Annotated in this window: 48 protein-coding genes and 1 pseudogene (2 of these 49 cut by a window edge); 27 read left to right on the top strand and 22 right to left on the bottom strand. The window is 62.2% G+C overall.

Going from position 1 to position 57,671, the window contains the following annotated elements:
- From NE852_RS17850 to NE852_RS17830, 5 genes are all read right to left on the bottom strand, one after another.
- Positions 1-790 carry the 5' portion of a hypothetical protein gene (locus NE852_RS17850; protein WP_008534929.1) on the bottom strand. The gene continues 680 nt to the left of window position 1, outside the view, so 790 of the gene's 1,470 nt are visible here — the first part of the coding sequence; its start codon is at positions 788-790; its stop codon lies off the left edge, out of view.
- Positions 791-912: 122 nt separating this feature from the next.
- On the bottom strand, positions 913-2,298 hold the full coding sequence (locus NE852_RS17845; RefSeq protein ID WP_258155893.1) for a polysaccharide biosynthesis/export family protein: 1,386 nt from the start codon (positions 2,296-2,298) through the stop codon (positions 913-915).
- 4 nt (positions 2,299-2,302) lie between these two features.
- On the bottom strand, positions 2,303-3,316 hold the full coding sequence (locus NE852_RS17840) for a glycosyltransferase family 2 protein (protein WP_205621995.1): 1,014 nt from the start codon (positions 3,314-3,316) through the stop codon (positions 2,303-2,305).
- A complete protein-coding gene (locus NE852_RS17835) occupies positions 3,313-5,076 on the bottom strand; it encodes a tyrosine-protein kinase domain-containing protein (protein ID WP_008534916.1) in 1,764 nt (587 codons plus the stop codon). The genes NE852_RS17840 and NE852_RS17835 overlap by 4 nt, the downstream gene beginning before the upstream one ends.
- Before the next feature lie 116 nt (positions 5,077-5,192).
- Positions 5,193-5,894, bottom strand: coding sequence for a sugar transferase (locus NE852_RS17830; protein ID WP_008534914.1), 702 nt, complete (start codon positions 5,892-5,894; stop codon positions 5,193-5,195).
- A gap of 462 nt (positions 5,895-6,356) precedes the next feature.
- Between NE852_RS17830 and NE852_RS17825 the strand changes: the two genes are divergently transcribed.
- The 5 genes from NE852_RS17825 to NE852_RS17805 all read left to right on the top strand — a co-directional run bounded on the left by NE852_RS17825 (position 6,357) and on the right by NE852_RS17805 (position 12,119).
- The gene (locus NE852_RS17825; RefSeq protein WP_008534912.1) at positions 6,357-7,094 is read left to right on the top strand and encodes a Crp/Fnr family transcriptional regulator; all 738 of its coding nucleotides are present in this window, start codon (positions 6,357-6,359) and stop codon (positions 7,092-7,094) included.
- On the top strand, positions 7,094-8,440 hold the full coding sequence (locus NE852_RS17820; protein WP_258155892.1) for a glycosyltransferase family 4 protein: 1,347 nt from the start codon (positions 7,094-7,096) through the stop codon (positions 8,438-8,440). Before NE852_RS17825 ends, NE852_RS17820 begins: the two co-directional genes overlap by 1 nt.
- Positions 8,437-9,681, top strand: a complete 1,245-nt coding sequence (locus NE852_RS17815; RefSeq protein ID WP_008534894.1) for a glycosyltransferase family 4 protein — start codon at positions 8,437-8,439, stop codon at positions 9,679-9,681. The genes NE852_RS17820 and NE852_RS17815 overlap by 4 nt, the downstream gene beginning before the upstream one ends.
- Before the next feature lie 78 nt (positions 9,682-9,759).
- Entirely contained in the window at positions 9,760-11,241 is a 1,482-nt protein-coding gene (locus NE852_RS17810; protein ID WP_008534891.1) for a lipopolysaccharide biosynthesis protein, read from the top strand.
- Between the two features lie 50 nt (positions 11,242-11,291).
- The gene (locus tag NE852_RS17805) at positions 11,292-12,119 is read left to right on the top strand and encodes a glycoside hydrolase family 16 protein (RefSeq protein ID WP_008534888.1); all 828 of its coding nucleotides are present in this window, start codon (positions 11,292-11,294) and stop codon (positions 12,117-12,119) included.
- A 22-nt stretch (positions 12,120-12,141) separates the two neighbouring features.
- Here NE852_RS17805 and NE852_RS17800 read toward each other — a convergent pair whose 3' ends face one another.
- From NE852_RS17800 to NE852_RS17775, 6 genes are all read right to left on the bottom strand, one after another.
- Entirely contained in the window at positions 12,142-13,218 is a 1,077-nt protein-coding gene (locus NE852_RS17800) for an ABC transporter ATP-binding protein (protein ID WP_008534886.1), read from the bottom strand.
- Entirely contained in the window at positions 13,215-14,141 is a 927-nt protein-coding gene (locus NE852_RS17795; RefSeq protein WP_008534884.1) for a PfkB family carbohydrate kinase, read from the bottom strand. Before NE852_RS17795 ends, NE852_RS17800 begins: the two co-directional genes overlap by 4 nt.
- Positions 14,142-15,164 carry an SIS domain-containing protein gene (locus tag NE852_RS17790; RefSeq protein ID WP_037175025.1) on the bottom strand — a complete coding sequence of 341 codons (1,023 nt, stop codon included), beginning with the start codon at positions 15,162-15,164 and terminating at the stop codon, positions 14,142-14,144. It abuts the gene before it with no gap.
- On the bottom strand, positions 15,161-16,006 hold the full coding sequence (locus NE852_RS17785; RefSeq protein WP_258155891.1) for a carbohydrate ABC transporter permease: 846 nt from the start codon (positions 16,004-16,006) through the stop codon (positions 15,161-15,163). Before NE852_RS17785 ends, NE852_RS17790 begins: the two co-directional genes overlap by 4 nt.
- Complete coding sequence (locus NE852_RS17780) at positions 16,006-16,890, bottom strand: carbohydrate ABC transporter permease (protein ID WP_008534870.1); 885 nt, start codon at positions 16,888-16,890, stop codon at positions 16,006-16,008. Before NE852_RS17780 ends, NE852_RS17785 begins: the two co-directional genes overlap by 1 nt.
- A gap of 69 nt (positions 16,891-16,959) precedes the next feature.
- The gene (locus NE852_RS17775) at positions 16,960-18,198 is read right to left on the bottom strand and encodes an extracellular solute-binding protein (RefSeq protein ID WP_258155890.1); all 1,239 of its coding nucleotides are present in this window, start codon (positions 18,196-18,198) and stop codon (positions 16,960-16,962) included.
- A gap of 226 nt (positions 18,199-18,424) precedes the next feature.
- Between NE852_RS17775 and NE852_RS17770 the strand changes: the two genes are divergently transcribed.
- From NE852_RS17770 to NE852_RS17750, 5 genes are all read left to right on the top strand, one after another.
- The gene (locus NE852_RS17770; RefSeq protein ID WP_258155889.1) at positions 18,425-19,630 is read left to right on the top strand and encodes an ROK family transcriptional regulator; all 1,206 of its coding nucleotides are present in this window, start codon (positions 18,425-18,427) and stop codon (positions 19,628-19,630) included.
- A 362-nt stretch (positions 19,631-19,992) separates the two neighbouring features.
- Positions 19,993-21,348: an extracellular solute-binding protein gene (locus NE852_RS17765; protein WP_008534846.1), complete on the top strand. Its 1,356-nt coding sequence runs from the start codon at positions 19,993-19,995 to the stop codon at positions 21,346-21,348.
- A 127-nt stretch (positions 21,349-21,475) separates the two neighbouring features.
- Positions 21,476-22,360, top strand: a complete 885-nt coding sequence (locus tag NE852_RS17760) for a carbohydrate ABC transporter permease (RefSeq protein ID WP_008534844.1) — start codon at positions 21,476-21,478, stop codon at positions 22,358-22,360.
- 10 nt (positions 22,361-22,370) lie between these two features.
- Positions 22,371-23,285 carry an ABC transporter permease subunit gene (locus NE852_RS17755; RefSeq protein WP_258155888.1) on the top strand — a complete coding sequence of 305 codons (915 nt, stop codon included), beginning with the start codon at positions 22,371-22,373 and terminating at the stop codon, positions 23,283-23,285.
- 12 nt (positions 23,286-23,297) lie between these two features.
- Positions 23,298-24,407, top strand: a complete 1,110-nt coding sequence (locus tag NE852_RS17750; RefSeq protein ID WP_008534828.1) for a sn-glycerol-3-phosphate import ATP-binding protein UgpC — start codon at positions 23,298-23,300, stop codon at positions 24,405-24,407.
- A gap of 17 nt (positions 24,408-24,424) precedes the next feature.
- Here NE852_RS17750 and NE852_RS17745 read toward each other — a convergent pair whose 3' ends face one another.
- On the bottom strand, positions 24,425-24,895 hold the full coding sequence (locus tag NE852_RS17745; protein WP_008534826.1) for a cupin domain-containing protein: 471 nt from the start codon (positions 24,893-24,895) through the stop codon (positions 24,425-24,427).
- A gap of 102 nt (positions 24,896-24,997) precedes the next feature.
- On the opposite strand from NE852_RS17745, the gene NE852_RS17740 reads away from it, so the two are divergent.
- Entirely contained in the window at positions 24,998-25,525 is a 528-nt protein-coding gene (locus tag NE852_RS17740) for a hypothetical protein (RefSeq protein WP_008534824.1), read from the top strand.
- Here NE852_RS17740 and NE852_RS17735 read toward each other — a convergent pair.
- Entirely contained in the window at positions 25,522-26,292 is a 771-nt protein-coding gene (locus NE852_RS17735) for a TIM barrel protein (protein WP_008534822.1), read from the bottom strand. The two genes, NE852_RS17740 and NE852_RS17735, sit on opposite strands and share 4 nt — an antisense overlap.
- Positions 26,293-26,430: 138 nt before the next feature.
- On the opposite strand from NE852_RS17735, the gene NE852_RS17730 reads away from it, so the two are divergent.
- Together NE852_RS17730 and NE852_RS17725 are read left to right on the top strand one after the other, a co-directional pair.
- On the top strand, positions 26,431-27,219 hold the full coding sequence (locus tag NE852_RS17730; protein WP_008534820.1) for an SDR family NAD(P)-dependent oxidoreductase: 789 nt from the start codon (positions 26,431-26,433) through the stop codon (positions 27,217-27,219).
- A gap of 120 nt (positions 27,220-27,339) precedes the next feature.
- On the top strand, positions 27,340-27,804 hold the full coding sequence (locus tag NE852_RS17725; RefSeq protein ID WP_008534818.1) for an Rrf2 family transcriptional regulator: 465 nt from the start codon (positions 27,340-27,342) through the stop codon (positions 27,802-27,804).
- Positions 27,805-27,828: 24 nt separating this feature from the next.
- Here NE852_RS17725 and NE852_RS17720 read toward each other — a convergent pair whose 3' ends face one another.
- A complete protein-coding gene (locus tag NE852_RS17720) occupies positions 27,829-28,953 on the bottom strand; it encodes an acyl-CoA dehydrogenase family protein (RefSeq protein WP_008534815.1) in 1,125 nt (374 codons plus the stop codon).
- 164 nt (positions 28,954-29,117) lie between these two features.
- On the opposite strand from NE852_RS17720, the gene NE852_RS17715 reads away from it, so the two are divergent.
- Positions 29,118-29,894: a metallophosphoesterase family protein gene (locus NE852_RS17715; protein ID WP_205621994.1), complete on the top strand. Its 777-nt coding sequence runs from the start codon at positions 29,118-29,120 to the stop codon at positions 29,892-29,894.
- 11 nt (positions 29,895-29,905) lie between these two features.
- On the opposite strand, the gene NE852_RS17710 is transcribed toward NE852_RS17715, so the two are convergent.
- The 3 genes and pseudogenes from NE852_RS17710 to NE852_RS17700 all read right to left on the bottom strand — a co-directional run.
- Entirely contained in the window at positions 29,906-33,091 is a 3,186-nt protein-coding gene (locus NE852_RS17710) for an efflux RND transporter permease subunit (RefSeq protein WP_258155887.1), read from the bottom strand.
- Positions 33,088-34,266, bottom strand: coding sequence for an efflux RND transporter periplasmic adaptor subunit (locus NE852_RS17705; RefSeq protein WP_008534795.1), 1,179 nt, complete (start codon positions 34,264-34,266; stop codon positions 33,088-33,090). The genes NE852_RS17710 and NE852_RS17705 overlap by 4 nt, the downstream gene beginning before the upstream one ends.
- Positions 34,267-34,527: 261 nt before the next feature.
- Positions 34,528-34,723 (bottom strand): annotated as a pseudogene (locus NE852_RS17700) (sodium:proton antiporter); the annotation flags it as partial.
- A gap of 233 nt (positions 34,724-34,956) precedes the next feature.
- Here NE852_RS17700 and NE852_RS17695 point away from each other — a divergent pair.
- Genes NE852_RS17695 through NE852_RS17685 form a run of 3 tightly spaced genes read left to right on the top strand, consistent with a single transcriptional unit; the run spans position 34,957 to position 38,171 of the window.
- Positions 34,957-35,421 (top strand): MarR family winged helix-turn-helix transcriptional regulator, encoded by a 465-nt coding sequence (locus NE852_RS17695; RefSeq protein ID WP_008534791.1) that lies wholly within the window; start codon positions 34,957-34,959, stop codon positions 35,419-35,421.
- Positions 35,414-36,637, top strand: coding sequence for an HlyD family secretion protein (locus NE852_RS17690; RefSeq protein WP_008534789.1), 1,224 nt, complete (start codon positions 35,414-35,416; stop codon positions 36,635-36,637). The genes NE852_RS17695 and NE852_RS17690 overlap by 8 nt, the downstream gene beginning before the upstream one ends.
- Positions 36,630-38,171, top strand: coding sequence for a DHA2 family efflux MFS transporter permease subunit (locus NE852_RS17685; protein ID WP_008534787.1), 1,542 nt, complete (start codon positions 36,630-36,632; stop codon positions 38,169-38,171). The genes NE852_RS17690 and NE852_RS17685 overlap by 8 nt, the downstream gene beginning before the upstream one ends.
- Before the next feature lie 81 nt (positions 38,172-38,252).
- On the opposite strand, the gene NE852_RS17680 is transcribed toward NE852_RS17685, so the two are convergent.
- The 3 genes from NE852_RS17680 to NE852_RS17670 are packed head-to-tail and all read right to left on the bottom strand — an operon-like array spanning position 38,253 to position 40,160.
- On the bottom strand, positions 38,253-38,870 hold the full coding sequence (locus NE852_RS17680) for a DNA-3-methyladenine glycosylase (RefSeq protein ID WP_008534785.1): 618 nt from the start codon (positions 38,868-38,870) through the stop codon (positions 38,253-38,255).
- A gap of 42 nt (positions 38,871-38,912) precedes the next feature.
- Positions 38,913-39,227: a hypothetical protein gene (locus NE852_RS17675; RefSeq protein WP_008534783.1), complete on the bottom strand. Its 315-nt coding sequence runs from the start codon at positions 39,225-39,227 to the stop codon at positions 38,913-38,915.
- Between the two features lie 24 nt (positions 39,228-39,251).
- The gene (locus NE852_RS17670; RefSeq protein WP_008534781.1) at positions 39,252-40,160 is read right to left on the bottom strand and encodes a LysR family transcriptional regulator; all 909 of its coding nucleotides are present in this window, start codon (positions 40,158-40,160) and stop codon (positions 39,252-39,254) included.
- A gap of 120 nt (positions 40,161-40,280) precedes the next feature.
- Here NE852_RS17670 and NE852_RS17665 point away from each other — a divergent pair, with 120 nt between their 5' ends.
- A complete protein-coding gene (locus NE852_RS17665; protein WP_258155886.1) occupies positions 40,281-41,024 on the top strand; it encodes an SDR family oxidoreductase in 744 nt (247 codons plus the stop codon).
- 279 nt (positions 41,025-41,303) lie between these two features.
- Here the strand turns inward: NE852_RS17665 and NE852_RS17660 are convergent, their stop codons facing one another.
- Complete coding sequence (locus NE852_RS17660; RefSeq protein WP_008534776.1) at positions 41,304-42,215, bottom strand: LysR family transcriptional regulator; 912 nt, start codon at positions 42,213-42,215, stop codon at positions 41,304-41,306.
- Positions 42,216-42,382: 167 nt separating this feature from the next.
- On the opposite strand from NE852_RS17660, the gene NE852_RS17655 reads away from it, so the two are divergent.
- The 7 genes from NE852_RS17655 (at position 42,383) to NE852_RS17625 (ending at position 53,686) form a co-directional block, all read left to right on the top strand.
- A complete protein-coding gene (locus tag NE852_RS17655; protein WP_008534774.1) occupies positions 42,383-43,198 on the top strand; it encodes an alpha/beta hydrolase fold domain-containing protein in 816 nt (271 codons plus the stop codon).
- Positions 43,199-43,244: 46 nt separating this feature from the next.
- Entirely contained in the window at positions 43,245-44,435 is a 1,191-nt protein-coding gene (locus NE852_RS17650) for an efflux RND transporter periplasmic adaptor subunit (RefSeq protein ID WP_008534772.1), read from the top strand.
- A gap of 117 nt (positions 44,436-44,552) precedes the next feature.
- A complete protein-coding gene (locus NE852_RS17645; RefSeq protein WP_008534770.1) occupies positions 44,553-47,753 on the top strand; it encodes an efflux RND transporter permease subunit in 3,201 nt (1,066 codons plus the stop codon).
- A 158-nt stretch (positions 47,754-47,911) separates the two neighbouring features.
- Entirely contained in the window at positions 47,912-48,823 is a 912-nt protein-coding gene (locus tag NE852_RS17640; protein ID WP_008534768.1) for an NAD(P)-dependent oxidoreductase, read from the top strand.
- 14 nt (positions 48,824-48,837) lie between these two features.
- The gene (locus tag NE852_RS17635; RefSeq protein WP_258156712.1) at positions 48,838-50,604 is read left to right on the top strand and encodes an IlvD/Edd family dehydratase; all 1,767 of its coding nucleotides are present in this window, start codon (positions 48,838-48,840) and stop codon (positions 50,602-50,604) included.
- A gap of 129 nt (positions 50,605-50,733) precedes the next feature.
- Positions 50,734-52,551, top strand: a complete 1,818-nt coding sequence (locus tag NE852_RS17630) for a bifunctional diguanylate cyclase/phosphodiesterase (protein WP_258155885.1) — start codon at positions 50,734-50,736, stop codon at positions 52,549-52,551.
- 286 nt (positions 52,552-52,837) lie between these two features.
- The gene (locus tag NE852_RS17625; RefSeq protein ID WP_008534746.1) at positions 52,838-53,686 is read left to right on the top strand and encodes a GNAT family N-acetyltransferase; all 849 of its coding nucleotides are present in this window, start codon (positions 52,838-52,840) and stop codon (positions 53,684-53,686) included.
- Here the strand turns inward: NE852_RS17625 and NE852_RS17620 are convergent.
- Positions 53,683-54,600 carry a DMT family transporter gene (locus tag NE852_RS17620; RefSeq protein ID WP_008534744.1) on the bottom strand — a complete coding sequence of 306 codons (918 nt, stop codon included), beginning with the start codon at positions 54,598-54,600 and terminating at the stop codon, positions 53,683-53,685. The genes NE852_RS17625 and NE852_RS17620 overlap by 4 nt on opposite strands.
- Before the next feature lie 192 nt (positions 54,601-54,792).
- Here NE852_RS17620 and NE852_RS17615 point away from each other — a divergent pair, with 192 nt between their 5' ends.
- Both NE852_RS17615 and NE852_RS17610 read left to right on the top strand, forming a co-directional pair.
- Positions 54,793-56,091, top strand: a complete 1,299-nt coding sequence (locus NE852_RS17615; RefSeq protein WP_008534742.1) for an adenylosuccinate synthase — start codon at positions 54,793-54,795, stop codon at positions 56,089-56,091.
- 60 nt (positions 56,092-56,151) lie between these two features.
- Positions 56,152-57,671 carry the 5' portion of a hypothetical protein gene (locus NE852_RS17610; protein ID WP_258155884.1) on the top strand. Its footprint extends 961 nt past the window's final position, so 1,520 of the gene's 2,481 nt are visible here — the first part of the coding sequence; the start codon lies at positions 56,152-56,154; the stop codon falls past the right edge of the window.

Raw genomic sequence — 57,671 nt, 5'->3', positions numbered from 1 at the left:
GAACGATCGTCGGGCCGATGAGGAGAGTTGCAAGCCCCGCCAGGCCGCTTTGAACGCGCTCCAGCCAAAGCATGAGCGCGAAGCAGAAATAAGCCAATGCGACGGCGCCGTACATGCTCGCCTCGGGAAAGGGACCGACGATGCGCTTGAAGCCGTGGATCGCCTCGGCCGTATGCATCGTATAGTTCGCATTTCTGATGATATCGAGCAGCTGCGACTGGCCGGTCAGGAACGTTCCCCAATCGATAAGCGCGAAGGCGAAACATACGATCGAGGCTATGATCAGCTGCCGCGAGATGAAACGGGCATATCCCAGTCTCGCAAGCCCGGCGACGACCGCAAAGCAGGCGAGGTCACCCAGCAAATAGACGGACTGGCTGAGATTGGATGAGCCGGGAGCGAGCGGAGCGGCCACCGTCGACATCATGCCGGAGGGGTCTCGTGCGGAGGAATAGACGAGGGTCGCACCGGCAAAGATACGGGGCAGGAAGAAAGACGACACCACGGAAAACAGGATATAGGCGGCAAACCAGAAGCTGGGACCCGGATAGGCGAGGCTTGTGAGCGTGGCCTGCGTCTGAACGGGGCGCAGCAGGACGGCCGCGACGAGAAAGAGCACCAGAAGATGGCTCGGCTGAATGCTGCTGCCGCCAAGAGCGGGCAACTGCAGAGCGGCTGCGGCGCCGAGCAGCGTCAGCAGGCAAAGGGCCACGATCGCGAAGCGCGCACCGTTGACCATGGTGAGCACGCCAAGGAAGAGGGTGATGAAGCCGATCGGTTCTATCGACATGTTTCCGCTCCCGATCCCAGAGGAGAACCGCCGGGGCAGCGCTTTTGCCGAAGACCGGCGTCCACTTTTCGGCTTGCCCGGAGCGAAAGCCGCCGGCTGTCGTCGATGATCACAACAGCCTCCTAATTCGATCCCGCCTGGGATATCCAGCCGGCGGCCGCGCGATTGTCCACGGCCACATCGGACAATGGAGCTGTCGAGCTCTGCCTTTGCGGCGCGCCCTCAGGCTGCGGCTGTGATGGCGATGCCTGAAGGGCGGTGTCCAAACCGATTTCGACGAGATCATGCGGCAGCAATGCCGTTTGCTCGTCCGCCACGATGGTACAAGAGGTTCCGTCGTCGTTGCGACGGACGATCCTGTAGTTCTTCTGCGCTCTGCCGACGCCCGGCGTCTCTGCATGGATCTGGGCGAGTTGAGCATCGTAGCCGGCCTGCTCGCCCAGAAGCTGCGCCACCTGTATATCGATCGCCGCCCTGCCGATTGCGAGATTGACCTGGTTCAGCAGATCCTGATTTTCACTGTTCTGCCTGTTGACGATGTTGATCTTGGAGCGGTCGGCCTCGCTGAGGCCCTGGCGAGCCGTGGTGAGGGCAACTTCAAGATCGATCAGCGTGCCTTGAGCGTCCGCGACCCAGCGGTCGACCGAAACCTGGCGGGAGTTGCTGACAAGGCCCTTGGTCACGAGGCTGTTGACGTTGTCCAATTCCTTCTGGGCAAGCTCGATCTGCCGTTTTTGCGTGCTGATCTTGGCCTCGAGCGACTCGACCTGCTGTCCATAGAGACGGGTGAGATCGTTGGCCGCTTCGATCTGGCTGTCGATGTCGATGCGCCGCAGCCGCATCAGGTTCAATTCCTGGGCCTTCAGCTTGTCCACATCCGGCGTACCTACGAGTTCGGCAGGGATCTCGAAACTCTGCTCGCCGGCGATTTCGGCGCGCAGGCGTGCCTGGCGCATCAGGAGATCGCGCCGGTTGAGAACGGCGGTTCGATAGGAGCCGGCGGCTTGGATCCGGTCGCGCTCGTAGTAGGTATTGTCCTCGCGTTCCCGCAGAAAGCCGCCGGCGATGCTGACGGCCTTCATGACGGTCATGTTGGGTTCGAAGGGATAGCGCCCGGGGGTCTGGACGGTTCCGGTCACGAAGATCGGCGCATGTTCGGCAATCTCCAGGGCGATATACGGCTTGCCCGGAAGTTGCGCCTTTTCACCCAGCGCGCTGGCGATGGCATCGGCGAGTTCTTCGGTCGTCTTTCCGGTTGCCTGCACCTGGCCTGCGATCGGAATCGAGAGGTTGCCGGCGTCGTCGATGGTGTAGACACCGTCGAGCGCCTCCCAGCTGGCATAGCGCGAATCTGTAGAGCGCCATTCGACGACGCGCAGCCTTACCTTGTCTTCCGGCACGAGCGAAAATGTCTGCGCGTGAGCGGCGCTCCAACCGGCCATGAAGCAGAATGCCAGCAGGGCAAGTGCCGCTGAGATGAGGCGATCGGACAAGGAGGTGCGCTGCATCGGTCTATCTCCGTTTCGTTGCGATCGACGGCGAAGGCATTTCGCGCGGCAGGGGATTGGCGAATTCGAGAATGCGGGACGGAGAGGCGCGGCCGACGAAAAGGTCGGACAGCGCCAGCAGATTGCCGTTCAAACGTCCCCACCGGTCGATCAGGCGGTCGTTGGACAGAATGCCCGACGCATTCGCCAGAATGTTGCGGCCGATCTGCGTGATCGCGCGGCCCTTCGACATCGTGCCCTTGCGGATCAGGTAGGCGGGATTGGCAACCTGCGAATAGCCGAGCCTGCGGCCGGGCTGGCGTCCGGATCTGACGCCGAGATGCACGCCGCGGGCGCCTTCTACGCGCACGGACCTGCCATAGCGGGCGATGGACCTGCTGAAGTCGACATCCTCGAGCCAGCCATAAAGCGGCAGCGCTTCGTCAAAGCTGACCGCGTGCTCGATGACGGGTGAAAGGCGGACCGCCATGTTGCATCCGTAGGCGTTATAGACATCCGTCACCTGCTCGGCGGCTTCACCCGCGGTTTCGAGAACCCGCAGCGCTTCCGACATGTGGAGGCCGCCGTCCAGGACGCCGTCGGCGAGAACTTCGCCCGTGGCGATCACGACCTCGGGCTTCGTCGCGAAGACGTTCGCCATGCGCGACAGGAAGGTGGCGGCCGGAATGAAGTCGTCGTCCAGGAAGATCAGGATATCGGTATCGGCGGCGGCTGCCTGGATGATCCTGTTGCGCTGGGAGGTCAGGCCGCGGCTGCCGACGATGATGTCGAGGCCGCGACGGTCGGTGAGCCCGGCGGCGTCGTCGATCACAGGCACACAGACGATAAGCCGTTCCGCCTGGTCCGGCAGGCCGGCGAGATAATCGACCGTCTCCCGCAGTATCGAAGCGCGGCCCGCCGAAGCGATGCCGAAGGCAATTCTCAACGGACGGCCTGCATGCCCCGCCATGGCTTCGGGGCCGCAGGGAGCCGGCGTCGACCCGCCGTGACTGGTTGCTCCTGCCGAAGGTAAGGTCATGACTGCATTCTCTTCGGTGCATGGTTGATGACCGCGCCCAGGATTTCGGCGCCGACATTGCGCATGGTGTCGATGACGCGCGTCGTATCGTCGATCGAGGTGCGCCCATGCGAAGTGATCACGAGGACCCCATCCAGCTCCGGCGCAATGGCATTGGCGTCAGGCGACGTGGAGAAGGCGGAAATGTCGACGAATATGGCGTCGAATTCCTTCTTTAGCTCGGCGAAGCTTAGCTGCGTGCGACGGGAACTCAGGCGAATGGCCGGCGTCACCGCTTCGACCTTGCCGAGGGGAAGAAACTTCAGAGTCGGGGCGAGCGGCAATGCGGCCGTCTGTATCAACTCGCCATTGTCGAGAACATCGACGAGACCAATGGAACTATGGGGGGCGATCGATTTGCTGAGCGAGGATTTCTGCGCAGCCGCATCGATCAGCAGCGTTCGCGCCCCCGATATTGACGACAAAACCGCAAGTTCATAAGCGATGGTCGATGCCCCGTTGCCGGGATCGACGGCGACCACACCGATGACAACCCGGCGTTTGCGCCGAAGGCCGACGACCGTCGCGCTGAGTTCCGCCATGCCGGGAATGACGGGATAGGTGGTCGCGGTGCTGCTGCCCGCGCCGGCGGCGGGGGACCGCGCGAATTGTCCATTGCGGGTCTTCGTCGACCTCGACAGCAAAGTGACGAAGGGCAGCCCATTGACTTCCGCGATCTGATGGGGCCGGACGATCCGGCGGTCGCCGGCGTGCCTGATGATGGCGAGCGCCAGGCCAACGCCGAGGCCAACGGCGCCCGCGAAGGCGATGATGAGTGTGCTGCGCGGTCTTGCCTTCGAGAGCGGCAGCGTTGCCCGCGAAACGATCGTGGCGTCGGACACGGGATAGGTTATGCGCTGCTTGGCTTCGGTCAGCTGGGTCAGGGTGCTTTCATAAAGGGTGCGGCGGGCATCCGTCGCGCTCTGCAGTTCCGCGAGCTTGAACTGATCGCGCGGCGTATTGGTAAAGGTGCTCAAGGCGCTGGCGGCATCGGCCAGACCGCGCTGCTGTTCCCTGATGAATTTCTCCAGCCAATCGCTATATTGCCGGGAGGCGTCGGCCTTCATGGCGATGTTCTTCTGGATATATTGCGTGGCGAGCGTATCGGCGATGGCGACAGCCTTCTGAGGGGTCGATGCCGAAGCCGATATCTCGATGATCGTCGAGCTTCCGATCCGACGTATTTCGATCATGTTCACCAGCGTGGCGATCGCCCAGTCGTGGAGCCGCTCTTCCTCCGTCTGCGGCTGTGCGCCGCGCGTTCCTTTGCCTGCGGCTTCCTGCGATGCCGTCTCCGTTTGCGAAGAAATCCCCATCAGCCAGTTCTTCGTCCTATCCTGCAGCGAAGGCTCTCGATCGACAAACTCGGGATCGCTGTCGAGATCGAGCACTCTTACCGTTCCGCCGACGACGTCGCTGGACCTGGCGATCTCCAGCTGACCTTCTATGAAAGCGTCTTCTGCGAAAGCCCTCTGTGCTTCGGTGCCGCTCACCTGGGGAAAGATCACAAGCTGCGTGCTGGCGACGAAAGCCGGCACGGCGGTCACGAGGTAACCTGCCGCCATTGCGAGGAAGACGACGGTCGTCGCCACGATCCACAGCCAGCGCATCCTGAGAAAAAAGAGCATATCCCGCGGGGTCAGCGGCGAATTGCTCCCGCCGTTGGACGCCGGAGGCAGGGATATCGGGGAAACGCCGCTGAAGATCGTGCTTGAGGTCATGTCGTCCTAATCCAAAATGGCGAGACTACGGGAGAACCAGGTGTTGGCAGCTTGGAGGGGACGGGGGAGCAGCGCATCTTCCGATTTCCGGCATGATCGGCAGTTCCCCTGGATGCTCAGTAAGAGCCGCGCTGCGAAAACAGAGCAGGTATGGTCTTCGCGATGATGACGAAGTCCCGAGCGAGCGACCAGTTGTTGAGATAGTGAACGTCGAGGGAAACCCGATACTCGTAGCTGACGTCGTTGCGTCCGCTGGTTTGCCAGTGACCGGTGAGGCCTGGGCGGACGGCCATGTAGGCCCACATGTGCTCGCCGTAACGAGGCAACTCCTCGACGGTGATCGGACGGGGACCGACAAGGCTCATTTCGCCGCGCACGATGTTGATGAGCTGAGGAAGCTCGTCGATGCTCGAGCGCCGCAATATATCGCCGACGGCGGTAATTCTCGGATCGTCCTTCAGCTTGCGCGTCGCTTCCCATTCGCTGCGCGCAGCCGGATTGCTTTTCAACAGTTCGGCAAGCTGGGCGCTTGCATCGGTCTTCATGGTCCGGAATTTGAGGCATCCGAACGGTGCCCCGCCGACGCCGACGCGCGTATGGGAATAGAAGACCGGGCCGCGGTCGGAGAGCTTCACGATCAAGGCGACGAACAGCAGAAGCGGGGCGAGCAAGACCAGGGCGGTGATCGCGATAACAAGGTCTATCGCCCGTTTGGATGATCTGCTTGCCGCATGCGGCCGCGACGAATGGAGATCGCTGCCTTTTGCCGGCCTTCCGACGCGCGACCAGCCCTCGAAACTATGTGCTTCCCATGTCATCGGTGGTCTCCAAAACATCCGGTCAAGAACCGTCCGAACTTTGCTGCGCCGCAACGTGGTTGTCTGTTACCAAGGTCATAATCCTTAATAATTTCTTTATGCTACTACACGGCACAACCGAGTTTCGACTACCAATTCCCGCCCTATTTTCAGTCATATCAATGATATAACTTACCAAGAGGTGATTAATCCCCGTAAATTCATCTATAATTTTGATGTCACCATTTCGATTGTTGCTGCTTTTTAACTCACCAAGACTGTTTAATTAGCAGATAGTCCCGGATGGCGCGGCTTCTTCGATATTTTGAATTCAGCTAATGATGTAATTTTTGGTTCTCAACTAAATGTAGACTTCATCTTTACGCTGTCTCTTCGTGATGTTATTTGACTTCAATATTAAAGTAATATAAATGATGCAGTGCAGCATTGCCTATGGTCATTCTAGTACTAGGAGTTATGCGCATGGATGGAGTGACGCACGTATCGGATCGTAGGTCCGGCCTCGGCAAGGCGGGGATTCCCGCCGGAGGGGGCATTCATCTCAGCAGCCGCATCGTTCTCGATGACGATTTCCTTTCCTGCCGCTCGAGCGTTCGACGTTTTCGCCGCGGCGAGGTCATTGCCGGGGCCGGCGTCCTCGTCGATACTTTCGCACGCGTGCAGTCGGGACTGGTCAGTGCGAGCACGATGCTGCCGGACGGACGGGAGTTCATCGTCGAGATCATTCCGAAATCAGGCCTCATCGGCGAGCTCGAGGTCTTGCGCAGGCAGACGTTGACCCTCGAATACCGGGCCAGCTCCAATTGCGAGCTGCATTTCTTCGAGGGCCGGCTGCTGCGCGATATGTACGCCAGCGATCCCTCCTTCCGGGAAAGGGTCTTCTCCAGGGCGCTGGCGCGTATCTCCGAGCTTGAACTCAGGATCATTGCCAATGCCGCGTCGACCCTGCAGGCAAGATTGGCCAGCACATTGCTGCGGCTCTCCGCCGTTTACGCAAAAGATGCGGCCAACAACGGGGATGAATTGATCATCTCGCAAAACGACCTGGCTGCGACGCTGCCGGCGTCCCGCGAGAAGGTCAACCAGTGCCTGCGACGGCTGCGGGAATGCAAGATTATTGACGGAGGGCAGGGCAGGATCCGCATTGTCAACCGCAAGGCCCTCGAGGCTTGCGCCAACGGCGCGGTCTCGGTGAAGTGATGCGCCCGTCGCTGCCCGACGTCCTGCGATCCACCGCAAATGTCAGTCGTTTTCCCGGCCTCGGCAGGACAAAGATCGACCGCGTGGTGATCATCGACGACTATTCGACCGCCAGGGGTGGCGCGACGGCGCTGGCCGTGCTGTCGGCCAAGCTGTTTCGCGGCCTCGACATTCCCGTCACTTATATCTGCGGAGACGGCGCGGCCAATGCGGAGCTTGCCGCGCTCGGGGTCTCGATGGTCGGGCTGAACAGCCGCGACCTGCTCAGCGCCGAGCGCGCGAAGGCCTTCGTGACTGGCATCCATAATAGCGCCGCCATCCGCATGGTGGCGAACTGGATTGCCGCAAAAGACACGGCCAATACTGTCTACCACGTCCATGGCTGGCACCAGATCCTCTCTCCCGCGATTTTCAGGGCGCTGGCGCCGGTCGCCGCGCGATGCGTGGTTCACGCGCATGATTTCTTCACGGCCTGCCCCAACGGCGCTTTTTTCGATTATCAGGCGCAGAAAATCTGCCTCCGTCGTCCGCTCGGCGGAAGCTGCATTGCCACGGCCTGCGACAAGAGAAGCTATTCGCACAAATTATGGCGGGTCGCCCGCGGCTCCAACATCCTGCGGCTGCTGAAGGATCGGGCCGAATTCGGCCGGGTCATCCTGCTGCATGAGAAGATGGCTGGCTTTCTCGTCGGCGCCGGCTATGGCCCCGAACGGCTGACGACGATCCGCAATCCCGTTGCTCCCTTGTCGACGAAGCGCGTCGAGGCGGAGGCTAACGATGAGTTCGTCTTCATCGGGCGGCTGGACGAGGAAAAAGGCGTGGAGGATGCGATAGCAGCCACGCGCAGGGCCGGCGTCAGGCTCTGCGTGATCGGGGACGGACCGCTGATGCCGCTGGTCCAGGCTTCGGGAGATCACGTCAGGGCCGTCGGCTGGCAATCGCACGCCGAGATCGGCCCGATCGTCCGCAAGGCGCGGGCGCTGCTGATGCCCTCACGCTATCCCGAGCCATTCGGTCTTGTCGCGATCGAAGCGGCCCGGAGCGGCCTGCCCGTCATCATGTCACGCAGCGCCTTTCTTGCCGAGGAAATGGAGAGAGCCGGCATGGCGCTCGCCTGCGATATGGCCGATGAAAGCGCCTTTGCCGATACTTTGACGCGATTCAGCCGCATGCCGGAGCATGAGGTCCGCGCCATGAGCGAGCGCGCTTTTCTGAGGTCGCCGGATCTTGCCTCGACACACGAGGAATGGCGCGACGCGCTCCTTGCCGAATATCACGGCCTGCTTTCGACGAATGCGGATTGCGAGCTGACAGACGGTGTGGCGATAGAAGGAGTATTCAGTTGACCCTTGAAGCAACAACCTCTCTTCCCGATGCGAGAGCCTTTCTCGCCGATGCGCCTGTCCTGGCGAAAAGACGTGCGGCCGAGGCCGGAAGCCAAAGCGACAACAAACAGCTTCGTGTCGCCATCGTGCATTATTGGCTCGTTTCGATGCGTGGCGGCGAGAAGGTCGTCGAAGAGCTGTGCCGCATGTTTCCGCAGGCCGACATCTTCACGCTCGTCTGCAACCGGGATCGCATCAGCAATTTCCTGAAGACGCGCAATATCCGCACCTCCTTCCTCCAAAAGATCCCCGGCGCGCAGCGCCATTACACCAAGATGCTGCCGCTGATGCCCTTCGCGCTCGAACAGTTCGATCTGCAGGACTACGATCTCGTGCTGTCGAGCGAATCCGGCCCTGCCAAGGGCATCATCACGCGCGCCGACGCCCTTCATATCTGCTATTGCCATTCGCCGATGCGATACATCTGGGATCAGTTCCATGTCTACCGGCATGGTCTTCCCTGGGTGGGGCGCGCCCTGATGTCGATCACCGCGCCGATGCTGCGTGCGTGGGACGTTACGACAGCCTCCCGCGTCGACATGTTCGTCGCCAATTCCGACTACGTCGCAAGCCGCATCCGCCGCTTTTACGACCGGGAGTCCGTCGTCATCCATCCGCCGGTTGCAGTTGACGATTTCGCGATCGGGAAGGGGAAGGGCGAGTTCTATCTCTATGCGGGGCAGCTGACCGCCTACAAGCGGCCCGATATCGCCGTTCGCGCCTGCACCGAGGCCGGCCGGAAATTGGTCGTGATCGGCGAGGGAGAGCAGTTGCCCTATCTGAAGTCGATCGCCGGACCGACCGTTGAGTTTCTCGGCCATCAGCCCTTCAACGTTCTGCGCGATCACATGTCGCGGTGCCGCGCCCTCCTGTTTCCCGGCATCGAGGATTTCGGCATCCTTCCTGTGGAAGTCATGGCATCAGGGCGGCCGGTTCTCGCTTTCGACGCCGGCGGCGCCAGGGAAACCGTTTCCTCGCCGCAGGTCGGATTCCGCTTCGCCCAGCAGACTACGGAAGCCCTGCTGGAAACGATGGCGGCGTTCGAGGAGGTCGAGGACGATATCGATCCGCAGGCGATCCGCGCGCACGCGCTGAAATTCTCCTCCACCGTGTTCCGCGATAGTCTGGCGGGCCTTATCGAGCAGCAATTGTCCCATCATGGCGACCGGGCGGCCGCCGTCTTCAAAAGACGGCCGGGCTGACGGCAGGCAACGGAGCTGCCTGCCGTACCACCGCGATCGAAGCCGTCTCCAACTGCCGACGAGGAATGATAACAGATCATGTCAAGCGTATCTCAGCGGACGGCGACGGCGAGCATCTGGACGATCAGCGGAAAATTCCTGGCGCGCCTGCTTGATTTCGTCAGCCTCCTTGTCCTCGCAAGGCTTTTGAGCCCGACGGATTTCGGCCTGGTCGCCATCGCGACCTCGGTGCTTGTCATCGTCGAGGCAGTCCTGGACCTGCCGCTGACGCAGGCACTGTTGCGCCAGCCGTCGCCTTCCGACGAGATGTTCGCCACTGCCTTCACCCTCAGCCTGCTTCGGGGGGCGGCCATCGGCCTGTTGATGATCTTCATTTCCTGGCCGATGGCCATAATCTATGACGACCACAGGCTTTTTGCCCTTGTCGCCGTTCTCTCGATTGCCCCCGCCATGCGCAGCATGATCAGTCCGCGCATGGTCCTCTTCATGCAGCGTTTCGATTTCAAACGCGAATTCGCGCTCGATCTCATCACCAAGGGATCGACATTGCTGTTCGGGGTTGGAGTGGCTGCGACGACCGGCAGCTATTGGGGGCTGGCGATCGGGGCGGTCGCGGGACCGACCGCCGCGATGATCACCTCCTACATCTTCGCGCCGATGCGGCCGGCTTTCGGCCTTTCCGAGTGGAAGCGTTTTCAGGACATGATCAGCTGGAATACCGTGTCGCAAGTGCTGAATTCGATCAACTGGCAGCTGGACCGGCTGCTGCTGCCGCGGTTCAGCGGGCTGTCGACATTCGGCGCCTATAGCGTCGCCGACAATATTGCCGGCATTCCATACCAAACCTTCGTCGGACCGCTGCTGCGCCCGCTGATGGCTGCATTCTCCACCGTCGAAGACCGCCGCAATCTGGTCGCTGCCTATCTGAAAGCGACGAATGCGATCACTTTCGTCGCGGCGCCCATCCTCATCGCGCTCGCCATGTTCGCCGAGCCGACCGTACGTATTCTTGTCGGCGAGAAATGGGCGCCGGCGGCGCCGATCCTGCAATGGCTCTGCCTCGTCAGCCTGCTTGGTCTTCCCACCAACATCATGCCGGCATTGGCCATGGTTCTGGACAATACCCGCTCCCTGGCGCTCAGGATGTTTGTCGAGTTCGCCGTCAGAGTGCCGGTCACCATCCTGGGCATCGTCTATTTTCAGGTGGCGGGGGCGCTCGGCGCGCGGATCGTCGCGGTGCTCGTCGCCTATGCCGCATCGCTCGTCATCACGAGGCGGATGATCGGCGCGAGTTTTGCCGCGCAGCTGAATGCCTATTGCCGGCCGCTGGTCGCCGGCCTGCCGATGATCCTTTTCCTGTTCTGGGCGGAGCCGATGCTGGCCGCCATGCCGACGGGCCTCAACCTGATCGTCGGGCTGGCGCTTTGCGGCGGGGCAGGTGCGGCGATCTTCTGGGTCTTCGCGCTGCTGGTATGGCAGATTCTGGGAAGGCCCGACGGCATCGAGACCATTATCGTTCAAAGGCTGATGCCGCGGCGCAATGAGATTCTCACTTCATGACAGAGACAAGTGCAGTCCAACGAATTGTTTGGCGTTTTTGGAGGCGCGGAATGCGTTACGGCATATCTTCCAAGGCTTTGGGTTTGCTCGTCGTCCTCGGCCTCGGGGCTTTACCCGGCCAGCCCAGCGTGGCCCAGGAACCGATCAACTTGAATGCGTACCAGCTGACGTTCGAGGAGAATTTCGACAGCCTCGACGTCTCTGCATGGGGAGAGAAAAGCTCCCGCTGGATCGCTCACACGCCTTGGAACGGCGATTTCGGCGATGCCCGCTTCACCGATCCGGCCCCCGGCTTTCCGTTCACCACCGATCAGGGCATCCTGAAGATCGAGGCGCGCAAGGGAGAGGACGGAACCTGGCGTTCGGGCCTGCTGTCGGCAGTGAACCCCAAAGGCGAAGGCTTCTCGCAGCAATTCGGCTATTTCGAAGTACGGATGAAGCTGCCGCCGGGCAAGGGGGTCTGGCCCGCCTTCTGGCTGATTGGGCTCGATCGGTCGAAGTATACGGCCGAGATCGACGTGCTCGAATACTATGGACGCGCGCCCTACGAGTTCAGCATGGGCTTTCATATCTGGCGCCAGGCCCAGGGCGGCCAGAATTCCACCGGCGGCCATTGGCAAACGGTTCAGGACGGAATTTTGAACAGCGACTATCATACCTACGGCGTCGATATCCAACCGGACAAGACGAGCTTCTACTTCGACCGCCAGTTCATCTGGAGCTTCGACACGCCGGAGGAGTTCCACATGCCGTTTTATCCGCTGGTGAACCTCGCTCTCGGCGCGGGCTGGCCGATCGATGAAACGCCGAACCCCTCCGCGCTACTCGTCGACTACATTCATGTCTACAAGCGCAAGCCCATCGACGCCGCCAATTGAAAAAACGGCCGCGTTGCCTGCCTTATCGCTCGTGGAGACAACTAAGCCCCGTTTGAGGATCGAAGAGATGCATCGCCTCCTCGTCGAAGAAGAGGGTGAGCTTTTTGTTGTCGCGAACCGGGGTGCGCGGCGGCAGGCAGGCCATCAGGCGCTGGTTTCCCGCAAGGGCGGTGAGGACGAGTTCCGGTCCAGTGAGTTCGGCGACTTCCGGGATCGCCTCGATCGCAGGGCCGGCGCCGTCCAGGCGAAGCGCCTCCGGGCGAATGCCGAGGATGAGATCGCGGCCGTTGCCGGCCTCTCCGAAACGGGCGGGTAGAGGCAGGCTCGCGCCGGCGTCTGAAAGCGCCAGGCGGCCGTCACGCACCGTCACCTTCAGCAGGTTCATCGGCGGCGCGCCGACGAAGGTCGCGACATAGAGCGTTGCTGGATGGTTGTAGATCTCTTCCGGTGTGCCCAGCTGTTCGATGCGGCCGTCGCGCATGACGGCGATGCGGCTGGCAAGCGTCATCGCCTCGATCTGGTCGTGGGTGACGTAGACGATTGTGGTCTTCAGCATCTGATGCAACCGCTTGATCTCTGTGCGCATCTCCATGCGCAGCTTGGCGTCGAGATTGGAGAGCGGTTCGTCGAACAGGAACACCTCCGGCTTGCGCACCAGCGCGCGGCCGATGGCGACGCGCTGGCGCTGGCCGCCGGAAAGCTGGCTCGGCTTGCGGTCGAGGAGGTTTTCAATCTGCAGGAGTTTTGCGGCGTCACGCACAGCCCGGTCGCGCTCGGGTGGCGGAACTCTACGCATTTCCAGGCCGAAGCCGATGTTCCGGTGCACCGAGAGATTGGGATAAAGCGCGTAGGATTGGAAGACCATTGCGATATCGCGGTCCTTCGGATGCACGCCGAGCACCGAGCGCCCGCCGATCCTGACATCGCCGCTCGTTGCCTCGGCAAGGCCGGCGATGATGTTCAGGAGCGTGGACTTGCCGCAGCCGGAGGAGCCGAGCAGCACGAGGAACTCGCCGCTTTCCAGCGAGATGTCGATGCCTTTCAGCGTCTCGACCTCGCCGTAGGTCTTGCGGATGTTCTGGATTTCGAGCGCGCTCATCGCATGGGCTCCTCGGAAGATGGCGGGCCATAGTTGCGGGGAAGGGTGGAGATGGCGCGCGAGGCAACTTCGGTTCCCGAGGTCAGGCAGGAAGCCAGAGGCTTGCCGTCCGCGAGCGCGGCGAGGAAGGCGGCGTTGAAGACATCGCCGGCGCCGATCGTATCGACGACCTTGACGACGGGTGCGGCCACGGACGCCAGCAGGTCGTCCGGGCCGATCGCAATGGCGCCTTCCGGGCCGCGCTTGACGATGACGGTTGCACCCTCCGGCATATGCGACCTGATCTCACGGGCGGCCTCGATCGGATCGGCGATGCCGGCCAGCGTCGTCGTCTCGACCTCGTTCAGCAGCGCAATGCGGCTGCGGGAAAGCCAGGCACGTGTCGCCGCGCAATTCTCTTCCGTCCAGCCGTCGAGCGGCCAACCGGTGTCGAGCGCGACAGTGATCTCGTGGCGGTCGGCCCAGTCGAACAAGGCGTCGTACTCCTTTGCCAGGTCGTTGGTCAGGAAACCGCCGCAGAGAAGCGCGTAACCGCCGCGAAGCATTTCGCCGTCGAGGACGGCGAAGACATCGGCGAGGCTGAAGCGCGGCAGATGACCCGTCGTCGTGAAGAAGGTACGTTCGCCGTCCGGATGGGTGATGCCGACCGAGAGTGTCGTTTTCTCGGGGCGCATCGGCCATTTCTCGGACCGGTGGCCGAAAGCTTCGGCCAGCCATCGGCCGAACTGGTCGCTGCCGATATTGGCGGCGATCTCGAAGTCGACGCCGAGGGCCTGCCAGGCGAGCGCGCTGTTGCCGGCAGATCCGCCGACCCTGAGTTCGTCATGATCGACGATGATTTCGGTGCCGGCCTTCGGCCAGGGGGCGGCCGGTCCGAGGATGAGGTCGACATTGACGTTGCCGATGACTGCAAGCGGCCGCATTCATTCGCTCCGGGTAATCTTGGTGGATCGAACAGGCGTTCCGGCATTCTCGACGCGGGCATCGGCAAAGGCGATCATCAGACGCTGGGCGATCGGCAGCATGGCGAAGATCGCGGCAAGGCCCGTTGCCGGGGTAAAACGGATCGTCACCGCACCGGCGACCGGCGGTTGCCCGGATGCGTCGAACAGGACGACGGGGGCGCCGGTCTCGACGGCGGAGGTCGCCATAACGGTGACGAGGCCGGCTGTCTCATCGAGGCTGCGGAACAGCACGACGCCGATCTCCGGTCCCAGCATCTCCATCGGGCCATGGCGGAGCTGGCCGCCTTCGAGGGAAAAGCAGGGACGGCGCGACAGCTCTGTCAATCCGAGCGCCAATGCTTCGGCAACACCCTGCAGACGGCGGCCGGAGGTGACGACGGTCGCGACGTTTTCCAGTGCGGCGAGCGCGGCTGTGATGTCCTGGTCTTCGGGGTTCTCGAGGACGGCAAGTGCGGCGGCCGGATCTTCGCCGAGGGCGGAAAGGATTGCGAGATGCAGGGCGAAAGTCACCGTCAGGCTGCGAGTGGCGGCAAAGGCGAGCTCGGTGCCGCCGCTGCCCACCAGCGATGGAGCGGTTCGCGCCAGGAAAGAGCCGGCTTCGAGCGTCAGGCCGAAGGTATCCGCCGTGCCGCCGGTTTCGTTGAACCAGCGCAGGACTTCGGCGCTTTCCCCGGATTGCGAGGTGACGAAGATCGTCCTGCCGTCAATCGGCAGCGGCTGGCCGAGCTGCTCGGAGAGCGGCAGGGCGACGGCGTCGATGCCGAGCGCGCGGTAGAGCGGCTCGACGGCGCGGTTGACGGCATGCGAACCGCCCATGCCGATCAGGAGCAGGCGGCCGGTCTTCTCTAGCGAGGCGGCGGCTGTGGCTGCCATCGGTTCGGCCGCTTCATAGGAGGCGATCGCATCGGCGTGCTGACGGGCCATTTCGCGGTCGATCGCCGCAAGTCCGGCGGGCCGGTTTCTTTCTGTGGTCATGTTCATCCTTTGACGCCGCCGCTGGTTAGCCCCGAAATCAGGGCGCGTTGCATGACGAGACCGATCAGCACCGGGGGCAGGGCGGCGAGCACGCCTGCCGTGGCGATCAGTCCGTAATCGGAAACGCGGCCGCCGGCGAGATCGGCAATGGCGACGGTCAGCGTCTTGGCGCGCTGGTCCGATGTGAAGAGCAGCGCGTAGAAGAATTCATCCCAGGCAAGCAGGAATGCAAAGAGGCTTGACGTTGCGACGACGGGGGCGGCGAGCGGCAGCGTGATGATCCGGAGCGTCTGGAACAGCCCGGCGCCGTCGATCATCGCGGCGGATTCGATCTCGCGGGGGATGGAATCGAAGCCTGATTTCATCAGCCAGGTGGTGAAGGGCGCGAGAATGGTGAGATAGACGAGGGCAAGGCCGAAGACGTTATTCAGCATGCCGAGATGGGAGAGGCCCATATAGAGCGGCACAGCGAGCGCCACCGGCGGCAACATATAGGTTGCGATCACCATCGACAGCGACCACCCGACAGAAGGCGTGCGCGATACGGCCCAGCCGGCCGGAACGGCGAGTGCGATGGCGGCAATCGTCGCCATGCCCGCCACTTCGATGCTGTTGCTCAGCGAGGAGGTGAAGGCGGCGCCGGCGCTGTTTTCGAGCCTCGAAAGCAGCACCTGGTATCGTGAAAAATCGACCGCCTGCGGCCACCAGCGCAGCGGCTTTGCGGCAAGATCGGCGGCCGGCGAAATGCTCATGATGAAGAGCCACAGGATCGGCGCCAGGATGACGGCGGCGAGCAGCAGCGCCGAGAGGTGAATGAAAGCGGAAAAGAGCGGGCTCTGGCGTTCCATCAGGCGGCACTCCCGGCGGTCTTGCGCACGAGCGCGGCGTAGCCGGCGGCAAGCAGCGTCACCAGTAGCGTGACGATCAAGGCGAGCGATGCGCCAGAGCCCGCGCGCTGGAAGGAGAAGGCTTCCTGATAGACCAGGATCGAAAGCGTGCGGGTGCTGTTGGCCGGCCCGCCGCGGGTCATGACCCAGATGATGTCGAACACCTTGAAGGCTTCGATCGTGCGCAGCACGAGCGCCACCATCAGCGGGCCGGCGAGATAGGGCAGGATGACGAAGCGGAAGCGGGCGAATGGACCGGCGCCGTCGACCAGCGAGGCGGCGGTGATGTCGCGCGGCACGGCCTGGAGTGCGGCGAGCGCAATCAGCGCCACCAGCGGGAAATTCTTCCAGCAGTCGGCGACGATGAGGGCGGCGAGCGCCGTGCCCGGTTCGCCGAGCCAGGAGCGATAGGCATCGAGCAGGCCGAGCTGCGTCAGCGCGGCGTTCAGCGCGCCGTATTCCGGATTGTAGATCAGCCGCCAGAGCGTGGCGTTGACGACAGTCGGCAGCGCCCAGGGCAGGATCATCAGGGCGCGAAGCGCGGTGCGGCCACGAAACTGCTGGTTCAGCAGGAGGGCGGCGAGGACGCCGATCACCATTTCGGCGGCGACCGAGACGATTGCGAACCAGGCGGTGGTGACGAGCGTTCGCTGGAAATTCGAACCGGAGATCATCTTTGCGTAATTGTCGATGCCGACGAAGCTTCCTTGAGTGCCCACGAGCTTGGCATCAGTGAAGGAGAGGCCGACCGTATCGATCAGCGGCCAGCCGATGACCGAGATCATCACCACGAGAAGCGGCAGCATCAAAAGCCACGCGCGGGTTGTCAGCCAAGTGCCCGACATCGAGGCGCCCCTTCTTCATTCATAGGTTTGGGACCGGGCGGCAGGGCCGCCCGGGGTTTCAATCCGCGCTCAGAGGCCGCTGTTTTCGGCGGCCGACTTCAGAGCGTCCTCGGGAGAGGACTGGCCGAGCAGCGATTCCTGGATCGCCTGCTGAAGGGCGGTCGAAAGCTCCTGATATTTCGGCGTCGTCGGGCGCGGATACATGGCGGCCAGGCCGACCTTGGCGGCCAAGATCAGCTCTTCCTGGCCCTTGGTAACGGCAGGGTCCTCATAGGAGGAGGCCCAGATCGGCAGGCTGAGCTTGGCATAGGCATTCTGCGTCGCCTGCGAGGTCATGAAGGCGATGTATTTCCAGGCCTCGTCGGGGTGCTGGCTGGCGGAAGTGATGCCGAGGCCCATCGAGCCGTTGACGGCCGAAGCCTCGCTCTTGCCGGCGACGCCCGGCGCCGGCACGACGCCGACCTTGCCGGCGATCTTGCTGTCCTTCGGGTCGTTGGCCATGTTGTACATGTAGGTCCAATTCAAAGCGAAGGCGGCATCACCGTTTTCGAAGACCTTGCGGACGTCCTCTTCCAGGAATTCCTTGGAGTTCGGGTTCGTCAGCCCTGACGTATAGCTGGAGACCATGTATTTCAGCGCATCGAGGCCGCCGCCGCTCTGGAAGGCCGGCTTGCCGTCCTTGAGGAAATCGCCGCCATAGGCGCTGACGAGGGTGGTGTAGTCGCAGATCGCCGCTTCGGCCTGCGACCAGCTCCAGGCGATCGGCGTGGCGAGCAGACCCTTATCCTTGATCGCCTTTGCCTGTTCGGTCAGTTCGTCCCAGGTCTTCGGCGGGTTTTTGATGCCGGCCTTTTCGAGGATTTCCTTGTTGTAAAACAGGTATTTGGTATCGAGGATCCACGGCATGCCGTAATATTTGCCGTCATACTGCACGGTGGTCCAGGCGCCCGGCAGCACGCCCTTCTTCATGTCGTCCGTGATACGGGAGGAGACGTCGACCAGCACCTTGTTGGTGGCGTATTCGGCCGGCCAGATGACGTCGAAGAGAACGACGTCGTAACCGCCGCCGGAACCCTGCGCCAGCACGGTCTTGTCGTGCAAGCCTTCATAGGGGACGAATTCGAGATTGACCTTGATATCAGGGTTCGCCTTGGCGAAGGCGTCGGTCATGGCGCGCACATCGGCCTCGCTGTAAGCGGCCTGTGCCATGAAAAGCGCGTTCAGCGTCGTTTCGGCGAAAGCATGCGGTGCAAGGGACGCGCCGATCAAAGCCGCGCCCAGAAGTGTCTTGTTAAAAGATTTCAGCATTGCAGCCTCCAGTTTTTGACATTTACGCCTGGCCGAGGGCGGGCTTCGCCGCCATCGGTGTTCGAGAAGACACGCATTGAGAACGTGCCGGTCCATCATCTCGGAGCGTCGTCGGAGGCCTCGCCGGGCTTCCTGCGTTCCCTGGGACTCTCTGGTCCCTTATTAAGTCAAATGTATTGACTTAATAGTTCTTCAACATTCTAATGGAGTCAAGAGGCAATCGCACATGAATGACAGTCGCCCGATCCGGGCCAAGAGCGGCACCAACCATGAAGGCACCAGCGCGCATAACCGGCGCGTGATGATCGATGCCCTGCGGATCAACGGTGCGCTCTCTCGCGCCGATCTGGCGCGGGCGACGCGGCTGACCAAGCAGACGGTGTCCAATATCATCGAAGAGCTCGAGCGCGACGGACTCGTCGGTTCGAGGGACGCGGTGAAGAAGGGCAGGGGCCAGCCCTCGACGCCCTACGGGCTCGTGCCCGAAGGCGCCTTTGCGATCGGCCTGCAGATCGACCGGCACGTGACGCGGGCGGTTGCCGTCGATCTCGTCGGCAGCGTTCTCGTGCGTGATCAGGCTGGTCTACCGCCCGGAGGTCCCTCGACGGGAGTGAAGGTCATCCTCGATCTCGTCGCCGGCGTGCGTTCGAAGCTTGCCAAGGTCGTCCAGCAGTCGGAAAAACGGCTCGTCGGCCTCGGCGCCGCCATGCCCGGACCCTTCGGGGTCGCCGGCAGCGGTGACGATCCGTGGATGATGGAGGCGTGGCAGAAGTTTCCGCTTTTGGAAACGCTGGCCGCCGGCAGCGGGCTCGATGTCGGCCTACAGAATGACGCGGCGGCAGCCGCGACTGCCGAGCGTATGGTCGGAGCCGCCCATGGTCTCGACCATGCTGTCTGTCTCTTCGTCGGCTACGGCATCGGCGCCGGTCTCATTCTGAACGGAGAACTCTACGGCGGCGCCAACGGCAATGCCGGCGAGATCGGCATGGCGCTGCTATTTGCCGACGGCAAATCGACGCCGCTCGAACATCGCGCCTCGCTCGCTTCGCTCTACCAGCATCTTTCGGCCGATCCTGCCGACCCCGCTCTTCATGCTCGCATCGACGAACTTATCTCCAGGAACGATCAAATCATCCGGGCCTGGATCGAAGCGGCGGCGGCGGACCTGCGCTGGAGTATCCATCTCATCGAAACGGTCTTCGATCCGCAGACGGTGATCCTCTGCGGCAGCGCGCCGGAGGCGCTGGTGAAGAGGTTGATTGCGGCGATCGGCCCGTTGCTGCCCTCTATCGCCGAACGGCGCGGCCGGATGCTGCCCCGCCTGCAACCCGGCATGGCCGACCCCTGGTCGGTGGCGCTCGGCGCCGCCGCCGGACCGATCAGTCGCGCATTCGACCCGCGTTTTGCTGCAATTTTGAAGGACTCTCTCTGATTTTTGGCTGAAACCGGGCGTTGCACAGCAGTGCAACGGCAAAAATGGGGATGTTTTCGGAAAGTTTCGTCGCGATGTGCGCGCCAATAAAGGCACTCTGTTGCAATATAAGTAAATATTATGTATTTTCTGAAACTGCGTTTCTTTGGCTGGGGGTCCATGGGAATAGAAGTATATTTGAAGGACTTGCAAAGCTTCTTCGAATATTTCTCGTGACATGGGGAATAACGATTGCATGTCAGTTTTGTGACGACTAGCATTCGAACATTTCATGTCATGTAATATTCATTGGCCGTGGCAATTTGGACCAGCTAATAGGGCGTGCGCTGAAAGTGCGCGTCCATTTTACGTTCGAGGTTCTCATGCAAGCCAAGCTTCTCGGCGCCGTTGGCGCCCTTCTCGCTACAGCGTTTCTTGCCGGTCCCGCTGCCGCCGCCGATAAGACCAAGATTGACTTCTGGTTCGGCAATTCCGGTGACATCGCAAAGCGTGTCCAGGAACAGTGCGATCGCTTCAACCAGTCGCAGTCCGATTACGAAGTCGTCTGCACCAGCCAGGGCAGCTACGACGCTTCCCTGCAGAACACGATTGCAGCCTTCCGCGCCGGCAAGCAGCCGACCATCGCCCAGGTTTCCGACGCCGGCACGCTCGACATCATGCTCTCCGGCGCTTACTACCCGGCAAACAAGCTGATGGCCGACACGGGCTATAACGTCGACTGGAAAGATTACTTCTCCGGCATCGCAAACTACTATGCGACGTCCAAGGGCGAGATGTATTCCTTCCCCTTCAACTCGTCGACCGCTCTGCTCTATTGGAACAAGGACGCCTTCGCCAAGATCGGCAAGGACCATGCCCCGGCCACCTGGAAGGAAGCCGGTGAAGACTTCAAGGCTCTGAAGGACGCCGGCTACGCTTGCCCGCTCGCCTTCGACATCTCCAACAACGAAGTCTGGCAGTACATCGAGCAGTTCGAAGCCGTCAACGGCGAGGCGATCGCCACGAAGAAGAACGGCTTCGAAGGTCTCGACGCCGAGCTGGTGTTCAACAAGAACCCGCTTCTCGTCAGCTACATCAAGGACCTCAAGTCCTGGTACGACAACAAGCTTGCCGTCATCAAGAACAAGACCGTCGGCCAGACCTTCGTCGAAGCCTTCGCTGCCGGCGATTGCCAGGTCATCCTGACCTCGGTCGGCGACCATGGCAACATCGGTCGTACCGCCAAGCAGGGCATGAACTGGGGCGTTTCGATGCTCCCGACCTATGGCGACGCCACCCGTCACAGCTCTTTCGTCGGCGGCGCTTCGCTCTGGGTTCTGAAGGGCCACACCGACGCCGAATACAAGGCTGCGGCTGCCTTCTTCAATTTCATCGCCAAGCCGGAAGAAGCTCTGACCTGGTCGACCGTCACCGGCTATATCCCGGTTCGTAACTCCGGCTTCGAATATCTGAAGAAGCAGGGCTTCTACGACAAGGCCCCTTATGCCGGCCGCGAACTCGCCATTCAGAGCCTGACCGCATCGCCTGCTGGCGACACTGCTCCGCACGGTATCCGCCTCGGCGGCCTGCTGCAGGTTCGCACCGAAATCGCCAACAGCCTGCAGGCGATCTTCGTCAACAACGCTGATGTTCAGGCTTCGCTCGACGGTGCTGCCGAACGCGGCAACCAGCTCCTGCGCCGCTTCCAGCAGACCTACAAGAACGTTCAGCTTCCCTGATCGACTGACATGAGCCGCACCCGGCCCGCATTGCGCGAGCCGGGTGTCTCTTTGTACACTCCCTACCGGCTGCGGAGGCGAACTCGCCGACCGCGCCTAAACAAAATCCGGACGAAAACGACCACTCATGGAAAAGCGCGTCACTTTCTCCTCGACGACGATCGGATTGCTCTTCGCATTTCCGATGCTGCTGCTGATTTTCGTCTTCTTCTATTGGCCGAGCGCGCAAGCGCTGTATTGGGCATTCACGCTCGAGCAGCCATGGGGCGGCGGCAACGCCTGGGTCGGTTTCGACAATTTCAAACAGCTGCTCGGCGATCCGATCTATTGGGAGTCGGTTACCCGCAGCATGGTTTTCGGCTTCAGTTCGACCGCCATCGCCATGGGACTGGCGCTCATTCTGGCGCTTTTGACGGACCGCGAATTGCGCGGCCACAAAATCTACCGGTCGGTCTTCATCTGGCCTTACGCGATCGCCGCTCCCGCCCTCGGTCTCGCTTTCCGCTTCATCCTGGCGCCGGAGGCCGGCCTTCTCTCGGTCATCAACCACATCTGGCCAGGCCTCTGGAACCCCGCGCTCGACGGCAAGGACGCGATGATCGCTGTCATCATCGCCTTTTCCTGGAAATATATCGGCTATAACTTCATCTTCTTCCTCTCGGCTCTTCAGGGCATTCCGCGCTCGTTGATCGAAGCCGCCGCCATGGACGGCTCGGGGCCGATGCGCCGTATCTGGGATATTCAGCTGCCGCTGCTGACGCCGACGCTGTTCTTCCTGCTCGTCATCAACATCACCGAAAGCTTCCAGGATTCCTTCGGTATCGTCGACGTCATGACGCAGGGCGGCCCGGCCCGCGCCACCGAGCTCATGGTCTACAAGATCTATTTCGACGGCTTCAGAGGGCTCGACTATTCGGGCGCCGCTGCGCAATCCATTATCCTGATGCTGCTCGTCATCCTACTCACCATCTTCCAGTTCCGCTTCATCGAGCGGCGCGTGCATTACAAGTGAGGTCGCGGACATGATCGAACGCACGCCGATATTCAACTTCATCTGCTACACGCTTCTGGCCCTCGGCATGGTGATCGCGCTTCTGCCTTTCGTCATCGTCATCATCGCGTCGACCCTCGATCTCGAGACGGTCAATCGCGTGCCGCTGCCGCTCACCCCGGGCTCGCATTTCTGGGAAAACATACAGACCGCCTGGGTTCGCGCCGATCTCGGCAACAAGCTGTTCCACAGCATCATCTTCGCCACGGCCGTCGGCGCCGGCAAGGTCATCCTTTCCGCGATGGCCGCCTTCTCGATCGTCTACTTCCGTTTCCGCGGCCGGCATGTGATTTTCTGGATCATCTTCATCACGCTGATGCTGCCGCTGGAGGTCCGCATCGTGCCGACCTATTCGATCGCGGCCAATGCGCTGCAGCCGTTCCAGACGATCCTCGACTTCACCGGCATAAGCTGGCTCGTTCAGCAGGTCACCGGCATCCAGATCAAGCTCGAATGGGGGCTCTTGAATTCCTATCCCGGTCTCGTTCTGCCGCTGGTCGCGACGGCAACTGGCACCTTCCTTTACCGGCAGTTCTACCTGACGGTTCCTGACGAACTTGCCGAGGCCTCGAAGATGGACGGGTCGGGCGCGGTTCGGTTCTTCTGGGACATTCTGCTGCCGCTTTCGCGCCCGAACATGATCGCGCTGTTCACCATCATGTTCGTCTGGGCCTGGAACCAGTATCTCTGGCCGCTTTTGATCACCACCGATCCGAAATTCGGCATTGCGGTGACGCAGCTCAAGACCCTCATCCCGTCCGAATTCGGCCTGCCCGACTGGAACGTCGCCATGGCCGGAACCCTTATCATCATGTTGCCGCCACTGGTGCTCGTCATTCTGATGCAGCGCTGGTTCGTGCGCGGCCTTATCTCCACCGAGAAGTGAAGGAGTAGTCCTTTGGCACCGATCTCAATCCGCGATGTGAAGAAGAACTACGGCAAGAATCCCGTTGTTCACGGCGTCGATCTCGAAATCCAATCCGGCGAATTCATCGTCATCCTCGGCCCGTCCGGCTGCGGCAAGTCCACGCTGCTGCGCATGATCGCTGGCCTCGAGGAAATCAGCGGCGGCGAAATCGCCATTGACGGGCGCGTCGTCAACCAGCTGGAGCCGCGCGAGCGCGGCTGCGCCATGGTGTTCCAGAACTACGCGCTTTATCCGCACATGACCGTCGCCGAGAATATCGGCTACGCATTGAAGGTAGCCGGCGTTGCGAAGGCGGAGCGCGCCCGGCGCATCAGCGAGGTCGCCAAGGCGCTGAGCCTCGAACCGTTCCTCGAACGCCGGCCGGCGGCCCTTTCCGGCGGTCAGCGCCAGCGTGTCGCCATGGGCCGCGCGATGATCCGCGAGCCGAAGGTGTTCCTCTTTGACGAGCCGCTGTCGAACCTCGACGCCAAGCTGCGCATCGCCATGCGCGCCGAAATCCGCCGCCTGCACCGCCGCCTCGGCGCCACCTCGATCTTCGTGACGCACGACCAGACCGAGGCGATGACGCTGGCCGACCGGCTGGTGGTGATGAACGGCGGCAGGGTCGAACAGGTTGGCACGCCGGAAGAGGTCTATCATCATCCGGTCTCGCGCTTCGTCGCCGGTTTCGTCGGCACGCCGGCAATGAACCTGCTGGAAGGCACGATCAACGACGAAGGCGTCTTCGTCTACGATCAGAGCCGCAAGATCCCGCTGCCGCGCGAACGTGCCGCACCGCTGAAGGGCAAACGCGTCGTGCTTGGCATGCGCGCCGAAGCCGCCCGGCTGGTGGCGCCGGATGCGCCCGGCGCATTGGTGGCGACGGCCGATTTCATCGAAGAGCTTGGCGCGAGCCGCGTCGTTCACGCCGATTTCGATGGGCTGCCTTTTGCCGTGGCGCTGACCGAAGCCGTCACCGTAAAATCGGGCGACCCCATCGGCATTGCGATCGATCACAATGCGATCCACCTCTATGCCGCCGACACCGGCCGGATCATCGAGAACCCCGCGATGGTCAGCGCCGGCGCCGTTCACGCCTGACGGGCGCGATGCTTGGATCAGCGATGGATCGGGTCGATCCAGGGGACGTCTTCGGGCTTCTCGACAGGCTCGATATCGAGGTTGACGACGACAGGTTCCTGGCCTGAACGGACGAGCACGCATTCCAGCGTCTCGTCGCGGCTGGCATTGATCTCCTGGTGGGGCACGAAGGGCGGGACGTAAATGAAATCGCCGGGGCCGGCCTCGGCGGTATATTCCAGATGCTCGCCCCAGCGCATGCGGGCCTTGCCCTTGACCACGTAGATGATGCTTTCGAGATCGCCGTGATGATGGGCGCCGGTCTTGGCATTGGCATGGATCGTCACCGTGCCGGCCCAGATCTTTTCGGCGCCGGCGCGCGCATTGTTGATTGCGGTCGCGCGGTTCATGCCCGGCGTCTGTGCTGTGTTCGGATCGAGCGAATTGCCGGGAATGACCTTGACGCCATGTTCGCGCCAGTCGACGTGATGATGCTCGTGGTCACTCATGTCTTGCCTCCGCCTTCGATTTGGTCAGTCTAGGCGGGAGCTGCACGGCGGCCAAGCGGATTTGCCGCTATGCCCCTGCACAAAAAGGAAAGTACCGGTCCGATGAGCCACCTTCCGCAGATCGACTACGCCGACGCCTCTGAAGAGATCCGTGCGGCGCATGATGAAGAAATCAGGCTGCGCGGGCGGATGACCAATATGAAGCGGACGCTTTTACATTCGCCGGTTGCCCATCGCATCTATGCCGAATGGTTTACGTTGCGGGCCGAACTCGATCCTCAGATCAGCGACCGCGAGATCTGGATCTTCTCGCATGCGATCTCGAAGGCAGCAAAATCAAAGATTGCAATCACCTTCTTTCGCCGGGCGTTGATCAACAAAGGGTTCGATCCCGACGCGCTGGAGTTTTCCGAGGTGGAAGTGCTGCTAGACGCCTTCGGCAAGGCGATCGTCGCCGAATCCAACGCCGTTCCGGCCGAGCTCTGGGCGAGACTGAAGGAGCGTTACGACACCAAGACACTTGTCGATCTCGTTGCTTTTGCCGGCATCATGCTGGCGACCGCCGTGTTCAACAATGTGGTCGAGGTCGAACTCGACCCTGAGCTTGAAGTCTTCGCGGAAAGGCTCTAGCCGCCAAGTGAGGCGATCGCTGCCCTGACCGCGTCGGCGCCGGATCCGGTCGGCCGGTATTCGAGGCCGACGGCGCCGTCATAGCCGTTGGCGAAGATCCAGTTGAGGCGGTGGGCGAGATCGATGCCTCCGGAACTCGGTTCGTTGCGGCCGGGGTGATCGGCGACATGGACGTGGAAAACACGGTCGAGACGGCCGGCCAGCACGTCTTCGGTGCGTTCGTCCATCACGGCAGAATGGTAGATGTCGTAGACGATGCCGATCTCGGGGCGGGCGATGTCGTCGACGATGTCGAGGCCTTCTCGGGTCGAGTCGAGGAAGTAGCCGATATGGTCGATGCGGATGTTGAGCGGCTCGACGCCGAGGCGCACGCCGCTGCCTTCAAGGATATCGGCGCCTGATTTCAGTGTTTCGGTGAGCGCCAGGCGCTGCTCCTCGCGGGTGAAGCCTGGGAGATCGTCGCCAGCCTGGGCAATCAGCACGGGTGCGCCGAGACGTCTGGCGACGGCAACGGATTCGGCAAGGCCTGCAAGCCAGGCCTGCCGGTTGGTGGCGTCGGTCAGCGCGATCATCGGCTCGGCGACGAGGCTGGTGACGACAAGACCGGTTTCCCCGAGCACCGCCTCGATGGCCTCCAGATCCTTGTCGGTCCAGCGCCAGAATTCTACCGCCGTCAGGCCGCCGGCATGAGCGCGGCGGATGCGATCGGCAAAGCTGTCGCCCTCTTTAGCAAACAGCCATTCTATGCAGGCGGAATAACGTCGCATGAAAACTCCTCCCAAGGTGAATGCAGGCTGCGACAGAACGGAGCCTGCCGCAAGAGGCGTTCTTGTGCTTGACGCCCGGATTCATTGGCGGAACACTCGCCATATCGCCGGGGTCGCCGGCTGCTTCGGGAGGAAGATATGGATCTGGGATTGAAGGGAAAGATCGCCGTCATAACGGGCGCGTCGGTCGGCATCGGGCTGGCGATCGCCGAAGGGCTGGCGGCCGAGGGCGTCGACCTGGTGCTGGCGGCGCGCGGCGGCGAACGGCTGGAGGCGGAAGCCGCCCGCATTGCCGAGAAATATGGCGTCAGCGCCACCGCCGTCGTCGCCGACGTTGCGACGGTTGAGGGAACGGAGGCGATCATTGCGGCGGCGGCCGAAAAGGGCGGCGCCGATATACTCATCAACAATGCCGGCACCGGATCGAACGAGACCGTCATGGAGGCGCCAGACGAGAAGTGGCAGGCTTACTGGGACCTGCATGTGATGGCCGCTGTGCGGCTTGCGCGGGGCATCGCGCCGCAGATGAAGAAACGCGGCGGCGGTGTGATCCTGCACAATGCCTCGATCTGCGCCGTCCAGCCGCTCTGGTACGAGCCGATCTACAACGTCAGCAAGTCGGCGCTGATGATGTTTTCGAAGACACTTTCGACCGAGCTCATCCAGGACAATATCCGCGTCAACTGCGTCAATGCCGGCCTGATCCTGACGCCCGACTGGATCAAGACCGCCAAGCAGCTGACGGCCGAGACCGGCGGGAACTGGGAAGGCTATCTGCAGGCCGTCGCCAACGAACACGCCGCCTCCAAACGCTTCGGCACGCCTGAGGAATTGGCGAATGTATTCGTTTTCCTAAGCTCGGAGCGGGCAAGTTATTGCATCGGCTCGACCTATTTCGTCGATGGCGGCATGCTGAAAACGATCTGATTTCGGCTGGTTACCAATATAAGCTATAAATAATAGCTATTTTGTTGTATGTTCACGCTTTTGGCGCTATTTGCCTGCTATTGGGCGGGATGAATACTGCGATTCCACAAGGCGACGACGATGCTGACGAAAAAGGGAAAATACGGGCTGAAGGCACTGGTCGATCTGGCGCGGCTCGCGCCCGGTGAAACCGCCTTCATCAATGACGTCGCAGCCCGCAACAATATCCCGAAGAAGTTTCTCGACACGATCCTGCTCGAGCTGCGCAATGTCGGCATCCTGCGCTCGAAAAAGGGGCCGGGCGGCGGATATTCCCTGTCGCGGCCGGCCTCCGAGATCCGCATCGGCCATGTCATCCGCACGCTGGACGGCCCCCTGGCGCCGATCCGCTGCGCCAGCCGCACGGCATACGAGGCCTGCGACGACTGCGCCGATCCGGAAACCTGTCAGGTGCGGCGCTCGATGACCGATGTTCGCGATGCGATCGCCGCCATTCTCGACAATATGACCCTGGAGCAGTTCGTTGCCGATAACGGCCGCATCGAGGGCGAGAATGAAGAATTCCCGATCTCCGCCGCCAGCTGAGCTTCCACCCTCTACTGGCGTGCCTCAGGCTGCGCCGGGCGCAGACATATATCTGCCGGCGGCACGCATCAGTTGATCCCGCGGCAGCGACAGCGCGTGGATGCGGGCATTGCGCCAATGGCGATCGAGATTGAGCCCGATGCCGGCGGATCGTTCCCCTGCAAGTTCGAACAGCGCATTTGCGGTGCCGAGCGCCGTTTCCCCGGCGAGGATCGCGGCCGCCGAAGCGGAGAAATGCGCGTCCGCCATTGCAGCCTCCACGGGATTGACCTGAGCGATGTCGAGCTTGCGGCCAGCCCGCTCCAAGGCTGCCGCCGCCGTTTCGATGCGGATCGCCTGCTCGCCGAGCTTGGCAAGGACGGTGGTGCGATCGCCGATCACCGTCATCAGGTCGGTCCATGCGGCCCTGGCAATGCCGAGGCTGACGCCGGCCTTGAGCAGCAGACCGAGCGAAATGCCGGTCGGATATGCGGAGGAGGGGGAAGGCGCAATCGCATCGGCATCGACATGAAGCTTGCCGACGATGCCCGTCGCCGATCCGTTCGTACGCTGGCCGAAACCGTCCCAATCATCGATCGCCTGCACGCTGTCATCGCCGCTTGCAAGGTAGAGCGTCACGGAATGGTTCGGCGGAGCGGTGGCGGTAGCCGCGATCCAGTCGGCGAAGAGAATGCCGGGCGCCTGCCGTGTGCGCCCGCTCAGGCGATAGCCCGGGCCTTCCGCCGTCAATTCAGTTCCCTCGGTAAAGACGGTGGCAGCGAAACGATCGCCAAGCAGTACGCGGGCAAACAGCGACGCCTTCAGAGCCTCGGGGGCCTGTGCGCGAAGCGTCTCAAGCACGCTGAAATGGTTTTCCAATACCTCGCCGATCGAGGCATCGCCCTCGGCGACGATCGCAACGATTTCGGCGAGCAGGGTATTCGACACATCGAGTCCCTGGTACTCGGGCGGAGTCGTGATTGCCGTCAGCCCCGACACCGACAGCGCGTCGAGTTCCGTATGGGGCAAGATGCGGTTGATATCGCGTTCGCTCGCCTGCCGCCGGAACGCGGCTGCGAGGTCGCGGGCCGTCGATATCGCCTCCTCTTCGCTTTCGATACGGTGAGCGGGAGGCCTCAGGCTGTCATGAAACTGCGATACCGTTCCCATCGGTCACTCTTTCCTCGACCATTACAGGAGTGGGGGATTGGCGCTCAGATGGTAAGGCCGGTTTTTCTACAAACCTCGTGTCCTTTGAATTTTCCTACCAGCTTGATTGCCTGGTCCCCCACTCTACTTAAGGTCAATTAGGGTCAATCCAATCGAGAAACATGATGAGCGACTCTCTCGCCCGCAACAGCGAGGTCTGGAAAATGGGGCGCCAGCCGAGACCGCGTCTGACGCTTGATATTGCCGAGATCCCGACCTATGCGATCGGCGATATTCACGGCCGGTACGACCTGCTTTTGAAAGCCGAGGAGGCGATCCTGCGCGACGGCGCGCGGCTGCCGGGGCGCAAGCTGATCGTGACGCTCGGCGACTATATCGATCGCGGCCCGGAATCGGCGCAGGTCATTTCCCACCTCATGGAGCCGCCGCCCGAGGGCTTCGATCGCATCTGCCTTGCCGGCAATCATGAAAACACCATGCTCGACTATATCGACGGCTGGGTCTCCTATGACGACTGGATGGGCATGGGATCGGCCGAGCTGCTCAAATCCTATGGCCTCGATCCGGAGCATCTGCCGCTGGTCTTCCCCTCCGGCGCGAAGCTCGACGCCTTCATCCGCCAGTCGCTGCCGCACACGCATATCGATTTCATGCGGGCGATGCCGATCATGCTGGACACGCCGAATGTGGTGTTCGTGCATGCCGGCATAGATCCGACGCTACCGCTTGCCGCGCAGAGGGACGACGATCTGGTCTTCATCCGCAACCGTTTTCTCGAAAGCAAGGTGCCTTTGCCGAAACTCGTCGTTCACGGCCACACGCCGAACGACGAGCCCGACATACGCTCGCGGCGGCTCAATCTCGATACGCGCGCCTATCGCAGCGGCAAGCTCACCGCTGCCCGTTTCTGGCAGGGCCAGGTGCATCTGTTTTCCACCTGACCTTGGCGGTTTCAAACCGTTTCTCTTTCGGCGGGGACGGCTTCCGCCGGTTTTTCGGCCGGCTTGCTGCGGCGCCAGCCGCGCAGAACGACATAGAAGACCGGCGTCAGGAATAGGCCGAAGAGGGTCACGCCGAGCATGCCCGAAAAGACGGCGGTGCCGAGCGACTGGCGCATCTCCGCGCCGGGGCCGGTGGCGATGGCAAGCGGCAGGACGCCGAAGATGAAGGCGAATGCCGTCATCAGGATCGGGCGGAGGCGAAGATGGCTCGCCTCGATCGCCGCCTCCACCGGCGACTTGCCTTCCTCTTCCGCCTGTCTTGCGAATTCGACGATCAGAATGGCGTTCTTGGCGGCAAGGCCGATCAGGACGATGAGGCCGATCTGCGTCAGGACATTGTTGTCCATTCCTCTCAGCGAGACCCCGATCAATGCTGCAAGCACCGCAAGCGGCACGATGAGAATGATCGCCAGCGGCAGAACCCAGCTTTCATATTGAGCAGCCAGCGCCAGGAAGACGAAAATGACAGACAGGGCGAAGATATAGATCGCCGTATTGCCGGTGTGGGTCTCCTGGTAGGCGAGTTCCGTCCATTCGAAGGTCGTTCCCGGCGGCAGGATCTTCGCCGCCAGCGCTTCCATCTTCTTGATGGCGTCGCCCGTTGATGTGCCTGGGGTCGGATTGCCCTGAAGCGGCACCGAGACATACATGTTGTAACGCTGGACGAGTGCCGGGCCGCTGGAATCCTGGATGTCCATCAGGGTTCCTAAGGGCACCAGCGCGCCGGTCGCCGAGCGGACCTTCAGGGCAAGAATGTCTTCCCTGTCCATGCGGTATTGCCGGTCGGCCTGGGCGCGGACCTGGTAGACGCGGCCGAACGCATTGAAATCGTTGACATAGGCGACGCCGAGATTGATCGAAAGCGCGTTGAAGATGTTGGGGATCGGCACATTCAGGAAGCGCGCCTTGTCGCGGTCGATCGACAGGAAATATTGCGGGCTGGCGTCCGAGAAGGTCGTGAAGACCCCGGTCAGCCCTTCGGTCGTGGCCGCAGCCCCCATCATCTGGCGGGCGAGGCCGAGCACTCGCGTCATATCGGCGTTTTCAAGGTCGGAAATCTGCATCTTGAAGCCGCCGGAATTGCCGACGCCGCGCACGGATGGCGGCGGGATGGCGATGATGAAGGCCTCTTGGATACTCTGCAGCTTGCCGAAGAGCTCGCCAATGATCTTGTTTGCGCTGTCTCCGCCTTCCTCGCGTTCGGCGAAGGATTTGAAGGGCACGAAGACGACGCCTGCATTCGAGGCATTGGTGAACGTCGCCCCGCTGAAGCCGGCAAACTGCACGGCGTTGCCGACGCCGGGCACGGTCCGGGCTATGTCGCCCACCTGCTTGACGACGGCGTCGGTACGGGCAAGCGAGGCACCGTCGGGAAGCTGCACGACGACGATCGCGTAACCCTGGTCCATGGTCGGGATGAAGCCCGAGGGAACCCGGTTGCCCATGTACCAGGTGGCGCCGAGCAGGCAGGCGAAGGCGAGCATTGAGCAGGTCAATCCGATCCAGCTGCTGACCAGATGCCGGACGATCCACGAATAGCCGACACTCATCCGGTCGAAGCCGCGGTTGAAGCCGTTCGCAAGACCTGTTCCCAGGCGTGACGCGATGCTCCTGCGCTTCGTTTCATGATCATGGGCTCTCAGCAATATGCCGGCGAGCGCTGGCGACAGCGTCAGCGAGTTCAAGGCCGATATCGCTGTTGTGACCGAGATCGTGACCGCGAACTGCCTATAGAACTGGCCTGTGATGCCAGGGATGAAGGCCGTCGGCACGAACACCGCAATCAGCACCAGGGAGATCGCCACGACCGCGGTTCCGACCTCGTCCATGGTGACGTGCGACGCCTGCTTCGGCGTCATGCCGCGCGCCAGATTGCGCTCGACGTTTTCCACCACCACGATTGCGTCGTCGACGACGATGCCGATCGCCAGCACGAGGCCGAAAAGCGTCAGCATGTTGAGCGAAAAGCCGAAGGCGAGCAGGATGGCGAAAGTACCGATCAGCGACACGGGAATGGCGACGATCGGTATGATCGCGGTGCGCCAGGATTGCAGGAAGACCAGCACGACGATCGCCACCAGGATCGCCGCTTCGGCGATGGTCCGATAGACCTCGTTGATCGAATCCGAGATGAATTCGGTCGTGTCGTAGACGATGCGATATTCCAGGCCCTCCGGAAAATTCTGTGAAACCTCCTTCATGAGGGTCTGGACCTGGTGCGCGGTATCCAGCGCATTGGTTCCCGGCCTGGCGAAAATGCCGAGCGCGACGGCGGGGTCATTGTTGAGGTAGCTGTTGGTGACGTAATCCTGCGCGCCGAGTTCGATGCGGGCGACGTCCTGCAGTTGCACCAGCCGGCCCGCTCCCGTCGATTTGACGATGACATATCGGAACTCGCGCACGTCGGAGAAGCGCCCGTCCGTTCGCACTGTATATTCGAAGGCGTTCTTGCCGGTTACCGGCGGCGCGCCAATCTTGCCGCCCGATACCTGGACGTTCTGGTCCCTCAAGGCGGAGACGACATCGTCTGAAGTCATGCCGTAGGCGGAGAGCTTTTCCGGATCCAGCCAGATGCGCATGGAATACTGGCGTTCGCCGAAGATCTGCACGTCGCCGACGCCGTCGAGGCGCACGAGCACGTCGCGGATGCGGTTGCGGGCGTAGTTGGAGACGTAAAGCTGGTCATAGCGATGCGACGGCGACAGGAGGTGCACCACCATCATCAGGTCGGGCGAACTCTTGTCGGTGGTCACGCCGAGCCGCTGAACCTCTTCGGGGAGACGGGGAAGGGCGATGGAAACGCGGTTCTGGACAAGCACCTGCACCTTGTCGAGATCGGTACCGAGCTTGAAGGTGATGGTCAGCGACATGGCGCCGTCGGCGCTGGAATAGGAAGACATATAGAGCATGTCTTCGACGCCGTTGATCTGCTGTTCGAGCGGGGTCGAAACGGTGTCGGCGATGGTCTGCGGGTCGGCGCCCGGATAGGAGGTGCGCACGACGATGGTCGGCGGCGCGATCTCCGGATATTGGGAAACCGGCAATTGCGTATAGGCAATGCCGCCGACGACGAGAAAGAGGATCGAGATGACGGCCGCAAAGATCGGCCGATCCACGAAGAAATGTGCAAATCTCATTGTCCGGTCTCCGCGTTTGCGGCTTCCGGCGCAGTGTCCTGCCGCTCCTGCGGCAGTTCGGTCATCTGAGGCGTGATCTTCGAACCCGGCCGGGCGCGCATCAGGCCGTTGACGATGATCGTCTCGGTGCCGTCGAGGCCCTCCCGGATCACGCGATAGCCGTAGAGCCGCGGTCCGGGCCGCACGGACTTTGTCGAAACCTTGCCATCGTCAGCGACGACATAGACGACGCGCTCATTCTGGTCCGAACCGATCGCTTCGTCGGGGACGAGAATGGCCTTGTAGGTGTTGGAGGCTGCGACCTGAACACGGCCGAAGAGGCCCGGCTGCAGGACGAGATCGGGATTTGCAAGGCGGGCACGGATGCGAATGGTGCCGCTCTCATTATCGACCCGGTTCTCGGCGAAATCGAGTTTTCCCTTGAAGGGTTTGGCGTTGGGATCGGAGATCGTGACGGAGACGTCCACGCCGCCGCCGCCCAGCTGGAGGTCCGTGCCCATCTTGCGGGCGGTGTCGGCGAAATTCAGCAGGCGGCGCTCGTCGACGTCGAAATAGAAATCGATCGGATCGAGGGAAACGATGGTGGTGAGTACCGTCTGGTCGGCCTGCACGAGGTTGCCGGTCGAGATCAGGTGGCGGTCGATACGGCCGCTGAGCGGCGCTTTGATCTCGGTATATTCCATGTCGAGCGCTGCGCGGTCGGCCGCGGCCTGGGCGCCGCGGACATTGGCCTGGGCGGAATCAAATTCGCGGCGGCGATCGTCGAGCGTCTGTGCGGACTGGCTGCCGCTCGATGCGAGCGACTGGGCGCGCTTGTACTGAGCATCGGCGAAGACAAGGGTAGACTGCGAAGCCTCGAGCGCGGCCTTTGCCTGGTTGAGCGCGGTTATGAACGGCCGCTGGTCGATGACGAAGAGCAGGTCGCCCTTCTTGACCAGCGCGCCATCCTCGAAATGGACTTCCTGCAGATAGCCGCCGACGCGTGAACGTACGGAGACTTCGTCGACCGGCTGGAAGCGGCCGATGAATTCGTCATTGTCGATGACATCGCGCACCACCGGCTTTGCGACTGTGACAGGGGGAGGGGCGGACGGTGCGCCCTGCGCCATCGCGACCAGGGGCATGAACGTGGCGATGCAGCCGAGCATCAATATCCGTCGAAGCGCGAAAGTCATATCGGTCCCTCCAATCGCGGCGGCCGAGCGACTGCCACCGAACTTAAGATGAAGTGATGCTAGTCATGTCTTGCTGCTTTGAACGAAAGCCTTGGGCTTCCGCGATTTCCCCGGCGTCCAATCCTTGGAAGAGAGAGCCGGCATGCGATGCACAATGGAAAAATCGTAACGCTATGGAACGGGATATAAACGGCAGCGGCGAAAAATAGCAAATGCCAATTATTTGCTTTTCTCGAATCCATGAAACTTCTTTGAGCGGCATCAGCTTTCGACGATCTCGTCTCGGCCGGGCGGCAGAACGGCGAGCTCGGCCCAGTCAAGCTCCTGTTCCAGCATGTGAAAAGACGTCGTCGTCGATCTCGTCGGCGCGGCGCATCGCGGCGAGTTTGCGGCGTTTCGCACCGATGACGTTGCGGCGCTGCTTGTCGAGCCTGCTGACCTCGCGTGGGTGTTTGCCTGCGCCTCCGGCGGAGGTGATTTCCGACTGGAAACTAGGGCAAAGGGGCGTCGCGGTTACTCTTTGGCGTCGGACTGATCCACGGATGGGAAGGCTGCAAGGCGGCCCCGAGCGCCGCTGCGGCATTTTCACCGCGGCTGCTGATTTTTCCGCTCACGCTCTTGTGCGCCGCGCATGCTCAATATATCTACCGATATCATAAGTATGCTTATAAATAGCTGGCACAGGTTTCCATGAACGCTACACCCACCCTCGGTTTTCTTCTCCACGACGTCGCACGGCTGCTGCGCAAGCGGTTCGAGCAGCGGGCGAAGTGCCTTGGGCTAACGCGGTCGCAATGGCAGACGCTCGCCTATCTCTCGAACAACGAGGGCATCCATCAGAGCGGTCTTGCGGAAATTCTCGAAGTCGAGCCGATCACGTTGGTGCGCATCCTCGACAAGCTTGCCGAGCGCGGGCTGATAGAACGCCGCCAGCACCCTACCGACCGGCGCATCTGGCTGCTCTATATGCGCGAGGAGGCGCATCCGCTGCTCGCCGAGATGCGCGAACTCGGGGATGTCACCCGCGGGGAGGCGCTGGATGGCGTCTCCGTCGAGCAGCGCGAACAGCTTTACCAAATCCTCTCCGTAATGAAGACGAACCTGGTGCAGGCTTGCCGAACACCGGTCGAAGAGAATGAGATGAACGATGGCTGATCAACCCTCTCTCCGCGTCGTTGCCGACGCCAATGCCAAGACATCTGTCGAAGAAAACCAAGTCAAACAGCAGGAAACGGTAGCCGAAGCGCCTTCATCCAATTCAGTGCCGGCTGCCGCCGTGGCTGCGCCCGGCGGCAACAAGGTCCGCCGCCGGCGCAGTCTCACGCGGCCGATCCTTTTCGCCCTGTTGCCGGTGGCTCTCGCCGTCGGCGGTTACTATTACGTCAATGGCGGCCAGGTGATGTCGACCGACAACGCCTATATCCAGGCCGATATGGTCGGAGTCACCACCGATGTCTCAGGCATCGTCGAGCGGATCGACGTGCATGAGAATGAGGCTGTGAAGGCCGGGCAGGTGCTCTTCAGCTTGAGAGCCGATTCCTTCAAGATCGCGCTCGATGGCGCCAAGGCGCAGCTCGGCGCGCAGCGCAACCAGATCATGAATCTCAAGGCGAGCTATCAGCAATCACTCGCCGAGATCACGCAGGCTGAAGCCGATCTGCCCTATTACCAGGATCAGTTCGATCGGCAGCAGAACCTCGTCAACAACGGCAGCGCGACGCAGTCGGCTTATGACGAGGCCAAGCACAATCTCGAGGCCGCCCAGCAGAAGGTCGCCGTCGCCAAGGCGGAAGCGGCAACGACGCTCGCCCAGCTCGGCGGCAGCGCCGATCAGCCGGTCGAGGAAAATCCGCTCTACCTGCAGGCCAAGTCGCAGGTCGACAACGCCCAGCGCGAGTTCGACCACAGCGTCGTTAAGGCGCCCTTCGACGGCATCGTCACCAATGTCAACTCATTGCAGGTCGGCTCCTACCTGCAGGCTTCGCAGCAGGCTTTCTCGCTTGTCGCCACCGACCATCTGTGGATCGCCGCCAGCCCGAAGGAAACCGAGCTGACCTATGTCAAGCCAGGGCAGACGGCCGAGATCTATGTCGACACCTATCCCGGCGTGACCTGGAAGGGCAAGGTCGAGAGCATCAGCCCGGCGTCCGGTTCCAGCTTCTCGCTGCTGCCGGCGCAGAACACGACCGGCAACTGGGTGAAGGTCGTCCAGCGCATTCCGATGCGCGTCAGCATCGAAGATGCCGAAGGCAAGCCGCCGCTTCGCGTCGGCATGAGCACGGTGGTCGACGTCGATACCGGCCATGCCCGCGGACTGCCTGACTTCGTCAACAAGCTTCTGGGCCAGGCTCAGGGCAAGGACCATGAGTAACGCTCCCGCATCTTCGGCGAGCCACGTCGCCAATCGCGGCGCGATCACGGCCTGCGTCATCCTCGCCGTCATCATGCAGGCGCTTGACACGACGATCGCCAACGTGGCGCTGCCCTATATTCAGGGCAGTGTCTCGGCGAGTGCCGATCAGATCAACTGGGTGCTCACCTCCTATATCGTCGCGGCGGCGATCATGACGCCGCCCTCCGGTTTCCTTGCCGCCAAGTTCGGCCGCAAGCGGGTGCTGCTCGTCGCCATCGCCGGCTTCGTCGCCGCCTCGGTGCTTTGCGGCCTTGCGCAGTCGCTCAATCAGATCGTCGCCTTCCGCCTGCTGCAGGGTCTGTTCGGCGCGTCGCTCGTGCCGCTTTCCCAGGGCATCCTCCTCGACATCTATACAATCGAGGAGCGCGGTTCGGCCATGGCGCTTTTCGGCGTCTCGGTCATGGTCGGGCCGGTCCTCGGCCCCGTCATCGGCGGCTGGCTGACCGACAATATCAGCTGGCGCTGGGTGTTCTACATCAACGTGCCGATCGGCGCGCTCGCCTTCATGGGCATCGTCGTCTTCGTCACCGAGACCAAGAGGGATCTGCTCGCCAAACTGGACTGGTTCGGCTTCGGGATGATGAGCCTCGGCATCGGCGCGCTGCAGCTTTTTCTCGACCGCGGCGAACAGCTCGACTGGTTTTCCTCAGGCGAGATCGTCATCGAGGCGCTGATCTGCGCTGCCGCGTTCTACCTGCTAATCGTGCATACGCTGACAGCGGAGAAATCCTTCGTCAATCCAAAGCTGTTTCTCGACCAGAACTTCACGGTCAGCATGATCTTCATCTTCGTCGTTGGCGTCACCTATCTCGCCTCGCTGGCGCTGATGACGCCCTATCTGCAGACGCTGATGGGCTATCCCGTCATCACCGCCGGCATCGTCATGGGGCCGCGCGGTCTCGGCACCATGCTCTGCATGTTCATCGTCGGCCGGCTGATCGGCAAGGTCGATACGCGCCTGCTGCTGGTGCTCGGCCTCGGCCTGACTGCCTGGGCGATGTACGACATGACGGGCTGGACGCCCGACGTCTCGCAATGGACGATCGTCTCGGTCGGCTTCATCCAGGGCGCCGGGCTCGGCTTCCTCTTCGTGCCGTTGACGACGATCGCTTTCGCGACGCTCCCCGCCCATATGCGCGGCGACGGCACGGGCCTCTACAACCTGTCGCGAAACATCGGCTCGGCGGTCGGCATCTCCATCGTTTCTGCGCTGATCGTCGAGAATACGCAGAGCAATCATGAATCGATCGCGGCCTATGTGACGCCATTCAACCACGCCTTCGATGCCGTGGCGGCGCAGGGGCTCAGTCCCTTAACAGCCGCTGGCCGCGCCTCGCTCAACGAGATCATCACGCTGCAATCGACGATCATCGCCTATATGGACGATTTCAAGCTCTTGATGCTGATGTCGCTTGCGGTCATCCCGCTGGTGCTGCTGCTACGCAAGCCGAAGGCGGCACCCGCCGTCGATCACAGCGCGGTCATGGAATAGGCTTCAAGCGTTTGCGCAATTCCTGGGGAAAGCGGTTTCCGGTTTCCCGGCAAAACCGCTTCGCGCTTTTGCTGGAATTGCTTAGCGGAACGGCTTGCTGAGATATCGCGATCCCTGAATGCCGAAGCGCCAAGGTGCTTCGGCATTTCTAGTGATGCCGATGCGTTTTCCCGAGACAACAGGCACCGGTGCGGAGGGCGTGAGCGCGTAAGGCGCGCGGTCGAGCAGCCTGTCGTTGATTTCGATATCGATGCCGAGCGCCTGGCAGAGCTTGCCGGGGCCGCTGCAGAGCGCCGTCAGCATCTCGGTGCCGCGCCGCTCCATCATGGCGGGGATTCCGGTTTCAGGTTCGAGCGCGCGGATCAGCACGGCCGAGCCCGGATGGCAGACGAAGTTCAGGCACCAGTACATGCCGTAGATGCGGTAGATGTAGACATTGCCTGGCCGGCCGTACATGGCGCCGTTGCGCTTCGTAGGTCCGCGAAAACTGTGCGAGGCCTCGTCATCGGGGAAATAGGCTTCCGTCTCGGTGATGCGGCCGCCGAGGCCATCGACGGCCAGGTGACAGCCGAGGAGGTCGCGGGCAACGGCGATCGCGTCGCGCTCGAAAAACGCCCTGAGGCCCTCGCCGGCAAGCGCGCCGGCGCCGATCGCGCCTGATATCGTTCCACCATCGGTCATGGCCAAGGCTGATAACATTCAGTCGGCGCGCCGTCATCCCAAAACGGTTTCACGCGGGCATTAGCGGCCGGCATTCGGATCGCGCATGGGGATCGAGGTTGATGTGACCGAAACCGGGTCGCTCGCCGGGAAGGAATCTTCCAGACCTTCCTCCAGTTCCTCTTCGAGAAGAGCGGGGTCCTTGGTGCGCGCGCTGTCGCCATGGACCGGTTCGATTGCCGCCGCAAGCAGGGTCTTGGCGCGCGCGACGGCGTTTTCCGAGGTCAGTTCGGGCGTGCTGCGCAGCGTCACGGCAATGCTGTCTTCGCCTTCGCCGCCGAATTCGACGACGAAGCCGTCTTCCGTCTGGTAGACGGTGATATCGTTGAGTGCCATGGCGGTTCCCCTCGGGTGCTTATATTAGGAAAGCGTGTTTTCGGAATTTTGTCGAGCGAAGACCTTCACCAGCCAGTCGATGAAGACGCGCACACGCGGCGAAAGCTGGCGGTTGCGGGGATAGAGCAGCGAGACCGGGGTCGGGGTCGGCGGGAAATCCTTAAGCACCTGGATCAGCGTTCCCGCGGCCAGATCGCTTTCTGCGTGATAGCGCGGGATCTGGATCAGGCCGAGGCCGAGCCTTGCCGCTGAGGTATAGCTTTCGCCGCCGTTGACGGAAACGGTGGTGGGAATGACGATGTTGCGCACAACGCCATCAACGATGAATTCGAGCGGCAGCACGCCGCCGGTGGCGCTGGAGTGAAACCCGACCATGCGGTGGCCGGCAAGCCGGTCCGGATGCTGCGGCAGGCCATGGGCGGCGATGTAGGCAGGGGAGGCGAGGGTGATCTCTTCGAGCAGGGCCACGCGCCGGGCAACCATGTCGCTATCCCCCAGGGTGCTGGCGCGCAATACGCAATCGATGCCTTCGCGCACGAGATCGACCAGCCGATCGCCCTCGCTCATGTAGAATTCGATCTCGGGATAAGTCTCGAGGAAGGAGGGCAGGCTCGGCAGCACGAAATGGCGCGCGAGTGTGCCGTGCACGTCGACGCGCAGAAGGCCTTTCGGTTTGGCGCCGGCAAAGGCGCCTTCTGCATCCTCGATGTCGGCGAGGATCGACAGGCAGCGTTGATAGTAGGCCTCCCCGTCGAGCGTCGGGCTGACATGGCGTGTCGTGCGCTGGAGCAGGCGCACACCGAGGCGGGCTTCGAGCTGCTTGATCGCGTCGGTGACAGTCGAGCGCGGCAGGCCGGTGTCTTCGGCGGCAAGCGTGAAACTGCGGCGTTCCGCGACACGGCAAAACACCCGCATGGCATCCACTCTGTCCATTTCTTTTGTTCGCCTTTTCCGGATAGTGATGCCGAAATATGCAAGATTATCCGCCGATGGAAAAGTCGCATCTTCTCTTCACCGAAAACGCGCTGCCGCGCAGGGTGAAGGAGAAGAACGATGGCTTCCAACGAAAACGGCAAGGTCGCACTGGTAACCGGCGCTTCCCGAGGCATCGGCGCTGAAATCGCCCGACGCCTCGCCAAGGACGGATTTACCGTCGTCGTCAATTATTCCGGCAGTGCGGCCCAGGCCGAGGAACTGGCGCGCGAGATCGAGCAGGCCGGCGGCAAAGCGCTGACGGCCAAGGCCGATGTCAGTGACGCCGAAGCCGTCCGCCATATGTTCGATGCGGCGGAAACCGCTTTCGGCGGCATCGACGTGCTCGTCAACAATGCCGGCATCATGATGCTTTCGACGCTGGCCGAGACTGACGACGCCAATTTCGACCGCCAGGTCGCCGTCAATCTCAAGGGCACCTTCAATACGCTCAGGGAAGCGGCCAAGCGCCTGCGCGATGGCGGCCGGGTCGTCAATTTCTCCACCTCGGTCGTGGGGCTGAAGCTCGAAACCTATGGCGTCTACGCCGCCACCAAGGCAGCTGTGGAAACGCTGACGGCGATCATGGCCAAGGAGATGCGCGGCCGGGGCATCACCGTCAACGCCGTGGCGCCCGGCCCTGTCGCCACAGATCTATTCCTCAACGGCAAGTCGGATGAACTCGTCGCCCGCATGGCGAAGATGAACCCGATGGAACGCTTGGGCACGCCTGATGATATCGCATCCGTGGTTGCCTTCCTCGCCGGTCCGGAGGGCGGCTGGATCAACGGCCAGGCGCTGCGCGCCAATGGTGGCATGATCTGACGAAGCTTTGCGGCTTCAGGGCTGCCGCCGCACGCGGGAAGACGAGGTGCCAAGCCGCCATCGCAATTATGTGAACGATACTTGCAGCGTTTCCCTCTTACAATTTTGTGGAGAGTAGATATAACAGGTTTATCGCGAGAGAGTGGAATCCCTGCTGCTCTCTTCCGAACCTCCAGAGCCTGCCGCGCCTTTCTGCGGGTGCGACAGGCCCGATGTTCAAAGCCATTGCGGCCCGTCGAAGGTTTCCCCTGCCTTCCGGGCCGTGTCTGTTTCTGCCGTTCAACCGTCGTTCAGTCTCGACTCGACAAGCAGCTTCACCAGCCAGTCGACGAAGACACGGACCTTGTTGCTGAGATGGCGGTTCGGCGGGTAGACCACGTAGAGCGGCACTGGATCACGCTGCCAGTCCGGCAGCACGCGGATGAGTTCGCCCCTCGCGATAGGCTCGCGCGCCATGAAGACCGGCACCTGCGCCACGCCGAGACCCGTCAGGACCGCGGTCAGATAGGTGCGGCTGTCGTTGACGGAGGCGATGCAACGCGGCGTGATATCGATGATTTCATTGTTCCGGCGGAATTCGAAGGGCATCGTCCGGTTGTTCTGGGCGCGGAAATAATTGACCGAGTAATGCGTCGTCTCCAGATCTTCCGGCCGTTCGGGCATGCCGAATTTCTGGATGTAGCTCGGCGACGCACAGGTGACCAGTTCCACTTCCGAAACGCGCCGGGCAATCAGCGACTGGTCGGTCGGCGTGCCGGCGCGCAATGCGCAGTCGACATTTTCGGCAAGGTAATCCACCGTGCGGTCGCTGACGCCGAGATCCAGGCGGATATCGGGATAGCGCTGATAGAAATCGCAAAGCGCTGGAACGATGATGGAATCGGCGAAGGCGCCGCTCATTTCGACGCGCAGCCGGCCGCTCGGAAGGCTTTGCGAATTGGAGAGGCTGCCGTCGAGTTCTTCCAGTTCCGAGATGATCTGGGCGGCGCGTTCGTAATAAAGCGCGCCGTCCGTGGTCACCATGACCCGGCGCGTGGTACGGTTCAGAAGCTTGGTGCGCAGATGCGCCTCCAGGCCCTGGATGAGATTGGTCACCGTCGCCTTGGGCATGGCGAGCATGTCGGCGGCGCGGGTGAAATTGCCCGTTTCCACCACCCGGATGAAGACGCGCATTGCCGAAAGCTGATCCATCGGTTTTCAAATCCGCAGTTTGCGTTGCACTATTATTCGAGAATTGGAACAGTGTTATCGCGATATCGCTTCTTATTCCCTGATCTGAATAACAATATCTTTTTTATACAAAATGCAAGCGTCACGCGTTGTCCGCTTATGGCTCGCGCGCAGAAGAGACCGGAACCATGACGGTGGAATGGAAAGATATGTTGCTGGACAAGGTGGCCATCGGCCCCGTCTCCGCACGTATCTACCAGGGCGCCGATTACGGCAAGGGTCCGCCGATCGTGCTTTACCTTCACGGCGGCGCCTTTCTCGACAGCGAGAAGAATGTCGATCGGCCGGTGGCGATGAGTCTCGCCAAATCGGGCGCTATTGTCGCCGCCATTGACTACAGCAGCCTGTCCGGCAATCTGTTTCCGAAGGCGCTGGAAGTCTCCTTCTCCGTTTTTACTTATCTCGCCAACAAGCGCGCCGCCGGTCTCGGTGACCGCAAGTCGCTGCTTTTTGTCGCCGGCGAAGAGGCGGGCGGCAATGTCGCAGCTGGCGTGGCGCTGAAGGCGCGCGACCAGATGCCGGATGCGCTCGACGGCCAGGTTCTGATTTCGCCGCTGCTCGATCCGTTCATGGGAACGTCCTCGATCCGCAAGGCGGATGCCATTGGCATGCGCCAGCGCTGGACGGAGGGCTGGAGCCATTATTTGAGCGGTGGCGGCTGCCATCCTTATGCGGCGCCCTGCCTCTGTTCGCGTCTTTCGGGCGTTGCGCCGGCGCTGATATTCACCGCCGAGGACGATCCTCTGCATGACGAGACACTTGGTTACGGTGCCCGCCTGAAAAAGGCCGGCGTCGGCGTGCGCCAGCATGTCCTCCCCGCCGGGACGGGCTGGCCCTCGATTTATGGTGGGAAATCCGGGGAAGCGCCCGACTGGCAGGAACACGTCAGCCGTCATTTCGGAAGCTTCCTTCAGGACGTATGCGTCCAACCGCAATTGCATTGAAGAAGAGCTGATATTTCAGCGGCCTGGAGCCGCAAGGAGAGTACTGATGACGTCCAGAAGCAAGCGCTGGGCCCTGGTGGGCGCCGGCATAGGTCTCATTGCGTCCGTTTCAGGCGCTGCATTGTTTTTCGAACTGCCGATGAGCACGACCGCTACGGCAGCTTCCGCCCCCGCGCAGGCTCCCGCTGTGCCGGTGACGGTTGCCGTCGTCGCGGCGCGCGACGTGACGGCCTGGGAAAGCTTCTCCGGCCGTCTCGAAGCGGTCGATCGCGTCCAGGTTCGGCCCCGCGTCGAGGGCGCCATCCTTTCGGTGGCTTTCCGTGAGGGTGCGCTGGTGAAGCAGGGCGACCTGCTCTTCACCATCGATCCGGCTCCTTACCAGGCGAGCGTGGCGCAGGCGCAAGGCCAGGTCGCTTCGGCCGAAGCCAAGGTCAGCCTGGCGCAGACCGAACTCGAACGTGGCCGCAGGCTTTCCGACAACCGCACCATCTCCCAGAGCGATCTCGATCAGCGCCAGAGCGCGCTGGCCGAGGCGCAGGCGGGGTTGCGCTCGGCGCAGGCAGCATTGCAGTCGGCCCAGCTCAATCTCGATTATACCCAGGTGCGGGCGCCGGTTTCCGGCCGCATCGGCAAGATCGAGGTGACAACAGGTAATCTGGTTGCGGCCGGATCGGCCTCGCCTGAACTGACGACGCTCGTTTCGGTCGATCCGATCTATGCGAGCTTCAATGCCAGCGAAGAAATGGTGACGCGCGCTCTTGCCCAGCTGCCGCAGACGGACAGTGCCTTGCCTGCGGTCGAGCAGATTCCGGTCGAGGTCGGCACCCTGGCCGATAGCGGCACGCCCATCAAGGGCAAGCTGCAACTGATCGACAACGAGGTCGATGCCTCAAGCGGCACGATCGGCGTGCGCGCCGTCTTCGACAATCCGGGCGGTCGTCTCATCCCCGGCCAGTTCGTGCGTGTGCGCATGGGCCAGCCGAAGGCCGAGAACAAGATCGTCATCAGCGACCGCGCCGTCGGCACCGACCAGGACAAAAAGTTCGTCTTCGTCGTAGACGCAGAGAACAAGGTAGCCTACCGCCAGGTCCAGCTCGGCACGCTGTCTGATGGTCAGCGGGTGGTCGAAAGCGGCCTCACCGCCGGCGAAAAGATCGTTGTCAACGGCCTGCAGCGCATCCGTCCCGGCGCCGTCGTCGTGCCTCAGATGGAAGAAAAAGTCGCGACCGCGCAGTAAAAGACTTCGCCTTCCCCGCTCGGGGAGGGCCGATATCCGAAATGACATGACCCGCCGGCGGCTCCCATCCGCCGAAAGGGACGTTGCATCCATGTTCACCCCGGAGAGGGCTTTGATATGAACATCTCCAGATTCTTTGTGGACCGCCCGGTCTTTGCCGGCGTTCTTTCGGTCCTCATCGTGGTCGCCGGCCTGATCGGCCTGCGCGCGCTGCCGATTTCCGAATATCCGGAAGTCGTGCCGCCATCGATCGTCGTGCGCGCCACCTATCCCGGTGCGAACCCGACCGTCATCGCCGAAACGGTGGCGACGCCGCTCGAAGAGCAGATCAACGGCGTCGAGGGCATGCTCTACATGTCCAGCCAGGCGACCTCGGACGGCGTGCTCAACGTGACCGTCACCTTCAAGCTCGGCACCGACCCCGACAAGGCGCAGCAGCTCGTGCAGAACCGCGTCAGCCAGGCCGAACCGCGCCTGCCGGCGGAAGTCCGCTCGCTCGGCATTACGACGGTCAAGAGTTCGCCGAACTTCATCATGGTCGTCAACCTCGTCTCTGACGGGGACAGTCACGACATTACCTATCTCCGCAACTATGCGACCTTGAACATCAAGGATCGGCTCGCCCGTATTGCGGGCGTCGGCCAGGTGCAGGTCTTCGGCGCCGGTGACTATTCGATGCGCGTCTGGATCGATCCGCAGAAGGCCGCCGAGCATGATCTCGCCGCTAGCGACATCAGCAACGCGATCAGCTCGCAGAACGTCCAGGCGGCCGCCGGCATCATCGGCGCTTCGCCGAGCCAGCCGGGAGTCGATCTGCAGCTCAACGTGAACGCCCAGGGCCGCCTGCGCACGCCCGAGGAATTCGGCAACATCATCGTCAAGACGGGCGCCAGCGGCGAGATCACCCGCCTTCGCGACGTCGCCCGCATCGAGCTCGGGGCCGCGGACTATACGCTGCGTTCGCTGCTCGACGGCAAGCCGGCCGTCGCCGTGGCGGTGCTTCAGGCGCCCGGCTCGAACGCCATCGAGATCGCCGACAATGTGCGCTCGACCATGGATCAGCTGCAGCTCGCCATGCCGCAGGGGGTCAAATACGAGATCGTCTACGATACGACGAAGTTCGTGCGCGCCTCGATCGAGAAGGTCATCGACACGCTGCTCGAAGCCATCGCGCTCGTCGTTCTCGTCGTCATCCTCTTCCTGCAGACATGGCGCGCTTCGATCATTCCGCTGATCGCGGTTCCGGTCTCGATCATCGGCACATTCGCGGTCATGTATGTCTTCGGCTTCTCGATCAATGCGCTCAGCCTGTTCGGGCTGGTGCTTGCGATCGGTATCGTCGTCGACGACGCGATCGTGGTGGTCGAAAACGTCGAGCGCAATATCGAGCATGGTCTTTCGCCGCGAGCTGCCACCTACAAGGCTATGAAGGAAGTGTCCGGCCCGATCGTCGCGATCGCGCTGGTGCTCGTCGCGGTCTTTGTGCCGCTCGCCTTCATCTCCGGCCTGTCGGGTCAGTTCTACCGTCAGTTCGCGCTGACGATCGCAATCTCGACCGTCATCTCGGCCTTCAATTCGCTGACGCTGTCTCCGGCGCTCGCAGCTCTTCTGCTGAAGGGCCACCATGCACCGAAGGATTGGCTCACGCGCTTCATGGACGCGATCTTCGGCTGGTTCTTCCGCGGCTTCAACCGCGTCTTCGGCGCCGGCTCGAATGCCTATGGCAAGGGTGTCGGCGGACTGGTGTCGCGCAAGAGCATCGTCATGATCGTCTATCTGGCGCTGGTCGGCGCGACCTACAGCCTGTTCAGCTCCGTTCCCGGCGGCTTCGTGCCTTCCCAGGACAAGCAGTATCTGATCGGCTTCGCCCAACTACCCGATGCCGCAAGCCTCGACCGCACGGAAGACGTTATCAAGCGCATGACCGACATCGCGCTCGCCGAGCCCGGCGTCGCCAATGCGATCGCCTTCCCGGGCCTGTCGATCAACGGCTTCACCAACTCGTCGAATGCCGGCATCGTCTTCGTGACGCTGAAGGACTTCGAGGAACGCAAGACGCCTCAACTCTCGGGCGGCGCCATCGCCATGGCGCTGAACCAGAAATTCGGCGCCATCCAAGATGCTTTTATCGCCATGTTCCCGCCGCCGCCGGTCAACGGCCTCGGCACGACGGGCGGCTTCAAGCTGCAGATCGAAGATCGCGCCGGCTTGGGCAACCAGGCGCTCGACGAGGCGACAAAGGCCGTTCTCGGCAAGGCCTACCAGACGCCTGAGCTTGCCGGGCTGTTCTCCAGCTTCCAGATCAACGTGCCGCAGCTCTATGCCGATCTCGACCGCGCCAAGGCCGAGCAGCTCGGGGTTTCGGTCACGGACGTCTTCCAGACGCTGCAGATCTATCTCGGTTCGCTCTACGTCAACGACTTCAACGCCTTCGGCCGCACCTACAGCGTCCGTGTGCAGGCCGATGCGAAATTCCGCGCCCAGCCGGAAGACATCGGCCAGTTGAAGGTCCGTTCGGCGTCGGGCCAGATGATCCCGCTTTCGGCCCTGCTGAAGGTGGAGCCGAGCACGGGTCCGGAGCGCGCGAACCGCTACAACGGCTTCCTCGCCGCCGATATCAACGGCGGTCCGGCTCCGGGCTTCTCGTCCGGCCAGGCACAGGCGGCCATCGAGAAGATCCTGCATGAAACCCTTCCGGCGGGCATCGACTTCGAATGGACCGATCTGACCTATCAGCAGATCCTCGCCGGCAATTCGAGCGTCGTCGTCTTCCCCTTGGCGCTGCTGCTGGTCTTCCTGGTACTTGCCGCCCAGTATGAAAGCCTGACGCTGCCGCTTGCGATCATCATGATCGTGCCGATGGGTGTTCTGGCGGCGCTGACCGGCGTCTGGCTCACCGGTGGAGACAACAACATCTTCACCCAGATCGGCCTCGTCGTCCTTGTCGGCCTATCGGCGAAGAACGCGATCCTCATCGTGGAGTTCGCCCGCGAACTGGAGTTCGAGGGCCGGACACCGCGCGAAGCCGCGGTCGAAGCCAGCCGCCTTCGCCTTCGCCCGATCCTCATGACTTCCATGGCCTTCATCATGGGCGTCGTGCCGCTCGTCGTCTCCACAGGCGCTGGTGCGGAAATGCGCGCGGCCATGGGCGTCGCGGTCTTCTCGGGCATGATCGGCGTGACCTTCTTCGGCATCTTCATGACGCCGGTGTTCTACGTGCTGCTGCGGCGACTGACGGGCAACCGCCCGCTCGTCCAGCACAAGCCGGACGAACACAAGGAAGAGGAGGCCGAGGTCATCCGGCTCGCGGCGGAATAACGGAATTCAACCTTCCTTTGTCGAGTAAATCGGGCGGGAACTTCGGTTCTCGCCCGTATCGTTTGGGCCGGTCTATAAAAATGCGTTACGTTCATCAAAACGGTTTGCAACGGCGGAAGAGGGAACTATCAAGGACGGACAGCAGTTGGGAGGACTGAATGACAGCTTCGGGTAAAGGTCAGGGCGGGAGGCGGATCGCCTTTCTCGGCACTGGCCTGATGGGGGCGCCAATGGCTCGCCGGTTGATCGGCGCGGGTTTTACCGTCACCGTCTGGAACCGCGATCCCGGCAAGGCCGCGGCACTTGCGGCAGATGGTGCAGTCTGCGCGGAAACGCCCGCGGAGGCCGTCTCGGGCGCCGACGTCGTCATTACCATGCTGACCAATGCCGAGGCGGTGGGGGACGTTCTCTTCGACCGCAGAGCGGCCGATGCGATCGCGCCTGGCGCCGCCGTCATCGACATGAGTTCGATCGCCCCGCATTTTGCCCGCGACCATGCGCTAAGGCTCGCCGAACGCGGCATCCATCACGTCGATGCGCCGGTTTCCGGCGGCGTTGTCGGAGCGGAGGCCGGGACGCTCGCGATCATGGCGGGCGGCGACAAGGACTTGATCGATGGACTTCAAGATATTTTTGGGCCGATGGGGCGCGTGACCCGCGTCGGCCCGAGCGGGGCGGGGCAGCTCGCCAAGCTCGCCAACCAGCAGATCGTTGCCGTGACGATCGGTGCGGTCGCCGAGGCGATGGTGCTGATCGAAGCGGGCGGCGGCTCGCCGGCGGCCTTCCGGGATGCCATTCGCGGTGGTTTTGCCGAGAGCCGCATCCTCGATCTCCACGGCAAGCGCATGGTCGAGCGACAGTTTGCGCCCGGAGGCACGTCCACCAATCAGCTCAAGGATCTGAATGCCGCCATGGAGACGGCGAAGTCCCTGTCGCTGACGCTGCCATTGACGGCGGCGGTCCACGCCGAGTTCAGCGAATTCGTCGCCAACGGCAATGGCGAGAAGGATCACAGCGCGCTTCTTCTCCATCTCGAAGAGAAGAATGGGCGGCCGGGAGGAAAGCAGTGACGGACAGCCAATCGATGAAACGCCGCCTGCGTTCGCAGGACTGGTTCGACAATCCCGATCACATCGACATGGCGGCGCTCTATCTTGAGCGTTTCATGAATTACGGCATCACGCCGGAAGAGCTGCGCTCGGGCAAGCCGATCATCGGGATCGCCCAGAGCGGCAGCGACCTTACTCCCTGCAACAGGGTGCATGTCGAGCTTGCCAAGCGCGTGCGCGACGGTATTCGCGATGCGGGCGGCGTTCCGATCGAGTTTCCCACGCATCCGATCTTCGAGAACTGCAAGCGCCCGACGGCGGCCCTCGACCGCAATCTCGCCTATCTCGGCCTTGTCGAAATCCTCTACGGTTATCCGCTCGACGGCGTCGTGCTGACGACCGGCTGCGACAAGACCACGCCTTCGGCGATCATGGCGGCCTCGACGGTCGATATTCCGGCGATCGTGCTCTCCGGCGGGCCGATGCTCGACGGCTGGCATGAGGGTGAGCTAGTCGGTTCCGGCACGGTGATCTGGCGGATGCGCCGGAAATATGCCGCCGGCGAGATCGACCGGGAAGAATTCCTGCAGGCAGCGCTCGATTCCGCACCTTCGGTCGGCCACTGCAACACGATGGGCACCGCCTCGACGATGAACGCGCTCGCCGAAGCGTTGGGTCTTTCCTTGACCGGCTGCGGCGCCATTCCGGCCGCTTACCGCGAGCGCGGCCAGATGGCCTATCGCACCGGGCGGCGCGCCGTCGAGATCGTGTTCGAGGACCTGAAACCGTCGGATATCCTGACGCGGGAGGCGTTCCTCAATGCGATCCGCACCAATTCGGCGATCGGCGGCTCGACCAATGCGCAGCCGCATCTGGCTGCGATGGCCAAGCATGCCGGCGTCGAGCTCCATCCCGACGACTGGCAGGTCCACGGCTTCGATATCCCGCTGCTGGCCAATGTCCAGCCGGCCGGTGCTTATCTCGGCGAGCGCTATCATCGCGCCGGCGGCACGCCGGCGATCATGTGGGAACTGCTGCAGGCCGGAAAACTCGACGGCAGCTGTCGCACGGTGACGGGCCGGACAATGGCCGAGAACCTGGAAGGGCGCGAGGCCAGCGACCGCGAGGTCATCCGGCCGTTCGGCGAGCCACTGAAGGAGCGGGCGGGCTTTCTCGTTCTCAAGGGCAATCTCTTCGATTTCGCCATCATGAAGATGAGCGTCGTCTCGGAGGATTTCCGCCGGCGCTACCTTCAGGAGCCGGGGCGAGAGGGCGTCTTCGAGGGCAAGGCGGTGGTTTTCGACGGTTCGGAGGACTATCACAAGCGCATCAACGATCCTGCGCTCGGCATCGACGAGAACACCATCCTCGTCATCCGCGGCGCGGGGCCGATAGGCTGGCCGGGTTCGGCCGAGGTCGTCAACATGCAGCCGCCGGACCATCTTCTCCGGAAGGGCATCCTCAGCCTGCCGACGATCGGCGACGGACGCCAGTCGGGCACCGCCGACAGCCCCTCGATCCTCAACGCCTCGCCGGAAAGTGCCGCCGGCGGCGGCCTCGCATGGCTTCGCAGCGGCGACATCATCCGCATCGACTTCAATGAGGGGCGCTGCGACATGCAGGTCGACGACGCCGAGATCGAGCGGCGCAAAGGCGACGGCATTCCGCCGGTGCCGGCGGATGCGACACCCTGGCAGCGGATATACCGTCGTTCGGTCACGCAGCTCTCGGACGGCGCGGTGCTGGAAGGTGCGGCAGATTTCCGCCAGATCGCCAAAACTCCGCCGCGGCACAATCACTGATTTCAGATCCGCACAGACTGCAAGCTCCTTGATCCAAAAAGGGAAGGCGTAACGAACAGTTCACCTAGTGAGTAGTTCGCGCATTGAAACAAGGCTTCATTAATGCCGGCCTGAGACCATATTGCAATTATGCAAGTTTCCAAGGCTGAGACCGCGTTGTCAGAAAACAAAGCCACACGATCCGAACAAGAGTTTCAGGATCTTCTGCGCCGGCTCGAACTCGCCCTTGATGCATCCCGGATCGGCGTCTGGGAACACAGCATCGCCAAGGACGGGGTCTTGTGGGATGGGCAGATGCATCGGCTTTACGAGACCGGCGAGACATGCCGGAATGTGCCGTCCTGGTTCTGGTCGAATGCGATCCATCCTGAAGATCGCGAGCGGGCCGAGCGCGATTTCGACCAGGCGATCGCGGCGCGCGGCGCTTATGATTCGCAGTTCCGGATCGTGCTGCCGAGCGGCGAAATCCGTCATCTGCGCTCACGTGCGCATTTCTACGTTGATGCGGAAGGGGTGCCCTCCTTCATCGGAGCCGAATGGGACGTCACTGCCGACGTGCAGCTCAATGCGGAACTCGAGCGGCAGAAGATGGTGGCGGAGGCAAGGGCGCTGGCGCTCGAGGAGAGCAATGCGCGCATCGAGCATGTCGCCGATCACGATTACCTCACCGGCATGCCGAACCGGCGTCTTCTCGACAAACGGCTCGCCGAATTGCCGGTCGACAAGAGCATCACGACGCTTGCCGTCCTGCATCTCGATCTCGATCAGTTCAAGCAGATCAACGACAGCCACGGCCATGCGGCGGGTGACGCGGTGCTGAGGGCGGCCGCCCTTCGTATCACCGCCGCCATTCCCGCGAATGGCATGGTCGCCCGCGTCGGCGGCGACGAATTCGTCATCGTGCTCGTCAATTTCACCGATCTGGCCGAATTGAAGCTGATCACGGAAGACCTCCAGCGCCGGCTAAGGAAGAAGATCCGCTTCGGCGACGAGATGCTGCAATCCGGCGCTTCGATCGGCGTTTCCTGGAGCGGCGATCGGCGGGCGCGCAACCTGCTTGCCGAATCCGATCTTGCCCTTTACCAGGCCAAGAAGCTCGGACGAAACCGCGTCGAATTCTTCACCCGGCAATTGCAGGAGGACCTGCGCGCCGAGCGCCGCCTCGCCGAGGAGCTGAAGCGCGGGCTGGAGCGCGGCGAGATCGTTCCCTATTATCAGGTGCAGCTCGACGCCCGCACACGGGAGATCATCGGCTTCGAAGCGCTGGCGCGCTGGAAACATCCCGAGAAGGGCGTGCTCGCCCCCGGCATATTCCTGAAGATCGCCGATGAGCACGGGCTCTCGGCTGAAATCGACGCGGCGATCCTGAAAAAGGTTCTCGAAGATCGGCTGGTTTGGCTGTTGCGCGGCTATACGGTTCCTCGCGTCGCCGTCAATATTTCTGCGTCGCGTCTTGCCGACCCGGCACTGCTCGGCAAACTCAGGAAACTCGACATTCCGCCCGGCGTGATCGCTTTCGAGCTGATCGAGACGATTTTCCTCGACGACAGCGACGAGAAGCTGCTCGACCATATAGGCGATATCAAACAGATGGGCATCGACATCGAGATCGACGATTTCGGATCGGGCCACGCGTCGCTCATCGGCCTCGTCAAGCTCAGGCCGAAGCGGCTGAAGATCGATCGCCAGCTCGTCACCGAGGTCGTCAGCTCGGCCGAGCAACGGCGCGTGGTGGGATCGATCGTGGAAATCGCCAAGGCGCTTGATGTCGAGGTGATCGCCGAGGGTATCGAGACGGAGGCGCATGCGGTCGTGCTGGCGCAGCTCGGCTGTGACGGCCTGCAGGGTTATGCGTTCGGTTATCCCGCACCGGCCGCCGAGATAGACCGGCTCTTTTCATCGATGACGAGCCGGATCGAAAAGCAGAAGGCCGCGATGGGCGGCTGAAATGCTTTAAACCGCAGAGGCGGCATCTTTCGCTGCGACGTTTTGCTCGCACCTGCAGGAAGATAATTGGCGCGCAAGTAATTTTCTTGAGCTTGCAACGGCATTGTTTCATGGTAATGCGGAACCAAAGCTTTCTGCATTGCACCGAAAAATGATTATACGCGACGTGAAGACCATGAGCGCGGGTTTCTCCATCATTTGCAGGCGCGATCGGGGAGCGGGGGCCTGACAACTGCTTTGCTGTTGTCGGGGTGGACTTGCGGGGCATTCAATCTGGGAAGGTCGCATGAATTCGGAATTTGCCGTTCGTTCAATGCGGCCCGGCGAACTGGAGCTCGTGCTCGAATGGGCGCGTCAGGAGGGGTGGAACCCTGGGCTCGATGATTCGCTCGCATTCCTCGATGCCGATCCATCCGGATTTTTCGTCGGCTGCATCGGCGAGGTTCCCGTCGGCTCGATTTCGGTCGTCAAATATGGCGACAGTTTCGCCTTTCTCGGCCTCTACATCGTCCATCCCGATTTTCGTGGCAAGGGTTACGGCAAGGCGATCTGGGAAGCGGGCATCGCCACGGCGGAAGGCCGGACGATCGGCCTCGACGGCGTTGCTGCGCAGCAGGACAAATACCGCAAGGCCGGCTTCGAGCCCGCCTATCCCACCATCCGCTACGGCGGCGTCGCGATCGCGTTGCCGGTCTCGACGCTTGCCGCGCAGCCGGTGCTGGATACACGCCTCGAGGGCCTGCAACGCTATGATTCTGCGATCTTTCCCGGACCGCGGGATGCCTTCCTCGCCGCCTGGTGCACAGCGCGCAAGGGACGCCGCTCGGCGGTGGTGCGCAAGAGCCACAAGATCCGCGGTTACGGCACGATCCGCCGCTGCTATGAGGGCTATAAGATCGGCCCCCTCTTTGCCAATGAGGCCGACAGCGCCGCGGCGCTGCTTGCCGAGCTGATCCCCGAGGCGAAGGGTGCGTCGATTTTCATCGACATTCCCGTTGAAAACCACGAGGCGATCGCACTGGCCGAAAGCATCGGCCTTCAGCCGGTGTTTGAGACCATGCGCATGTATCGGGGGCTGGCGCCTGCCACCCCGCTGAAACATGTCTTCGGAGTGACGACGCTGGAACTCGGTTAATCCACAGGGGAGGCGGGTACTGTTGGCGCTGAAGCCTTCGGCCGGCCTCTTTCGGCAATGGCGATGCCGCCGAGGGTCAGCGCCAGCGCGATCATGTGGAAGGACTGGAGCCGCTCGCCGATCAGAGCGACGGAGAGCAGCGTCCCGAACACCGGCACCAGGTTGATGAAAAGGCCTGCCCGGTTGGCGCCGATTGCCTCGACGCCCTTGATATAGAGGATCTGCGCCAGCAGCGACGGGAAGATCGCCGTATAAAGGGTAATGCTCCAGCCAGCCTGATCCGGCCATTGCGCCGCGCCGCGGCCGATCTCCCACAGAAGCAGCGGCAGTGAGGTCAGCATGGCGGCGAAGGCCGGAAATGCCATCAGCGTACGCCAGTCGACCGGCGGCTTCCAGCGCAGGAAGATCGTGTAGAGCGAATAGGCGGCAATGGCGATCAGCATCAGCCCGTCGCCGCGATTGAGCTGCAGCTGCAGCAGCGTGGCGAGGTCGCCGTGGGCCGCCGTCAGCGCCACGCCCACCAGCGTCATGCCGAAACCGAGACATTGCGCCAGCGAGATGCCGGTGCGGAAAAAGAAGAAATTCAGCAGGAAGATCAGCATCGGAATGCCGGCCTGCTCGATGGCGACGTTGATCGCCGTGGTATATTGTACCGCCGAGTAGAGCATGGCGTTGAAGAGAGTGTAGCCGATGGCGCCGTAGCAGAGGAGCAGCGGCAGGTTTTTCCTCGCCACCGGCCAGTCTTTCTTCAGCTGCGGCACCGAGATCAGGGCGATCAGCAAGACGGCGAGGAACCAGCGCAGGAAGGTCAGCATCATCGGGCTGACATGGCCGACCGCCAGCTTGCCGGCGACGGAATTGCCGCCCCAGCAAAGGGTGGCGATGACGAGGCAGATATAGGCGGTGGCTTGCAAGAGCGGTTTTCCCCGTCTTTTCGCGATTGCCGCGCGGCGGTTTCCACGCGGCAATAACCTGCCGGCTGCTGATTTGTCACGTAAAAAGCCCAATCGGCTGCGACAACAGGGTCGCTTTCCCAAAAACAAAGCTTTATAGATGCGCGGGTTTGGGCAGATGCGCAGTTTTGCGCCGGTAACAGGAAGAGTTGGATGACGAACGTAGTCGTGGTCGGTTCGCAATGGGGTGACGAAGGCAAGGGCAAGATTGTCGACTGGCTTTCGGAACGTGCGGATATCGTCGTGCGCTATCAGGGCGGACACAACGCCGGCCATACGCTCGTCATCGACGGCACGAGCTATAAGCTCTCGCTGCTGCCGTCCGGCGTCGTGCGTCCCGGCAAGATGGCGGTGATCGGCAATGGCGTGGTCGTCGATCCGCATGCTCTGATCGCCGAGATCGGCCGACTGGAGGCGCAGGGCGTGACGGTTACGCCTGACAATCTGCGTATCGCAGACAATGCGACGCTCATTCTTTCCCTGCACCGTGAACTCGATGCGATGCGCGAGGATGCCGCATCGAACAGCGGCACGAAGATCGGCACCACGCGCCGTGGCATCGGCCCTGCCTATGAAGACAAGGTCGGCCGCCGCGCCATACGGGTCATGGATCTTGCCGATCTCGACAGCCTGGCCGGCAAGGTCGATCGTATTCTAACGCACCACAACGCGCTCCGCCGCGGCCTCGGCGTCGCCGAAGTCAGCCACCAGGCGATCATGGAGGAACTGACCTCGATCGCTGATCGGGTGCTGCCCTTCCGCGATACCGTTTGGCTGCTGCTCGACAAGGAGCGCCGTAAGGGCGCCCGCATCCTCTTCGAGGGTGCGCAGGGCAGCTTGCTCGATATCGATCACGGCACCTATCCTTTCGTGACCTCGTCTAACACGGTGGCCGGTCAGGCTGCCGCCGGTTCGGGCATGGGGCCCGGCTCGCTCGGCTATATCCTCGGCATCACCAAGGCCTATACGACGCGCGTCGGCGAAGGCCCGTTCCCGACCGAGCTCACGGATGAGATCGGTCAGTTCCTCGGCGAAAAAGGCCATGAATTCGGAACTGTAACCGGGCGCAAGCGTCGCTGCGGTTGGTTCGATGCCGCGTTGGTGCGCCAGTCGGTCGCCACGAACGGCATCACCGGCATCGCGCTCACCAAGCTCGATGTGCTCGACGGCCTCGAAGAATTGAAGATCTGCGTCGGCTATATGCTGGACGGCGAACAGATTGATCATCTTCCCGCAAGCCAGGGGGCGCAAGCTAGGGTCGAACCGATCTATATCACGCTGGAGGGATGGAAAGAATCGACCGTGGGCGCCCGCAGCTGGGCGGATCTTCCGGCACAGGCGATCAAGTATGTTCGCCAGGTCGAAGAACTGATCGGGGCGCCTGTCGCGCTCCTTTCCACCAGCCCGGAGCGGGATGACACGATACTTGTGACCGATCCGTTTGAGGACTAAGCTCGCGGGTCACTATAGGGGATAGTTCGGGAGAGTGCCGGACTTCTTGAGAAAGTACTGATGGCGGATTTTATTGCAGTTATTCGGCGGGCCGTCGACGGCTTGGCTGAAAACACCCCAGAGATGCGGGTGAAAGTCTACGACCGTGCTCGCGGCGCAGTGCAGCGGCAGCTCGAGAACATGAAGCCGCGTCCGCCGGAAGCCATGCTGCAACGCCAGCTTGAAAAGTTGGAAGCCGCCATCCGCGAAGTGGAAGGCGAACATTCCGAGGCGCTGCCGCTCGACGAGCTGGCAGCCGCCGTACCGGAAGCCACCGAAGAGCAAGCAATTCACGAAGAACCGGCGTCGGACACGGCCGCCGAACAGCCGATCTACGACGCCGATGCCGAGCCGCAGCCGGCTGAGCCAGATGAGACCGACCACGCCCAGGTAGCGGCGCCGGAGGAAACTCGGGAAGAGGCGATCGGCGAGGAGCCCGTTGCCGAGGAAGTAGCGGTTTCCCAGGAGCCCGAGCCCGCTGCTCCCGCCGAGACATACTGGCATCCCTCGCATGAGGAGGAGGCGCCGGCCGAGGAATGGCATGCCGCCGAGGCGCGTCATGCCGCTGCCGAGCAAGTGCCGGCAGATGACCGCTCGGAGCCGCCTGCCGAGGAACATTATGAGCAGGCCGGCGAATATCATCCTGAGGAGCAGCATCCGGCAGAAGCTGGAGAGATAGCAGCTGAACCGGAGGCGGTGGAAAGCAAGGAGCCGGAGGCCGAGAAGGCTTACGAGCCTGCCCAATCCTTCGAGCCGGTCACGCATGGCATAGATCAGGCAGCTCATCGACTGGTGGAACCGGTTGCCGGTTTCGACCGTCCGCAGGAATTCGTCGAGCACAGCCGCGAAGAGCCGCTGCAGGCCGATGCCGTAGCGCATTTCGATCCCATCTGGAGCGAGCCTGCCGCCGAGACGCCGGCGCCGGCGCCGAAGGATGCCGAGACCGAATGGGCAGAGGAGGAACTCCGGCAATATTCCGAAACGGCGCCGGTTACCGCCGACGCCTCGGCACGCGCCTTCGAAGAGGTGATATCGAGCCTCGAAAAAGTAGCGCCTGCGGCCGTCATGCCGGCGGCCAAGGAAAGTTTCTCCTGGGAGACGGCTGCCTTCGACGATCTGCCGCCGATCGAGGCCGGCAACAACAAGAAGACGCCGGTCTCTTCGCATTTCGACGATGTCGATATCTTCGCCGAAGTGCACGACGGCAAGCCGGCGTCTGCGGCCGGCGCTCCGAACCAGGAGTGGCGCGAGGCGAAGGCACTGCGCGGCTACGACCGCCGTGGTTCAGTCGCCGCTGACGACGATGATACCAATCCGGGCATGGATATCGACCAGATGGTCGCGTCCAAGCTGCAGGGCAAAAGTTTCCGCATGGAGCCGAAGCGTCGCCGCTTCGGCATCGGCACCGTGATCACGCTGCTCTTCGCACTCATTCTGATCGGCGGCGGCGCCTATGCCGGCTGGACGAACCGAGAGGCACTGGTGGCGATGGTCGACGGGCTCGTCAGTTCGGCCCCGTCGCAGGCCACAAGGAACGAGGC

This window comes from Rhizobium sp. Pop5 (genome assembly GCF_024721175.1).
Classification (GTDB): Bacteria; Pseudomonadota; Alphaproteobacteria; order Rhizobiales; family Rhizobiaceae; genus Rhizobium.
Note: the sequence above shows the minus strand (reverse complement) of the source record. Positions and strands in the feature narration are given on the sequence as shown.

What these genes read in the sequence shown, in the direction of transcription:
- NE852_RS17740 (WP_008534824.1), top strand. Translation starts at nt 24,998, where the DNA reads ATGAGCCACCTTCCGCAGATCGACTACGCCGACGCCTCTGAAGAGATC.
- NE852_RS17825 (WP_008534912.1), top strand. Translation starts at nt 6,357, where the DNA reads ATGGATGGAGTGACGCACGTATCGGATCGTAGGTCCGGCCTCGGCAAG.
- NE852_RS17810 (WP_008534891.1), top strand. Translation starts at nt 9,760, where the DNA reads ATGTCAAGCGTATCTCAGCGGACGGCGACGGCGAGCATCTGGACGATC.
- NE852_RS17715 (WP_205621994.1), top strand. Translation starts at nt 29,118, where the DNA reads ATGAGCGACTCTCTCGCCCGCAACAGCGAGGTCTGGAAAATGGGGCGC.
- NE852_RS17695 (WP_008534791.1), top strand. Translation starts at nt 34,957, where the DNA reads ATGAACGCTACACCCACCCTCGGTTTTCTTCTCCACGACGTCGCACGG.
- NE852_RS17755 (WP_258155888.1), top strand. Translation starts at nt 22,371, where the DNA reads ATGATCGAACGCACGCCGATATTCAACTTCATCTGCTACACGCTTCTG.
- NE852_RS17645 (WP_008534770.1), top strand. Translation starts at nt 44,553, where the DNA reads ATGAACATCTCCAGATTCTTTGTGGACCGCCCGGTCTTTGCCGGCGTT.
- NE852_RS17800 (WP_008534886.1), bottom strand. Translation starts at nt 13,218, where the DNA reads ATGAGCGCGCTCGAAATCCAGAACATCCGCAAGACCTACGGCGAGGTC.
- NE852_RS17660 (WP_008534776.1), bottom strand. Translation starts at nt 42,215, where the DNA reads ATGGATCAGCTTTCGGCAATGCGCGTCTTCATCCGGGTGGTGGAAACG.
- NE852_RS17725 (WP_008534818.1), top strand. Translation starts at nt 27,340, where the DNA reads ATGCTGACGAAAAAGGGAAAATACGGGCTGAAGGCACTGGTCGATCTG.
- NE852_RS17785 (WP_258155891.1), bottom strand. Translation starts at nt 16,006, where the DNA reads ATGGAACGCCAGAGCCCGCTCTTTTCCGCTTTCATTCACCTCTCGGCG.
- NE852_RS17640 (WP_008534768.1), top strand. Translation starts at nt 47,912, where the DNA reads ATGACAGCTTCGGGTAAAGGTCAGGGCGGGAGGCGGATCGCCTTTCTC.
- NE852_RS17615 (WP_008534742.1), top strand. Translation starts at nt 54,793, where the DNA reads ATGACGAACGTAGTCGTGGTCGGTTCGCAATGGGGTGACGAAGGCAAG.
- NE852_RS17760 (WP_008534844.1), top strand. Translation starts at nt 21,476, where the DNA reads ATGGAAAAGCGCGTCACTTTCTCCTCGACGACGATCGGATTGCTCTTC.
- NE852_RS17635 (WP_258156712.1), top strand. Translation starts at nt 48,838, where the DNA reads ATGAAACGCCGCCTGCGTTCGCAGGACTGGTTCGACAATCCCGATCAC.
- NE852_RS17720 (WP_008534815.1), bottom strand. Translation starts at nt 28,953, where the DNA reads ATGGGAACGGTATCGCAGTTTCATGACAGCCTGAGGCCTCCCGCTCAC.
- NE852_RS17805 (WP_008534888.1), top strand. Translation starts at nt 11,292, where the DNA reads ATGCGTTACGGCATATCTTCCAAGGCTTTGGGTTTGCTCGTCGTCCTC.
- NE852_RS17775 (WP_258155890.1), bottom strand. Translation starts at nt 18,198, where the DNA reads ATGCTGAAATCTTTTAACAAGACACTTCTGGGCGCGGCTTTGATCGGC.
- NE852_RS17795 (WP_008534884.1), bottom strand. Translation starts at nt 14,141, where the DNA reads ATGCGGCCGCTTGCAGTCATCGGCAACGTCAATGTCGACCTCATCCTC.
- NE852_RS17705 (WP_008534795.1), bottom strand. Translation starts at nt 34,266, where the DNA reads ATGACTTTCGCGCTTCGACGGATATTGATGCTCGGCTGCATCGCCACG.
- NE852_RS17650 (WP_008534772.1), top strand. Translation starts at nt 43,245, where the DNA reads ATGACGTCCAGAAGCAAGCGCTGGGCCCTGGTGGGCGCCGGCATAGGT.
- NE852_RS17685 (WP_008534787.1), top strand. Translation starts at nt 36,630, where the DNA reads ATGAGTAACGCTCCCGCATCTTCGGCGAGCCACGTCGCCAATCGCGGC.
- NE852_RS17845 (WP_258155893.1), bottom strand. Translation starts at nt 2,298, where the DNA reads ATGCAGCGCACCTCCTTGTCCGATCGCCTCATCTCAGCGGCACTTGCC.
- NE852_RS17745 (WP_008534826.1), bottom strand. Translation starts at nt 24,895, where the DNA reads ATGAGTGACCACGAGCATCATCACGTCGACTGGCGCGAACATGGCGTC.
- NE852_RS17670 (WP_008534781.1), bottom strand. Translation starts at nt 40,160, where the DNA reads ATGGACAGAGTGGATGCCATGCGGGTGTTTTGCCGTGTCGCGGAACGC.
- NE852_RS17830 (WP_008534914.1), bottom strand. Translation starts at nt 5,894, where the DNA reads ATGACATGGGAAGCACATAGTTTCGAGGGCTGGTCGCGCGTCGGAAGG.
- NE852_RS17675 (WP_008534783.1), bottom strand. Translation starts at nt 39,227, where the DNA reads ATGGCACTCAACGATATCACCGTCTACCAGACGGAAGACGGCTTCGTC.
- NE852_RS17630 (WP_258155885.1), top strand. Translation starts at nt 50,734, where the DNA reads ATGCAAGTTTCCAAGGCTGAGACCGCGTTGTCAGAAAACAAAGCCACA.
- NE852_RS17820 (WP_258155892.1), top strand. Translation starts at nt 7,094, where the DNA reads ATGCGCCCGTCGCTGCCCGACGTCCTGCGATCCACCGCAAATGTCAGT.
- NE852_RS17625 (WP_008534746.1), top strand. Translation starts at nt 52,838, where the DNA reads ATGAATTCGGAATTTGCCGTTCGTTCAATGCGGCCCGGCGAACTGGAG.
- NE852_RS17835 (WP_008534916.1), bottom strand. Translation starts at nt 5,076, where the DNA reads ATGACCTCAAGCACGATCTTCAGCGGCGTTTCCCCGATATCCCTGCCT.
- NE852_RS17770 (WP_258155889.1), top strand. Translation starts at nt 18,425, where the DNA reads ATGAATGACAGTCGCCCGATCCGGGCCAAGAGCGGCACCAACCATGAA.
- NE852_RS17790 (WP_037175025.1), bottom strand. Translation starts at nt 15,164, where the DNA reads ATGAACATGACCACAGAAAGAAACCGGCCCGCCGGACTTGCGGCGATC.
- NE852_RS17765 (WP_008534846.1), top strand. Translation starts at nt 19,993, where the DNA reads ATGCAAGCCAAGCTTCTCGGCGCCGTTGGCGCCCTTCTCGCTACAGCG.
- NE852_RS17730 (WP_008534820.1), top strand. Translation starts at nt 26,431, where the DNA reads ATGGATCTGGGATTGAAGGGAAAGATCGCCGTCATAACGGGCGCGTCG.
- NE852_RS17690 (WP_008534789.1), top strand. Translation starts at nt 35,414, where the DNA reads ATGGCTGATCAACCCTCTCTCCGCGTCGTTGCCGACGCCAATGCCAAG.
- NE852_RS17665 (WP_258155886.1), top strand. Translation starts at nt 40,281, where the DNA reads ATGGCTTCCAACGAAAACGGCAAGGTCGCACTGGTAACCGGCGCTTCC.
- NE852_RS17655 (WP_008534774.1), top strand. Translation starts at nt 42,383, where the DNA reads ATGACGGTGGAATGGAAAGATATGTTGCTGGACAAGGTGGCCATCGGC.
- NE852_RS17780 (WP_008534870.1), bottom strand. Translation starts at nt 16,890, where the DNA reads ATGTCGGGCACTTGGCTGACAACCCGCGCGTGGCTTTTGATGCTGCCG.
- NE852_RS17680 (WP_008534785.1), bottom strand. Translation starts at nt 38,870, where the DNA reads ATGTTATCAGCCTTGGCCATGACCGATGGTGGAACGATATCAGGCGCG.
- NE852_RS17735 (WP_008534822.1), bottom strand. Translation starts at nt 26,292, where the DNA reads ATGCGACGTTATTCCGCCTGCATAGAATGGCTGTTTGCTAAAGAGGGC.
- NE852_RS17840 (WP_205621995.1), bottom strand. Translation starts at nt 3,316, where the DNA reads ATGACCTTACCTTCGGCAGGAGCAACCAGTCACGGCGGGTCGACGCCG.
- NE852_RS17710 (WP_258155887.1), bottom strand. Translation starts at nt 33,091, where the DNA reads ATGAGATTTGCACATTTCTTCGTGGATCGGCCGATCTTTGCGGCCGTC.